Below are 57,671 nucleotides of genomic sequence, written 5' to 3'. Positions count from 1 at the left end.
TGGAGAAAGGGCTCAGCCAGCAGAGCCGCGACTTTATGGCGGGCGACCGCACGCTGCGCAGCAGCGCGGCGGTGCCGGACGCCTGGCTGGCGAAAGCGCGGGAAGAGGGGTTAAGCGTCAGCGGGCAGCTCAGCTTTATGACCATGACTTTCGCCGGCGAGACGCCGCAGCTGGCGGCGGTCAAGGCGGTCGATAACCGCTATCCGATGTTCGGCGATCTGCAGACCGATCCGCCGGGCCTGAAACCCGCACCCGGCACGGCGCTGGCTGCGCCGCGGCTGATGGCGCTGCTTAACCTCAAGGTGGGCGACAGGCTGGATGTCGGCGACGCCAGCCTGCGCATCGCGGGCGAGGTGATTCAGGAGCCGGACGGCGGCTTTAATCCCTTTCAGATGGCGCCGCGCCTGCTAATCAACCTCGACGACGCGCAGAAGACCGGCGCGATCCAGCCGGGCAGCCGCCTGACCTGGCGTTATAAATTCGCCGGCGAGCCGCAGCAGCTGGCGCGCTACGATCGCTGGATCCAGCCGCAGCTGAAGGCGGATCAGCGCTGGATCAGCGTAGAGAATTCCGAAGACGCGCTGGGGCGATCGATGCAGCGCGCGCAGCAGTTTTTGCTGCTCTCCGCCTTGCTGACCCTGATGCTGGCCATCGCCGCCGTGGCGGTGGCGATGAGCCATTACTGCCGCAGCCGTTACGATCTGGTGGCGGTGCTGAAAACGCTAGGGGCGACGCGGGGCGCGCTGCGTCGGCTTATCGTCGGCCAGTGGCTGGCGGTGCTGCTGCTGGCGGCGCTGTGCGGCGGAGCGCTCGGCCTGGGCGTCGAGGCGCTGCTGATGCAGATGCTGAAGCCGGTGCTGCCCGCGACCCTGCCGCCCGCCAGCGGCTGGCCGTGGCTCTGGGCGATCGGCTCGCTGTTCGCGATCTCGCTGCTGGTAGGGCTGCGCCCCTATCGACTGCTGCTGGCGACCCAGCCGCTGCGCGTGCTGCGTCGCGACGCGGTGGCCGACATCTGGCCGCTGAAGCGCTATATCCCGGCGATGGGCGTGGTGGTGATTGCGCTGCTGGCGCTGCTGGTGGGCGGCAGCAAGATGCTGTGGGCGCTGCTGGCGGGCGTGGCGGCGCTGGCGGGCGTGCTGGCGCTGCTGGGCTGGGGCACGCTGTTGCTGCTGCGGCGGCTGGTGGTGCGCAGCCTGGCGCTGCGGCTGGCGATCAACCGTCTGCTGCGTCAGCCGGGCATGACGCTGAGCCAGCTGGCGGCGTTTTCGCTCTCTTTTATGCTGCTGGCGCTGCTGCTGATGATGCGCGGCGATCTGCTGGACCGCTGGCAGCAGCAGCTGCCGCCGGACAGCCCAAACTATTTTCTGCTCAATATGACCGAGGATCAGGTGCCGCAGGTGCGCGCTTTCCTCGCCTCACATCAGGTTAAGCCGGAAACCTTCTATCCCGTGGCGCGGGCGCGTCTGACCGATCTAAACAGCAAAGAGGCCGATCCGAAGCTGGATAATGCCCTGAACCGCGAGCTGAACCTGACGTGGATGGGCGAGCGGCCCGATCACAATCCGCTGACGGCGGGCAGCTGGCCGCCGCAGCCGGGCGAAGTGTCGATGGAGGCGGAACTCGCCGGCCGTCTGGGGGTGAAGCTGGGCGATACGCTGACCTTTACCGGCGATACCCAGACCTTTAGCGCAAAAATTACCAGCCTGCGCAAGGTCGACTGGGAGAGCCTGCGGCCTAACTTCTTTTTTATCTTTCCGCCCGGCGCGCTGGATGCGCAGCCGCAGACCTGGCTGACCAGCTTCAGGCTGAATAACGATCCGGCGCTGCTGGCGCAGCTAAACCGCGCCTTTCCGACGCTGAGCCTGCTCGATATCGGCAGTATTATGCGGCAGATCGGCCTGGTGCTGACGCAGGTGAGTCAGGCGCTGGAGATTATGGTGGTGCTGGTGACCTTCTGCGGCGTGCTGCTGCTGCTGGCGCAGATTCAGGTCGGGATGCATCAGCGGCGCCAGGAGCTGGTGGTTTGCCGCACGCTGGGCGCCAGCAAAAGATTGCTGCGTGGGACGCTGTGGTGCGAGTTCGCGCTGCTCGGGGTGGTCTCTGGCGTGGCGGCGGCGCTGGGGGCGGAAGCGGCGCTCTGGGCGCTGCAGCGCAAAATCTTCGACTTCCCGTGGCAGCCTGACTGGACGCTGTGGCTGGCGCTGCCGCTGGGCGGCGCGCTGCTGCTCTCGCTGTGCGGCGGCTGGCTGGGGGGGCGGCTGCTGCGCGGCAAGGCGCTGTTCCGGCACGCGGAGTCGGCATAAAAAAAGCGGGCCTGGGGCCCGCTTGTAGGCTTTAGCGCTGGCTAATCAGAACTTCGCGACGGCCCAGGCGATGCCGCTGGCGTACTCCGGCGGCAGCATCGGCGCCAGCGCCGCTAGCGCCGCGGTCAGCCGTGCGCTGTCGCTGTCGGTCAGGTTGAGGTGCCCGACCTTGCGGCCCGGGCGCACCTCTTTGTCATACCAGTGCAAATGCACCAGCGGCTGCTGCAGCCAGTCGCTGTTCAGCGCGGTGCCGATCAGATTGACCATCACTGACGGCGCGAACACCACCGGCTGCGGCAGCGCCAGGCCCAGCACGGCGCGCAGATGCAGCTCGAACTGGCTGATAGAGGCGCCGTTCTGCGTCCAGTGCCCGCTGTTGTGCACGCGCGGCGCCAGCTCGTTAATCAGCAGCCCTTCCGGCGTGACGAAGCACTCCATAGCCATCACGCCGACATAGTTCAGCTCCTGCATAATGGCGCCGAGCATCGCTTCCGCCTGCGCCTGCTGCGCGGCGTCCGCCTGCGGGAAGGCGAGGCTGGTGCGCAGAATGCCCTCCTGATGCAGGTTGTGGGTCAGCGGGTAGAACACGGTGCGGCCATCCTGACCGCGCGCGCCCACCAGCGACACCTCGCCGGAAAAATTAATGCCCTGTTCGACGATGCACTCGCCGTAGCACTCATCCGGCAGCGTATCGGTTTCATCCGCACGCAGCCGCCACTGGCCGCGGCCGTCATAGCCGCCGGTGCGGCGCTTGACGATCGCCAGCTCGCCCAGCGAGGCGAACACCTGCGGCCATTCGCTTTTGTCGGCCAGCAGCTGCCAGGGCGCGGTGGCGAGATGCAGCTGATCGAGCAGCTGCTTCTGCGTCAGACGATCCGCCAGACGCGGAAAAATATCGCGGTTCACAAAGGCGGGATGCACCGCCAGCTCGCGCGTCAGCGCGGTTTCCGGCCAGCGCTCGATTTCGGCAGTGATCACGCTCTGCGCAATCGGCAGGGCGTCCGGTTCGGCGTCGAGGCCGACCGGGTAGACGGCGATGCCCAGCGGCTCGCCCGCCTGGCGCAGCATACGGCCCAGCTGACCGTTGCCCAGTACGCAAACCGGCTTCATGCGTCCTCCCGCGGATCCGGGTTATTCAGCACCTCGTCGGTCTGCGCCTGGCGCCAGTCGCCGAGGCGCGTGGCCAGCGCCGCGTCGTGGATCGCCAGGATCTGCGCCGCCAGCAGCGCGGCGTTGGCCGCGCCCGCTTTGCCGATCGCCAGAGTGCCGACCGGAATACCGCGCGGCATCTGCACGATAGAGTAGAGGCTGTCGACGCCGCTCAGCGCTGCGCTCTGCACCGGCACGCCCAGCACCGGCACCAGGGTTTTCGCCGCCAGCATGCCCGGCAGATGCGCCGCGCCGCCCGCGCCCGCGATAATCACCTGATAGCCATTATCGGCGGCCGTTTCGGCGAAGCTGAACAGCTTGTCCGGGGTGCGGTGCGCGGAGACCACTTCAACGTGGAAGGGCACGTCCAGGCTGGTGAGAATTTCCGCAGCGAACTGCATGGTGGACCAGTCACTTCTGGAGCCCATTACAATAGCAATGCGGGCCGGGGCGGCGTTGGATGACATGCGGTCAACTCCTGTGAATAAACAAACGAACCTGGCCGGTCGGGCAGGTAAAGAAGGGCACAGAGAATAGCATGAGAAAGGCGGAAGGAAAACGGTTGCGTCGCTGCCTTTCCGGCACGTTGAGCGCCGTTTTAAAAGTCGAATTCGATAAGGCTGATGCCGCTGGCATCGAGCTGGATCATCGAGCCGCGCTCGTGCCACGCGCCTAACACTGCGCGCTCGGCAGGCTCTCCCTGCAACCTGAAGCGATGGATCGCCGGACGATGAGTGTGGCCGTGGATCATCAGGCGCGTCTGCTGGCGCAGCATCGCCGCCTCAACCGCATCGGCGTTGACGTCCATAATGGTGAGCGACTTATGCTGGTTCGCCTGTTTGCTGCCGTCGCGCATGCGCGCGGCGATGCGCTGGCGAATAAACAGCGGCAGGGCGAGAAAGAGACGTTGCAGCCAGCGCTGATGCACTTTGGCGCGAAAGCGCTGATAGCCCGCATCGTCGGTGCAGAGCGTATCGCCGTGCAGGATCAGCACGCGATGGCCGTAGCAGGTCAGCACCTGCTCTTCCGGCAGCAGCGTCATACCGCTGGCGCGGCCGTAAGCCTTGCCGAGCAGGAAATCGCGGTTGCCGTGAATAAAGTAGACCGGTACCGGCAGCGCGCGCAGCGCGTCGGCGACCTGCTGGTGCAGCGGGTTGGGATCGTCATCGCCGATCCAGGCTTCAAACAGATCGCCAAGGATATAAAGCGCGTCGCAGCGCGGCGCTTCACGCGCCAGAAAACGCAGAAAACCGGCGGTGATCGCCGGTTCTTCCTGACACAGATGCAAATCTGCGATAAACAGGGTGCGCGACATTACTCGCTGACGGTAACTTTCTGGATGACGACGTCATCTTTCGGTACGTCCTGGTGCATGCCGCTGCGGCCGGTAGAAACCGCTTTGATTTTGTCGACCACGTCCATGCCTTCCACAACTTCTGCGAACACGCAATAACCCCAGCCCTGCAGGCTTTCGTCGCGGAAGTTCAGGAAGTCGTTGTCGGCAACGTTGATAAAGAACTGCGCGGTAGCGGAATGCGGAGCGGAGGTGCGCGCCATCGCCAGGGTGCCGCGGGTGTTTTTCAGGCCGTTGTTCGCTTCGTTGCGAATTTCAGCTTTGGTCTCTTTCTGCTTCATGCCCGGCTCAAAACCGCCGCCCTGGATCATAAAGCCGTTGATAACACGATGGAAAATGGTGTTGTCGTAAAAACCTTCACGGCAGTATTCGAGGAAGTTTTGCACGGTAGCGGGGGCTTTATCGTCGAAGGTTTTAATTACGATGTCGCCGTGGTTGGTCTGGAAAGTAACCATCATTCTCGTCCTGTAAAGGTTGTCGTCAGCTGTCTGGCCGCCGCAAAGCGCGCTGGCCATTTTTGTCGACGCCTCTTATATCATAAATTCCAATGACGCGTCAGCACGCCCGCGGCGCTCTCGGCACGCTGCCGTCGCGCAAGCGCGAAAAATACGGCACAATAACTGAATAACCTGATAAAAATGTTTACCGCACTCGTCTAAACGGAACTGTTCAATGCTAAAGATTTATAACACCCTGAGTCGACAGAAAGAGGAATTCAAACCTATCCATGCTGGTGAAATCGGCATGTACGTGTGCGGTATCACGGTGTACGACCTCTGTCATATCGGCCATGGGCGCACCTTCGTGGCGTTCGACGTGGTTGCCCGCTACCTGCGCTACAGCGGCTATCGTCTGAACTACGTGCGCAACATTACCGATATCGACGATAAGATCATTCGACGCGCCAATGAAAACGGCGAAAGCATCGAAACCCTCACCAACCGCATGATTGGCGAGATGCACAAGGATTTCGCCGCGCTGGGCATTCTGCCGCCGGATCAGGAGCCGCGCGCCACGCGCCACATTGCCGAGATTATCGAGCTGGTGGAGCGTCTAATCGAACGAGGCCACGCCTATGTCGCCGACAACGGCGACGTGATGTTCGACGTGCCGAGCGATGCCGATTACGGCGCGCTGTCGCGTCAGGATCTGGAGCAGCTGCAGGCGGGCGCGCGCGTGGAAGTGGCCGAAGTGAAGCGCAATCCGATGGATTTCGTGCTGTGGAAAATGTCGAAAGCGGACGAGCCCGCCTGGCCTTCACCCTGGGGCAACGGCCGTCCCGGCTGGCATATCGAGTGCTCGGCGATGAACTGCAAACAGCTCGGCGCGCACTTCGACATTCACGGCGGCGGCTCGGATCTGATGTTCCCGCACCATGAAAACGAGATCGCCCAGTCGACCTGCGCCCATGACGGCCCCTACGTTAACTACTGGATGCATTCCGGCATGGTGATGGTGGATCGCGAGAAGATGTCGAAATCGCTCGGCAACTTCTTCACCGTGCGCGACGTGCTGCAGCACTATGACGCTGAAACGGTGCGCTACTTCCTGATGTCGGGCCACTACCGCAGCCAGCTTAACTACGGTGAAGAGAACCTTAACCAGGCGCGCGCGGCGCTGGAGCGCCTCTATACCGCGCTGCGCCACACCGATCGCAACGTCGCGCCGGCGGGCGGCGAAGAGTTTGACGCGCGCTTCCGCGCGGCGATGGACGACGACTTCAACACGCCGGAAGCTTACTCGGTGCTGTTCGATATGGCGCGCGAGGTCAATCGTCTGAAAGGCGAAAACAACGACGCGGCCAGTGCGCTGGCGGCGAAGCTGCGCGAGATCGCCAACGTGCTGGGCATTCTGCAACAGGATCCCGAGCTGTTCCTGCAGAGCGGCGCGCAGGCCAACGCCGACGACGTCGCCGAGATTGAGCGCTGGGTGCAGGCCCGCGCCGACGCGCGCAGAGAGAAAAACTGGGCGCAGGCCGATATCGCACGCGACAAGCTCAACGAGCTGGGCGTGATTGTGGAAGACGGGCCGCAGGGCTCGACCTGGCGTCGTAAGTAACACCGGAAAGGGCGCTCAGGCGCCCTTTTTTATGCCTTAGCGGATAGCCTGTGCCTGCTGCTAAGGCTGGCTTTTGCGGCATCGCGGGTGGACGAGTACGGTGTTCAGAATGTAGCAGGACGAGACGCGTATGGCAGAGGAGTAGGGCGAGGCGGGACGCCTGGCCTTGACGCCAGACTCCCGCTTGTCGCCGCCGTCAGGCGGTAACGGTGATGCGCTGTCCGGCGAACGCGACGGTCTGTCCGGCAACAATTTTGCAGCGCTTGCGGGTTTCCACCGCGCCGTCAACCGTTACTTCGCCGTCGGCGATAACGATTTTCGCCTGCGCGCCGCTCTCTACCCAGCCTTCCAGCTTCAGCAGATCGCACAGGTCGACGTGTGGGTGTTTACCCAGGCTAAAAGTCGCCATTATGCTTCCTCTTTGTCGTGATAAGTTTCGCACGCGTGCAGCGTGTTTTCGATCAGCGTGGCAACGGTCATCGGACCTACGCCGCCCGGCACCGGCGTGATGTACGACGCGCGCGCCGAGGCCGCGTCGAAATCGACGTCGCCGACCACTTTGCCGCTCTCCAGTCGGTTGATGCCGACATCGATTACCACCGCGCCCGGTTTAATCCAGTCGCCGGGAATAAAGCCCGGCTTGCCGACGGCGACCACCAGCAGATCGGCATGCTCGACGTGGTGACGCAGATCTTTAGTGAAGCGGTGAGTCACGGTGGTGGTGCAGCCCGCCAGCAGCAGCTCCATGCTCATCGGACGGCCCACGATATTAGAGGCGCCGACCACCACGGCGTTCAGGCCGTAGGTGTCGATATTGTAGCGCTCCAGCAGCGTCACGATGCCGCGCGGCGTGCAGGGACGCAGCGTCGGCGCGCGCTGGCAGAGACGGCCGACGTTGTAGGGATGGAAGCCGTCGACGTCTTTATCGGGCGTGATGCGTTCCAGTACTTTGACGTTGTCGATGCCGGCCGGCAGCGGCAGCTGCACCAGGATGCCGTCAATCTCCCGATCGTCATTGAGATCGTCAATCAGCTGCAGCAGATCGGCTTCGCTGGTGGTCGCCGGCAGATCGTAAGAGCGCGACACGAAGCCGACCTCTTCGCAGGCGCGGCGTTTGCTGCCAACATAGATCTGCGAAGCGGGGTTTTCACCCACCAGCACGACCGCGAGACCCGGCGCGCGTTTACCGGCCGCCAGGCGCTGCTTTACTTTTTCCGCAACCTCAAGGCGCACCTGCTGCGCAATCGTTTTACCGTCAATAATTTTTGCTGCCATCAGAGAGGAAATCCACTGTGTTGTGTTGAATCGGGGAAAGGCGCCTATTCTGTCAGAAGCGCGGCGCGCTGTCAGGTTCTGAATCGCCGCCCGTTGTCTGATTCTTCGGCATACGCATTGCGGCAGCGGCCAAAATCGTTGACTCGTTGAGGTCTCGCCGTATAATCCTCGCCATCCCCGTGCGCCCTTAGCTCAGCTGGATAGAGCACCGGCCTTCTAAGCCGTAGGTCACAGGTTCGAATCCTGTAGGGCGTGCCATTTTCTCTTCTTTCACTCCTTCGTGAATGCTTCAAAATATATAAAAAAGAAATCGGCGTCTGATGCGGGTTTGTCGATATGCCGTCCCTCTATGGCGACACGTCGTTGTAAAGAGTGCGGCTCGACATACGGTTATTCCCTGGCGGGTCGTTGTATTACTCTACAGCGACCATCAGTGTGCAGAGGTTATTTTTTCCAGAAGCTGCGCTGTGTTTAAACTTTCGGCCATAGCAACGAGTAAAGCCCTCACGAAGAGGGCAAAGTACTTTTTAATTTTAAACTTACCCTGGTGAGGCTATTACAGTTAACGTCACTTTTATTATTTACTTTAGGGCGGAAGAGGGCTTTCTATGTTTTAATCTCTTGAAGCCGATATTTCGGCGCATACTTTGTTTGCAAATGAACAGGACGCCTGTTCTGCTATTCGAAGAGTAAAGAAAAAGATTCCGGGGTCGAAACGGCCTGTCATTATCGCTTTAAGCGAAGCGCATAAATGCCATGGGCAGATTCAAATTCACTCTATTCATTTCCTGTTTCTGACGTCTGGGGAAGCGGAGAGTAGGCGCACGTTATTTCTTTTTTATGGTTATCTTTGCACAGGCAATAGTTAGAACCCTTAATGTTCTGCCTCTAATTTTTAGCGGGAAAAAAGTGATCGTTGTCAATTTTAATGCAGATGGATGAGCTATGTCGCAAAATTAATATAAATTTTATGGCTGCTTTCCCGATAAAGCAGATATCCAGCAGGGCTTTTCGCCACTGGGAAAACTGCCAAACAGGGGCTGCATCAATGAAAGTCATGAAAATTTTCCCAAATTTAAAAATAGGCGGCAAACTAACGCTGGGTTTTGCATTAGTTATCTTCGCCTCTGTCATCATTGCGCTGCTTGCGTTCCGCTGTTTTTTTAGCATTCAGGAAAACTCGGCTAAACGTGACATTATCGTGAATATGGCCAATACGCTTAGTGACGCCAGGCTCAATCGGACGCTGTTTCAATATACCAGGGATAAAAGGTATTTTGAGCTTAACGGGATGGCGATGAATAAGCTGACCGTATTGAAAGATAATCTGGAAGAGCACGTATGGTCTGCCGAAGGCACGGCAAAAGTCATTCGGCTCGAACAAAATCTGAAACAGTATCAGGATAAACGAGCGAGCTTTCTTGCCGCGACGAACAACACCGACAGCGCGTTAACAGAACTCACCGCGATGGCCTTTCCTTCATTCGCAGAGCAGCTCAGCTCACGTGTCTCTTTTGTATCATCTGAAACAGCGGCGGCGCTTTTTGCACTGAAATCGAAAATTGATTCTCTTTCTTTGACATTACGAGATTATCTGACAAAGCCAGATGAAGCGTTGTTGAATACCCTTATCAGACAATTTGATGAGATTCAGTCGCTCATGGCAACGGCTGGCACCTCTGATGATGCTTTACTCAGCGAGTTATTGACAGCCCTACAACAGAAAAGCGCAGCCATGCCCGATCTGTTGCAAAAATATCTACAGCAGGCACATTTAGAAAAACTGGCTTCAGACGAGATGACCGGGGCCGCAGTTACGCTGAATAAAACGATGACAGATTTAACGCTTTATCAGTCAGAAATGGCCGGCAGGTATATTCAGACGGCACTCTGGCAGATTGGTTTTACCACTATCGCCTGCATTGTGCTTAGCCTTCTGGTTGCATGGCAGATGACCCGCAGTATCACTCGGCCCCTTAAAGAAACCCTCTCTTCCGCGCAACGTATTGCGGAAGGCGATTTGACGTCGGAAATAGCCAGCACGCGCTCTGATGAGCTTGGGCAGCTAATGACAGCGGTCAACACCATGAATCTGAGCCTTCGCACCATCATTTCGCGCGTGCGTGACGGCGTAAACGGCGTGGCGCGTGCATCCTCGGAAATTGCCGCAGGCAATATCGATTTGTCATCGCGAACAGAGCAGCAATCCGCAGCCGTCGTTGAAACCGCAGCCAGTATGGAAGAGCTGACTTCGACGGTAAAACAGAATGCCGAAAACGCGCATCATGCCAGCCGGCTGGCAACGGAGGCTTCGCATAATGCCGGGCGGGGCGGAGAAATCATCAGGGACGTCATTACCACGATGGGCGGCATCAGCCAGAGTTCTGGAAAAATCGGCGAGATAATCACCGTGATAAACGGCATAGCCTTTCAAACCAATATTCTCGCACTGAACGCGGCTGTTGAGGCGGCCCGGGCGGGAGAACAGGGCCGTGGATTCGCAGTGGTTGCCGGCGAGGTGAGGAGTCTGGCACAGCGGAGTTCTCTGGCTGCAAAAGAGATTGAAACGTTAATCCGGGAATCACTGGAGCGGGTCAACGGCGGGACTGAACTGGTTAATCGCGCCGGGGATACGATGCAAGATATCGTCCGATCCGTTTCGCAGGTCAGGGATATCATGGGCGAGATCGCCGCGGCATCGGATGAGCAGAACCGAGGAATTACCCAGATTGCTCAGGCGATGACGGAAATGGATACCACGACACAGCAGAATGCAGCGCTGGTGGAGGAGTCTTCAGCTGCGGCCAGCAGTCTTGAAGAGCAGGCGCTTGGGCTGGAAAAAACCGTCTCCGTCTTTCGGCTGCCGTCATCCACGCCGACGATGCATCAGAAAGTGCCGGATAACAGAACCAGTCATAAGGTGCCGGCATCCGCTACGTCTGCTGAGAATGACTGGGTAACCTTTTGATTGATCATTGCCCCTCGGGAAGAGGGGCGCAGAACGGCAATACTGCCCAGGGAATGCCCATTATTCACTCAGCAACGCTTAAAAGCTGCTTAACCAAATAGCGTAAATCCTCTTTCGCTTGCTGATAGCCCGCTGCTGTGGGGTTTACGCTAAGAATATCGGCATAGCCATTCACCGCGCCGCCTATCATGCGGGCGGTGCGCGCCACATCGACCTGCCGGTAAAGTCCCTGGCTTAGGCCCGTCTCAATCAGCGCTTCTAAAAGGCTAAACCATCTGTACATGTTGCTCATGGCCAAATCGGCATAGGCCGGATCGTGCTGGGCCTGCGTCCAGACCGCATTGTACAGCTGCCAGTCCGCATCCTGGGTGGCAGGCAAACTGGTGATAAAAGCATCAAGCGCGGCATCAGGCGCGAAACCGGCAATAGTCTCTTTAAAAGCATCAAGATCGGCCTGCATGAAACGCTCAACCGCCTCCAGCCTGAGCGAACGCCAGTCGCGGAAATAGTGATAGATATGGCTACGCGAGATACCGACATGCTCGGTAAGCTCCCGGGTTGTCACGTTATCGATGCCTTTATCGATAAAAAGCGCTATCGCTCCGTCGAGGATTTTAGTCCGAAGGTTTTCTGCTGGCATAGGTTCGATATTTCCCTGCATTGACATTGAGCAACTGCTCAAATAGACTCGCTTCAGTCTTGAGCAACCGCTCAAGAACATCTTAATCAGAAGTTAAACATGCAAATATTCAAAACGCCAGCAGCACCTGCGCCTGCTCGCAGCGCCCTCCAGACGCTGAAAATGTTAGGTCGCCGGCATCGTAAAAAACTGCTGCTCACTTTTTTGCTGGTCATTGCCGAGAACGTCATGTATCTGCTCTACCCGCTGCTGGCGGGATTTGCCATCAACGCCATGCTTTCGGGACGGGCGCTACACGCTATGTTATATGCGGGCATGGTATTTATCATGTGGGCGATTGGCGCCGCGCGCCGCAGCGTAGATACCCGCACTTTTGCCCGTATTTACGCCGAGCTGGCGGTACCGGTGATCCTGACGCAGCGCAGCGAAAATCAGGGCGCATCGACTATTGCGGCGCGCGTCACGCTGTCGCGCGAATTCGTCGATTTTTTCGAGAAGCATCTGCCGGTGCTTATCACTTCCGTCGCGTCGATTACGGGAGCCGCTGTGATGCTACTGGCTATTGAGTTCTGGACCGGCATCGCCTGCATCGCCATCCTGGTTTTCTTTGGCGGCTTTCTGCCCGGCTTTACGCGTAAAAACGAAGCGCTGTTTGTGCGTCTGAATAACCGGCTGGAAAAAGAGGTGGGCTTTGTCAGCACCGCCACAGCGCCTGCGCTGACGAAGCATTACGGCGTGCTGGCCGGCTTGCGTATCCGCCTTTCCGATCGTGAAGCCATGGGATATCTGGCCATTGGGGGCGTGACTGCGCTGCTGTTCGCCATGACCATTATCTACATGACGCTAAACGGCGTTCGCGACGCCGGACATATCTATTCGGTGATGACCTATATGTGGATGTTCGCCATGAGCCTGGATGACGGCCCGCAGCTGCTGGAAAAGTACTGCCAGCTCAAAGATATCGGCCGCCGCGTCAACACCGGGCACATCTGAGCCAGACGCAAGAATGACCTCCTGCCGCTTAACCACCGGATATACCGATGCCGCAATTCTTTATTGAAAGGCCTGTTTTTGCCTGGGTTATCGCCCTGTTTATTGTCCTGGCAGGCCTCATTGCCATTCCGCAGCTGCCTGTGGCGCAGTATCCGTCGGTGGCGCCGCCGAGCGTCAGCATTACGGTAACCTATCCGGGCGCCACGCCGGAAACCATGAATGAGTCGGTTATCTCGCTGATCGAAAGAGAGATCTCCAGCGTCGACGACATGCTCTACTTCGAGTCTTCAAGCGATACCTCTGGCACGGCCAGCATCACGGTGACCTTTAAACCCGGCACGGACATCAGGCTCGCTCAGGTTGATGTGCAGAACAAAATCAAGGTGGTTGAACCGCGTCTGCCGCAAACCGTCCGCCAGAACGGGCTGAACGTAGAGGCGGCCAACTCAGGCTTTCTGATGATTGTCGGGCTGCGTTCGCCCACGGGGCAGTACAGCGAGCAGGACCTGAGCGACTATTTTGCGCGTAACGTTTCTGAGGAGCTGCGGCGCGTGCCGGGCGTCGGCAAAGTTCAGCTGTTCGGCGCGGAGAAAGCGATGCGCATATGGCTGGATCCAATCAAACTGTTCAACTATAAGCTGTCGGTCAGCGACGTCACTACCGCCCTGAGCCAGCAAAACGCACAGGTCTCGCCCGGCAGAATCGGCGATGAACCGGCGCAGCCCGGACAATCCGTTACTTACCCGCTCACGGTGCGCGGACAGCTCAGTTCGGTGGAGGATTTCCGCAACATTACGCTTAAGGCGCTGAGTAACGGCTCGCGCGTCCGGCTGACTGACGTGGCGCGCGTGGAGCAGGGGCTGCAAAGCTACGCGTTCGCTATTCGCGAAAATGGACACGCCGCCACGGCCGCAGCGATTCAGCTGATGCCCGGCGCCAATGCCGTCAGCACCGCTGAAGGCGTGCGTTCACGACTGAATGAGCTTTCAACGGTGCTGCCGCAGGGTATGGCGTTCTCGGTGCCGTTTGATACCGCGCCTTTTGTGAAGCTCTCGATTGAGAAAGTCATACACACCTTTATTGAAGCCATGGTGCTGGTTTTCCTGGTGATGCTGCTGTTTCTGCAAAATCTGCGCTACACCTTTATTCCGGCGATTGTTGCGCCGGTGGCGCTGCTCGGCACCTTTACCGTGATGCTGGTGAGCGGTTTTTCCATTAATGTGCTGACCATGTTCGGCATGGTGCTGGCCATCGGCATCATCGTGGACGATGCGATTGTGGTGGTGGAGAGCGTTGAGCGCCTGATGGCGGAAAAAGGTCTGTCGCCGAAAGAGGCGACACGTGAGGCGATGCGCGAGATCACGCCGGCGATTATCGGCATTACGCTGGTGCTGACCGCGGTGTTTATCCCAATGGGGTTCGCTACCGGCTCGGTCGGCGTCATCTATCGCCAGTTCACGCTCTCCATGGCCGTTTCCATTCTGTTCTCAGCTTTCCTTGCGCTGACCATGACTCCCGCGCTGTGCGCTTCGCTGCTGAAGCCGATTGCGCAGCACGGCGAGGAGAAGAGGGGCTTTGCAGGCTGGTTTAACCGCCGCTTCAATGCCCTGACGGCCCGCTATGAGCGAGGATTGCACGCCACGCTGCGCCGCAGCGGCCGCGTCATGCTGATTTACGCGACGCTGTGCGCGATGATTTTTGCCGCCTGGTCGGCGCTGCCTTCATCGTTTATTCCCGATGAGGATCAGGGCTACTTTATGACGTCGATCCAGCTGCCGTCAGACGCCACGCAGGAAAGAACCCGCTATGTGGTCGATCGGCTTGAAAAAGCGATTATGGAAAGGCCCGGCATTGCCAGCAATATCTCTATTTTCGGCTTTGGTTTTTCCGGCTCCGGCCCGAACACCGCAATGGCCTTTACCACGCTGAAGGACTGGGGAGAACGCCAGGGCGCAACCGCGGATGGCGAAGCGGAATTTGTTCAGACCACAATGAGCAACGACGCTGCCGCCACGGTAATGAGCCTGATGCCGCCTGCCATCTCCGACATGGGGACGTCATCAGGTTTTAACCTTTACCTCGAGGATCGCGCCGGTCACGGCTATGCCGCCTTGTTGCAGGCGGCCACAGCGCTGACGGAAAAGGCCAACCAGAGCGGCGTAGTGAGAGATGTCTACATTGAGGGGTTGCCCGAGGGCGTAAGCGCCGCGCTTGAGGTGGACAGGGAAAAAGCGCAGGCGATGGGCGTCAGCTTTGACGACATTAATCAGATGCTGTCAGCCGCCATCGGCTCAAATTACGTGAATGACTACGTGGATAACGGGCGTGTGCAGCAGGTTATTGTGCAGGCGGATTCCGCCTACCGCATGCAGCTGGCGGATTTACTCAAGCTCTACGTCAGGAATGCTTCGGGCGAGATGGTACCGCTGTCGGCCTTTGTCACGGCAACCTGGTCGCAGTCGCCGCAGCAGCTCAATCGTTATCAGGGCTATCCCGCCATTAAAATCGCTGGCAGCCCCGGCGACGGTTACGCCAGCGGCGCGGCGATGGCTGAGATGAATAAACTCGCGGCATCATTGCCGACAGGCTATTTCGCCGAGTGGACCGGCGCCTCGCTGCAGGAGCGCAGCACGGCGGCGCAAATGCCCTTGCTGATAGCCTTATCCGTGCTTGTTGTCTTCCTGGTGCTTGCCGCGCTGTATGAGAGCTGGTCCGTGCCGCTTTCAGTCATCCTTGTCGTTCCGCTGGGTATGGCTGGCGCGCTGCTGGCGGTGTTTATCGCGGGGATGTCTAATGACGTTTTTTTCAAGGTCGGCATGATTACGCTCATCGGACTTTCCACCAAAAACGCCATCCTGATCGTAGAGTTTGCCCGGCAGCTTTATGCGCAGGGTAAACCGCTAGCTGAGGCCGCCAGAGAGGCCGCCCGGTTACGCCTGCGCCCCATTATCATGACGTCGCTGGCTTTTACCCTTGGCGTGGTGCCGCTGATGCTGGCGAGCGGCGCCAGTAAAAGCACCCAGAATGCCATTGGCACAGGCGTTTTTGGCGGGATGATCAGCGGCACGCTGCTGGCCATCTTCTTCGTGCCGGCGTTTTTTGTCATTGTTACTTCTGGAGTGCAAAGGCTGAGTCGCGCGCTAAAAAGAGTTAATAAAGCCTGATGAACGGCTCAGGGCAGTTATTGCTGCCCTGAGATTACTCTTTACTTAAAAATGCACGGAACGTCCGCTTGATTGCCGTCGCGAACCTTCAGGAAGTGAGTTTCAGGCACTTTAAAAGTGACGCCAGCGAGTCGACAGGTCCGGAGTGGCATTGATGCGAACGCGTCTTATCCCAGGGCATGGCATCATCAGTACAGAAGTCTCCTGCGCATTGCATTTCAAGCCGGTCATCCAGTAGGCCAACGGGAATCCAGACATAAGGCTCGCCGCGTAAGGGGTTAGGCACCGTCGAGCCGCACAGGCTGCAAAAATCTGTCCGGTAGCCTGTCGGCTTTGACCATGAAACAATGCCGTTCTCGCCGTTAATCCACCGGAATCCTGCGCTTTTTACCAGCGTGGCAAGATTGTAGCCGACGCCGCTCTGCTTTCTGCAAAGCGAGCAATGGCAACGATAAAACAGGGCAGGCTTTTCAGCTAGTTCAAATACGACTGTTCCACATAAACACGATCCATTCATTTCAAAACCATCCTGGCACAGCCATATAAACTGCAACAGACAATAGCGGCTGCAGCAGTACTGCATCGGTAATTGCCTGACGGAGGAAGAGTCGCACGATGACAGGATACGCAAGGGTATCCTGCCGACATCCACATTTCAGATGTTATTTTTTTACTGGCCAACCTCAGTTAAGGCTTAAGGATAACCTTTGTCCATCCTTCGTCGCGATCGTCAAAATGTTTATATCCCGTAGGCGCCTCTTCAAGCGAAAGGCGGTGTGAGATGATGTCGCCCGGGCTGGCTTTTCCCTGATGGATTAGACGGGCCAGTTGACGGTTATAGGCTTTGACGTTTGCCTGCCCGGTACGTATTGCCTGTCCTTTAAACCAAAAGCTTCCGAAATCAAAAGGCATTTTACCTTGTTTGGCGAGGTCTGATGCCGCTCCCGGATCCTGAGGAATAAATACGCCAACTACACCAATTCCCCCTGTTGCTTTGGTTGACGCCACAAGACTGTTCATCGTAATCGAATTGTCTTCATGGCCATGTTTGTTACAGCACTGGTAGCCCACACACTCACAGCCGCAATCGGTGCCACGTCCGTCCGTCAGGTCGAGAATTCTTTGTACGGCTTCATCGCCGGTCGCATTGATGGCCGTCGCCCCCATTTTCTCTGCCAGAGTCAAACGGTCTTTGTGTGTATCCACCACAAACACCTGTGAAGCACCTTTTATGATGGCTGAATGGGCAGCCATCAGGCCCACCGGCCCCGCGCCGTAAATCGCTACGCTTTCGCCTGGCTTTAATCCTGCGAGTTCTGTTGCGTGCCAACCGGTAGGAAAGATGTCAGAGAGCATCACATAATCATCTTCTTTTTCTACTGCGTCAGGCGGGAGCACGAGGCAGTTAAAGTCCGCGAAGGGGACCCGAAGCAGCTCCGCCTGACCGCCTTCCCAGGCACCCATTTCAGCAAACCCATAAGCTGCGCCCGCGGTCCCCGGATTGGCAGTAAGGCAGAAGCCCGTCAAACCTTTCTCACAATTCTCGCAAAAACCGCATCCGATGTTGAACGGCAGACAGACGTAGTCTCCGACCTTGACGCGCTCAACCCCTGAGCCAATTTCAACCACCTCGCCCAGGTTTTCGTGCCCTAAAATACGGCCCTGCTCAAAGCTGGTCCGGCCCTCATACATGTGCAAATCAGAGCCACAGATGTTGGTGGTGGTAATGCGGACAAGGACATCTGTGGGGCGGACGATTTTCGCATCCGGCACCTCTTTTACTTTTACATCATAGGGACCGTTGTAAATAACTGCTTTCATGATCTTCTCCTGCTTGCGTCCGGAAAGGAACGGCTGCCCGGCCGAGTGAGTGTCGACTAAGCTTAGCTGCCATGACCGATAACGCGATTGATAACGCGGCGATCGGGATAGTTCTTATCCGCATAAGCTGGATCTCCCGGCCAACCCTCAAGACCTCTGGCGCTAAGAAGGAGTAAGCCATGAAAAATTTACGTACCCTACTGATTTCTATGCTGTTTTTACTGCCGGCTGCGGCTATGGCACAAAAGCCGGCCATGAACATGACGCAGGCCATGCCTCTCTCTCCGGCGTCAAAAGAGTACATGTCGGGCATGCAAAATATGCATCATGGCATGATGCAGGCAATGAAGGAGCAGGATGCTGACCGGGCATTCGCAAAAGGCATGGCTGAGCATCATAAAGGGGCGATAGCCATGGCTGAAACAGAGCTGAAATATGGAAAAGATCCTGAGATGAGAAAAATGGCCGAAGATGTCATCAAAGCGCAAAAAGCTGAGATTGAACAGCTGGAAAAATGGCTGAAGAAATAGCTGACTAATAGCCGGCTTTGTCTCATTAACAAATAAGTCCGCTATGCGCGCATAGCGGACGGTAAAACGAGGTTAAGTTCACCCCTGTAATTTCCTCAGACAGCGATCCATCGCGCTGACCACCCAGTCGATATCGTGCGTCTGGAAACAGAGCGGCGGGCGAATTTTCAGCACGTTGCCGTAGGGCCCGGCGACGGAGGTCAGCACAAACTCTTCGCGTAGCGCCTCCACCAGGTCGAGCGCCAGACGCTTGTCAGGCTGCTTGCTTTCCCTGTCTTTCACCAGTTCAAACCCGATAAACAGCCCTGCGCCACGCACTTCGCCGATGCAGGGGTAAGCCGCCTGCAGCGATTGCAGAGCCGCCAGCAGCGCCGCGCCGGTTTTCAGGCTGTGCGCCTGAAGCGCTTCCTGCTCAATGACATCCATCACCGCATGGGCCGCCGCCATGGAGACCGGATTGCCGCCAAAGGTATTAAAGTAGGGCAGCGCATCGCTAAACGCCGCCATCACCGGCGCTTTCGCCATTAGCCCCGACACCGGAATGCCGTTCCCCATAGGTTTGCCGGTGGTGACCACATCGGGCACCACGCCGTGTCGGGCAAAGCCCCAAAACGCCTCGCCGGTGCGGGCAAAACCTGGCTGCACTTCGTCGGCGATAAAAATTCCGCCGTTCTGATGCACGACATCAATCGCCTGTTTTAAAAAGCCTGGCTGGCCGGGTAACACGCCGTCTGACGAGAAGATCGAATCGGCCAGGAAACCGGCAAACTTAATGCCGTGCGCGGCCATATCGTCGATCTGCTGCTGAATTTCCCGCGCGAACCATGCGCCCTGATCCGTCGTCTGAACGCGATAAAAGTCGGGCGGCGCCACCAGGCGGGTATGCGGTGAAAGCGGCTGGCCGCTGCCCAGCGCGGGCGAGACGCCGGAGGTAAGCGCGCTGGTGCCGTGATAAGCCTCTCTGGATACGATGATCCCGGTGCCGCCGCTCCAGCACTGGGCAATGCGGATTGCCAGATCGTTCGCTTCGGAGCCAGTACACATATACATGGCGCGATCGATTTCCGCGGGCAGGGTGGCCAGAATACGATCGCTGTATGCCAGGATCGACTCGTGCAGATAACGCGTATGCGTATTCAGCTGCATCATCTGTTGATGCACCGCTTCCACGACTGCCGGATGACAGTGACCAATACTGGCCACGTTGTTGTACATATCCAGATACTGATTGCCCGCCTTATCCCACAGATACTGGCCCTGTCCGCGCACCAGATGCACCGGGTTGCGGTAAAACAGCCGATAGGACTCGCCCAGCACCCGGCTGCGCTTGTCGGTCAGCTGTCGAATGTCCGGCGCCAGCGTTTCCGCGTGTTCAGCACGAAAGCTGTTGGTATCCATTATGGTTGAACGTACCGTCATCGTGACTCCTTGGTCTTTGTGCTGCCCTGCCGCAGGCTACGCGCAGCAGGGCTTATAGAGGCGTTAGTCGGCTTCTGCGGCAACAGAGGTCTGCGCGATGGCGCCGCGGCGGGAATGGGTGGTCAGGAAATAGAGATAGCCTGTCACCATAAAGCCGACAAACAGCGCGCCGATCTGCGGGTTAAACCACAGCATCGCAATCAGACAAATCACCGATCCACACAGGGCGATGCCAGGGATCACCGGGTAACCCGGCGCGCGATAGCTGCGCGCCAGCGTCGGATCGGTGCGGCGTAGTTTAAACAGGCTCAGCATGCTCATGATGTACATGACGATGGCGCCAAACACCGACATGGTGATCATCGCGGCGGTCAGGCTCATGCCCTGAAAGCTGACGCCGTCAGAGAAAATTGCAAGGATGCCGACCGCGCCGCCCGCCAGAATCGCGCGGTGCGGCGTGTTAAAGCGCGACAGCTTCGCCAGCGACGGCGGCAAATAGCCTTCCCGCGCCAGCGCAAAGAACTGGCGAGAATAGCCCATGATAATGCCGTGGAAACTGGCGATCAGACCAAACAGCCCAATCCATACCAGCATATGCATCCAGCGCGAATCGTTGCCTACCAGCATTTTCATCGCCTGCGGCAGCGGATCGTTGATGCCGGAGAGGGTGCGCCAGTCGCCTGCGCCGCCCGCAAACACCATGACGCCAACCGCCAGCACCACCAGCGTTAAAATGCCGCTGATATAGGCGCGGGGAATGGTGCGACGCGGATCTTTTGCCTCTTCGGCCGCCATCGCGACGCCTTCGATGGCGAGGAAAAACCAGATGGCAAAAGGAATAGCGGCAAATATGCCGGAGACCGAGGCCAGCGAAAATGTCTCCTGTCCCGCCCAGCCGTGAGCCACAAAGTTCGTCAGGCTGAAGCCGGGCGCCACCACGCCCATAAACACCAGCAGTTCAATCACCGCCAGCAACGTGACCAGCAGCTCAAAGGTTGCCGCGATGCTGACCCCGATGATGTTGAGGCCCATAAAGATCAGGTAGGCGCAGACCGCGATAAGTTTGGGGTTCACTTCCGGAAACTGCACGTTGAGGTAGGCGCCTATCGCCATGGCGATGGCCGGGGGCGCGAATACAAACTCGATTAAGGTGGCGATGCCCGCAATCAACCCACCGGTATCGCCGAAGGCGCGACGGCTGTAAGCAAACGGCCCGCCTGCCTGTGGAATGGCGGTCGTCAGTTCGGTAAAGCTGAAGATAAAACAGGTGTACATGGCGGCGACAAACAGCGTCGTGACCAGAAAGCCCAGGGTACCCGCAGCGCCCCAGCCATAACTCCAGCCAAAATACTCGCCCGATATAACCAGACCCACGGCGATACCCCAGAGTTGCAGGGTGCCCAGGGTGGGTTTCAGTTTCTCTTTCATCACTGCGTTCCCCGTCTGCGTAAAGTGAAAAGCGATGCCTTAAAAGCTGACGGGTAGATGATGGACACAGCGCTAACAGAAAAACTTGACCGCAGAAAACAGAAACTCGTCGGCTGGGGTCAAGTCGCCCCAGCTCAGGCCGTCGTTACTCTGCTGAAGTCAATTTTTGCCTGCTCTCCTGTCAAGCGTGCGGGGAAGGTTCAGCGCCATGCTGAAGCCACACGCAGAGAGAGGGAGCCAGACATGAGCATTAAGCAATATGACACCTTGAGTAACGACGCCATTCTTCAGCTTGCCCATCAGGCATTGCAGGCCTATCCCGCCTGTCTGCACGCTGAGGCCAAACTGCTGTGCCGTTCCGAGAACGCGACCCTGTCTGTCAGCACGCCGCAGGGCCGCTATGCGTTGCGTATTCATCGGGGCGACTACCACGCTAAGCCGGATATTCAAAGCGAGCTTCACTGGCTGGACGCCCTTCAGGCCGCCGGGATCTCTGTGCCGGTTGCCGTCAGTGACGGGCAGGGCAACCGGATTCAGACGCTTCCCCTGCCTGATGGCGGCGAACGTTATGCCGTGCTGTTTCACTGGATAGAGGGCGATATGCTTACCGATGCGGTCGATCCGGAGGCATTTCGCCAGCTAGGCCGCATCACCGCGCAGCTACACCACCACAGCCGGCGCTGGCAAAAGCCGCAGGGCTTTCGCCGTCTCGTCTGGGATCATCACACCATGGTGTCTCCCACTGGCCACTGGGGCGACTGGCGGGATGTCGCTGGCCTGGCGCGGTCGCAACACGCGGCCGTTGAAGAGACGCTGGCCCATGTGAGCCGCGAGATGGCGGCATTTGGTCAGTCGCCCGATCGCTATGGCCTGATCCACGCCGACCTGCGGCTGACGAATCTGCTGGTTCACAAAGGCGAAACGCGGGTCATTGATTTTGATGACTGCGGCATGGGCTGGTACCTGCACGATCTTGCCGCTGCCATCAGCTTTGTCGAGCATCATCCCAGCGCCCCGCAGTGGGTGGAAAACTGGTTAAACGGCTATGAGCAGGTGGCGCACGTCAGCGATGAGGAGCTGGCAATGATCCCGTCTCTGCTGATTCAGCGCCGCATCCAGCTGACGGCCTGGGTGGCCTCCCACAGCGAAACGGAGATGGCCCGCAGCCTGGGCAGCGGCTGGGCCGGCGACACGGTGCGCCTGTGCCATCGCTACCTCGAAGGCGCCCGTTTGCCGATTGGCGTTTAGCGCACTCCGACGGTGCCTGAATGGGTGATTGCAGTGCAATCTATTCTGAGGCGGCGCTAAGTCGCTGTTATCACGCGGCCGACGGCTGGTATGTTTTTTGCAGAAATAACAGATGTTCAGTTTCAGGCGGAAAACATCATGACCAGCAGATTTCCAGAGGTGGCGCTTACAGCCTTGTCCAGCGCAGGAAGCCAGCACCGTGGCGTCCTGTCGGCCGCCGCGACAGGACTGGGTGATTTCATTAACGCTCAGGGCGGCGATGTGGACCGCATTTTTGGTATCAGCGGCATCGATCCTGATACGCTCGCCTGCCCGACGCTGAGTCTGGATCTGGTGAATTACTGTCGGGTGCTGGAGGAAGCCGCCAGTCAGGCGGGCGTGGACAATTTTGGTTTGCAGTATGGCCATCAGTTCCGCCCGCAATCGCTGGGACTGATCGGCTATATCGGCTTATGTTCGGCCACGCTGGAACAGGCGCTGCGCAACGTCGTAAATGCGTTTCCCTGGCATCAGCACAACACCTGTATCCGTCTGACTGAGCACAATGATTGCTGGCAACTCGATTATCAGGTGCGTCACGGCGCGATTCTGCTGCGCCGGCAGGATGCTGAGTTAACGTTAGGTATGTTTCTTAACCTGATTCGCCACGCGGCAGGACGACACTGGGCGCCGCGCGAAGTCCACTTTGAGCATCCGCGCCCTGAACACTGGCATGAACACTGTAAAGTCTTCGATGCGCCGGTTTATTTCGACCAGCCCTTTAACTCGATGATCGTGGCCAAAGCGGATCTGAACCGCAAAATGCCGGATCACGACCCCATGCTGCTGCTGGTAATGCAGGATGCGATCCGTCGGCTCAGCCCGCCAGCGGTCAATCAGGACACCGTTAATCAAACCCGCATCGACATCCATCTTCAGTTACTGAGCGGCGAACCCTCGCTGGAAATGATCGCCGAGAAACAGGGATTATCCGCCTGGTCGTTACAGCGGCGGCTGCGCGATGAGCAGACCTGTTTTTCCGCCCTGGTCGACAGCGTGCGCAAGGAAATGGCGACCCACTATCTGAAGCAACACCATCTGTCGGTGTCAGAAATGGCGCTGTTACTGGGCTATTCTGAGGTCAGCGCCTTCTCCCGCGCGTTCCGGCGCTGGTTTGGCTGCAGTCCGCGCGACTGTCGTAAATCGCAAAGTAACGTTTTTCTTTGACTATGCCCCCTCATAGCCAGCCGGTAAAGCTATATGGGGATAAAAATAGCGCTTAAACAGACAGAAGCGCGCGCAAAAAATGGGCTCGGATTAGAGAACATATTCACATTTACGACGAAAAAATTTAGCAATAAATGTTTTCTACCCGCAAAAATAGATAATTCCCGCCTGAAAATTCTCATCATTTAAAATAATCCTAAATACGCAAAGCCTGTGCTGAAGAGAAAGTTATCTATTCAGATATGCCCGGCGAACCAGACTGCATCTTATTTAAACGGTATAGGATTTTACGTGATGAATTATCTGATTGTTAAGAAGTGTCTGAAATATTAAAATTATAAAGATCATTTTCTTGGTTGTTATTTATACAAAGCAGCGCTTATTTTTAAAATAATCTTAATGGCTCTCAAATATCCTTTTTTTCTCAGCTTGAGAATGCCTTTTATTTAATGGAGTTATTATCAGCATGGTGGCTTGCTACCCGCCTCGTCTTAAGCGTAAGCATGGACTTTATATTGTCTTATTTATTCAACCAGGACTGGCTGTCGGCAGCGCTAACGACCCCCGCAACGCGTCGCTAACGGTGAGAGAGAGCGTTTATCGCGCCTTCCAGACGCAGCAGAAGCACAGCGAAGAAAAGAGCCTGCAGGCGAGAGCGGGCGCAGGCGCCAAACTGGCGCAGATGCTCGGCCAGGATGCTTCCGTCGACCGTCTCGGCGCCGTGGGGGGAACCATGGCTTCCGGCCTGTTTAGCTCCGCGGTGCAGCAAAGTCTGGCTTCTTTTGGCACAGCCCGCGCCAGACTCAATCTCAGCAGCGCGCATTTTGACGGCAGCGAGTTCGATTTTTTATTTCCCCTTAATGAAGATCGCCGCCATCTGCTGTTTTCTCAGACAGGTATCAGGCGCATTGACGGCAGAACGATGACCAATATCGGGCTCGGTTACCGATTCTGGCCCTCAGAAAACACCCTGCTTGGCGCCAGCGTTTTTTATGACTATGACATCAGCCGTAAGCATAAGCGTCTGGGTACCGGTCTTGAATATGGCCGCGATTTTTTCCGCGTCTCTGCCAATGGATATTTCCGCCTTAGCGACTGGAAAAGGTCGCAGGATTTTACCGATTATCACGAGCGCGTTGCGAACGGTTTTGATATCCGAACGGAAGCGTGGCTTCCCTCTTTACCTCAGCTGGGCGGCAAGCTCTCCTGGGCGCGATATTATGGGGATCGGGTCGGCGTTTTTGGACCGGACGATCTGCAAAAGAACCCTCAGTTGCTTACCGTGGGCGTCAGTTATACCCCCGTGCCGCTGGTGGGCATCTCGATGCAAAAAACGCTTAATACGCGCGGCGGTCGAGATGAATTCTCCGTAGGGCTTAACCTCTCCTGGCAGTTCGGAACGCCGCTTAAGACCCAGCTCGATCCCGACCGTGTCCGCTTTAACCGTACGCTGGCGGGATCCCGCTACGATCTGGTGGACCGAAACAACTTTATCGTTCTGGAATATAAAAAGGATCGTCTGTTTTCTATTGCCGCCAGCCAGAAGGTTTCGGGCATCGAAAGCAGCAAGCTGGCGCTCAACCTGAATATCTCTTCACGCTATACCGTTACCGGGATTGGCTGGCGGGGCGATGAATTTTTTGCCGCTGGTGGCAGCGTGGCGTATGAAAACGGCGTCTATCTGCTCTCGCTGCCCGAGTGGCGACCAGTCGGTAACAATCGCTATCAGCTGGAAGGACGCGCGGCAGATGAAAAGGGCAATCTGTCGGCACCGTTCCGCGTTGAAGTAGAGGTGCTGCCGATGAACGTTAAAATCTCGCTGGCTGGGGATCTCAAAGGGGAAGAGGGCCAGACCCTGGCGACAGGGCTCAATGTGCGCAGCGAGGAGAACATAAGTAAAGTTGAGTGGAAGGCGCCCGCCTTCCTGGCTGCTGGCGGTAAGTTTATTCAAACGCGACCGGTAAAAGCTGATAGCCCGAGCCTGAACTATGAGGCGGTGCTGCCGCCCTATCGCGCTGACGGTGAAAACAGTTACCCAGTGGAAGTGACGGTAACCGACAGTGAGGGAAATATTTCCAATACCGCTTCGGCCAAAATCATTGTTGAACCTCGCTCAATCGTGGTGACGCTGCCGCAACAGCTTTCGGGCGCTGAAGGCACACGCATCGCGCTGCCGCTGAAGGTAGAGTCTAAATCCACCGTGACGCGGCTGGAGTGGGAAGCGCCGGAATTTATCGCCAGCGGAGGAAAAGTCGACGTCGAAAAAGATAAGCTGTGGCTCACGCTGCCGGCATGGTCGGATGGAGGAGCCAACCAGTATGCGATTACGGTTACTGCCGCTGACGACCAGAACCACCGCTCCTTGCCGGTGACGACCCGCATTTCGGTGGCCTCGACGAGCATTAACATGGTGCTCGACGATAGCCTGTCGGGGAAATCGGGCGATCAAATTGTGGTGACGCCGCAGACCAGCGCCCAGGCGGGCATTGACCGAATCGAGTGGCAGGGCGACGCCTTTTTTAATGCCGGAGGCAAAATTATCCAGGATGGCGCAAATAGCTATCGTTTCACTTTGCCCTTGTGGAAAAAAGAGGGCAATAACCGCTATACCCTGACCGCTATCGCCTGGGATAAACAGGGCCGTTCGTCAAAACCGGTCAGCCTGACTCTGGAGGTGCAACCCGTCAATATCGCAGTAACGGCGCCGGGCTCGCTGACGGGAACCGAACAGCAGACGGTGGACGCATCGATTAGCGTGGTCTCTGAAGGCGCAACGGCGAGTGAAGTTCAGTTCAGCGCGGAAGCGTTTATCGCCGCGGGAGGAAAAATCACCGGAACCCTGCCGGACTTTCACTTCGTTATGCCTGAATGGCGGGCAACGGGGAGTAACCACTACGCCATTATCGTCACGGGTAAAGATGCCCTGGGGAATAGCAGCGAACCTGTGACCATGACTATTTCCGTCAGCCAGGCACCGTTCTCCATCACCGCCGATACCGCCGTAACCGGCCCCGAAAGCACTACCGTAGTGGTGACGCCGGAGGTGCAGAGTTTGTACGGCATTGCGCGCTATGAAATTGACGCTTCCGCTTTCAGGGCGGCGGGCGGCGCGATTGATGAGAAGGAGGGCGTCTTCCGTCTGACGCTGCCTGGCTTTGTGGTCGGCGGTGAAAATCGCTATCCCGTCAGGATTAGCGCGGTGGATAAAAAAGGTCACGTCTCCGCTCCGCTGGAGCTAAACGTCGTGGTGACTACCCACCTGCTCGATGCCAGCGGACAGTGCTCGGTCGTAGGAGGCGGAAGCGGCTATGCGCAGCAGATTGATAAAAACAGCGTTAGCTATCAGGAAGCCCGGGATTACGCCACGCTGAAGAAGCTGGTTGATGCCGGCACCGCTTATATCTACATTCCCGGCGACGTCGAAATTGAGCTGCCGGTCCAGCAAAACGCGCTGTTTGTCAAAAGCGGAACCACCATTTTCAGCGATCGCGGCCTGAACGGCAGCGACGGAGCGCGCCTCAGCATTCCCTATATAAGCGAGCTGAAAAATGAATTCCCTATTATCGCGATGGACAGCAACACGCGTATATCGGGCCTTCGCTATGAAGGGCCCTATAAAGGCACCGTCACCAATAATTCCACTATCGGCATTCAGACCGTATCGGGCAGCCACAATGTCGAAGTGGACAATATGGAGATGTGGGGCTGGCCATGGGCGGCGGTAAGCGTGAAAACAGCCACCGACGTACGCGTCCATCACAGCTACATTCACGACAATATCAAATCGGGGCTCGGCTATGGGGTGGTGACGCAAAATGGCAATGCCACCGCGGAAGTCGCCTGTAACGTCTTCAACAGCAACCGGCATTCGATTGCCGGAAACGGCCGATCGGGCGAGGGCTATGCGGCGCACCATAATCTGGTGCTTAATGGCGGTGGGCGCGGGGCTTTCCATCAGTTTGATATGCACCTGTATCAACCAGAAGGCATTGCCGGCGCATTTATGGAGGTGACGCAAAACTGGTTCGACTACGGACGGTATGGCACGAATAACCGCTCCTCAATCGGCGTACGAGGACAGCCTGAGCGCGGACCCATTACCGTAACGGATAACTGGTTCAGCCAGCCCTGGAAAAACGGGACTCAGTATGCCGTCGCGGGAGAGTATGGCACCTGGGTGCCGACCGTAGACGCTATTCTGGCCACCAATCAGTTTAGCGTTAAATTCAACTATCTCGACAAAGGCAATAACCAGTGCGTCATTGACTGGTTGAATAACAGCCAGGGCGTTAACTGTACAGGGGTGGGTTACTAATTCAGCAGCGCCGCATACTTTATGCGGCGCTGCTGCTTTGAGCATCGGGCATCACCTCTTTTTCTGTGAGATGGATCTTTATTATCCGGCCTGGTTTTAACGCCTTTCTCCCGCGAAGTTATTATTGCGCCATTATTAATTATCTTAGGTGACTAAGCGCCAGAATACTCATAAAGGAGTAGTTGCGACCTCCAGAAAATATCCTCATGCCCAAAGGCACGTCGCAAGATTAATTATGCTTCAGTTTAAATGAATAGCAGGTTTTGATTCAGATAAATTATGCAGAAATAGTGCCGTTTTGCGGGATTTGATCAAGAACCATGTTTTTACATCCTTTTGTTTTTTAATGGTTTTACGCTTGTTTTTTGAGGCTGCTAATGTGCAAAATAGGGTGAGTTGTAAAATTAAATTTATTTGTGTATGCGCGTTTATAGCAGAGATTAAAGAATTGTCCTGACTATTCCTAAATTACATTGGTTAAGATAATATTTAAGAAACTTTCGCATTGAATTTAAATAGTTGATTTTATTGTTTTATTTTTTATCATTAGCATTTTTAACCAAGATGAGAAAATATTTAGATAAATTATCTATGGTTAATTTTTTGTAAAATCAAACCCGCCGGAGGTAATATTTTGTTTTCATTTGGGATTTAAATCTGCCATTTATATAAAGACAGCTGATTATGTGCTGTTTTTGTTATTTTTTGGTTTTTATTTTTTATAAAATTGTCTCATTGTCACACTTTCTTCATTGAAATAATATTTTTAACGTATCAGGTGGCTGTGAGCTTATCACCCACATACGGAAAAGGTGTCATAGATATGGGATAGTTACCCCCTAAGGAGTCATTATGCCTTTTGTCTCTGACAAGGTTCTCTATGGATACAATATATTCCAGAGTCTGGAATACCGAATTTCCACCAGAACGCTAATCAATATTAAAAATGGGCGTATAAAAAGATTTGGAGCAACAAAGGCCAGGCTATTCGAATATTTACTTGCCGGAATGGATGCCGGAGTAGTCTACGATAATGACATTATTGTACATGTCTTTGAAGATTACGGCCTGCGCTGCTCGAAATCATATTTACTCTCCATGATAAAGAAAATTCAGTTCGCATTTAATAGTGTGGGATTTGAACGATACCCTTTTTTAAGGCTGAATGGAAAAGCCTACAAAGTAGAGAAAGATGCTCTGGAACGCGTATATGTTGTCAAAACCTCGCCTTAGTTAAGTGTTGTGTGTATTACAAAAGGAATAGACGTTGACGACAGTACTGGTATTTACTCGTAATTTTGCTATCCGACAAGCGATAACGTCCCTCTCTGCTAAAGACAGGCAGGTATATTTTTTTGATAATCGGCTTGAGTTTTTAGTCTGCGCGACGGTGTTTGATAAACCCTGCGTTCTTATCGACACCCTACATGAGTGCGGCGAAACTATACGCTGGATTTACTCTCGGCTAAGCGCGCGGGGAGGAATAAAAAATATTTATTTTATTGCACCTGAGGAGATAGCCGAAAATAATTATTTAAAACTGTTTTGGCTGGTGACAACCATCAAAGAACTCCATCAGGTATGCGATCAGGCTTCCAGACATCCGGTGGTAGGCAAATCTTACGGACTGAAAGAGGCGTTATGTCATCAGCTGTCTGTCATGTTATCAAAAGATCATATGAGGTTTCTCAAGGCGGTTTATGACCCGATAAATAGCCACTATGTTTGCGAAAATAAGAGTGATATTAACAAAATGCTTTACTTAAGAAAGCGGCTTTCTCTTGGCACTAGCCTGGAGATGAAGCAGTTAATAGCACTTTTAACGTCGAGTCCTTTCTAAAAATAAAAGGTTTCACCATTTTGTATTTCAGGCGCTCGCGCTGCCTGTTTTGTTACACCAGTGTTTTTTTATTTCAGTTTTTAAAATGTTGAAAGTGAATTTGGTTGCCTGACTTTTCTTTTTTCTGCGTCGAGATGTTATCGCTGCAGATATATTCAATACGGAGGATATAGACCTATGCAAAAAAAGTTAACTTTTGCCATTCGCAACCTGATGGCGGCGGCAGTCGTTACGGGCTGCTCATTCGCAGCGCATGCGGCCGACGGCACCATTAATTTCACCGGAGAGATTCTGGATTCGGCCTGTACTGTTGATACCAGTACATCCACCCAGACCGTTAACCTGGGCAAGATCCCTAAAAGCGCATTCACTGGGGTCGGACAGGTAGCCGCAGCAACGCGTTTTAGCATTGTGCTGAACAACTGCCCGGCCGCGGTAACCTCTGCCTCCGTTAAGTTTGATGGTACGGCAGACGCGATCGATTCTGACATTCTGGCGTTAAGCAGCGGTCAGACGGCGCAGGGGGTGGGTATCGCGCTCTATGAAGAGGATGGCGTCACGCCTGTTCCGCTGGCCACCCAGTCTAAAAGCCTGACGCTGGATACCTCTTCCGCAGGGTCGCCCGCCGTCGCTGCAAACAGCAACACCATGACGTTCGTGGCCAAATATAAAGCCACTAAGGCGACGGTTGTTGCCGGTACCGCGAACGCGACGTCAGATTTCACTATCACCTATCAGTAATACCCAGGGCGTGCCTGCGCACGCCCGTCTCTCTCCTGATGGCATTTTGGAGCTAATAAATGAGCCTGTTCATTCGCGCTATTTTTTTGCTGGCGGCGTCTTTTTTTACTCACACTGTGCAGGCCAGCATTACCGTTGGCGGCACGCGTTTGATTTATAACGGCGCGGAAAAAGAAGCATCCATTTCAGTGACCAACAGTAAAAATTCAGTTCCCTATCTTATTCAGTCATGGGTTGAACTGGATGAAAAATCCTCCGAAAAAGTGCCTTTTATTGTTACTCCGCCGCTGTTTCGTCTGGACGGAGGGCATGAGAACACCCTCAGGGTTATTTATACCGGTGAAAAACCGCTGCCGAATAATCGTGAATCCGTCTTCTGGCTAAACGTTAAATCCATTCCTGCTATGGAGAAATCAGAGCAAAACCGGCTGCTGATTGCCGTTAAAACGCGGATAAAGCTTTTTTATCGTCCCGCAGAGTTGAAAACGGATAACGCGAACGAGGCGTGGAGAAATTTAAGCTTTAAGCAAAATGGAAGTCAGACGGTGATAACCAACGGTTCGCCTTATTTTATCTCGCTCTACGCCTTAACGTTGGCAGGGAAGCGTATTAAACAGCCGCCTATGATTGCACCCTTTGCGTCGGTGACGGTTCCGGGCAGCGGGCGAGAGGTGGCCTGGAAAGCCATAAATGATTTTGGTGGCGTCACGGAAGAAGCACGCCAGGCGTTACCCTAATTCACAAACAGTATCAGCCATGTCACCCGAGCAGGAAAGCAAAGTGAAGACTGTTTTTGACACCCGATATTTATTTTCCTCAGGCATGCGGCCTAATACAGTTGCCCGGTTTTCAGCCATCGCGTTGTTTATTTCCTCTCTCTCTCCCGCAAGAGCGGGTGAGCTCTATTTTATGGCGGATGCGCTTGAAAAAACGAGTTCAGCGGCAAAAAGCATCGACCTCAGCCGTTTTGAACGGGGAGAGCAATTACCAGGAACCTATCGGGTTCAAATATGGCTTAATCATGAGTATGTCTGCACAGATAATATCTCTTTTGTGGCCATTAATGGTCTGGGGCTGTCGCCTGAACTCAATCGGTCGATGCTTGAGAAGCTTGGCGTCCGAATCAGCGCCTTTTCTGAATTAGCTGCGCTTCCGGCGAACACCATTATTACCAACCCAGGCGATTTTATACCTGATGCGAAGGCGAGTCTGGATTTCGATAAGCAAAGGCTGGATATCTCCATTCCTCAGTCTGCGCTGGAAACCCGCGTGCGTGGAAGGGTCGATCCCGCTCGTTGGGATCAGGGTATTCCCGCTGCGTTGTTAAATTACAGCTTTAATGGCGCTCGCAACTGGACAAAGCAGGGGGAAACGCAGGATCAGTTTTACCTTAATTTGCAGAGCGGGCTCAATTTCGGCCCGTGGCGCCTGCGTAATTACAGCACCGCCACGAAAAGCAGCGGCAAGCATGCCTTTTCTTCTCTGAGTACCACTCTGAGTCGCGATATCCAGTTTTTGAAAGGACAGTTCCAGATAGGGGAAACCAGCACGCCCGGGGATATCTTCGACAGCATTCTGTTTCGCGGCATGCAAATCTACTCTGACGACACGATGCTGCCCGAAAGCATGCGCGGCTTTGCGCCGGTGATCCGCGGTATTGCGCGTACCAATGCCATGGTCACCGTAAAACAGAATGGCTATACGATTTATCAAACCTATGTTGCGCCGGGAAGCTTTGCCATCCGCGATCTCTATCCAACCTCTGCGAGTGGCGACCTTGAGGTGACCGTAACCGAGGCTGATGGAAGCGAGCAGCGTTTCGTTCAGCCCTTTTCAGCGGTGCCCGTTATGCTGCGGGAAGGGCGCATAAAATATGCCCTGAGCGGAGGCGAATATCGTACGACGAAAAAAGCGGCGCAAACGCCCACGTTTGGCATGGGGACGCTGGCCTATGGCGTATCGAATCATCTGACGCTCTACGCGGGCGGACTGGGCGCGGATAACTACCTTTCCGGCGTTGTCGGGGCCGGTTTGAGTTTTGGCGAACTCGGCTCGCTCTCCGCGGATATAACGCTGGCGGACAGTAAGCTGGATGAGGAGAAAACCACCCGCAGCAGGGGACAATCCTACCGGATACAGTACTCCAAAACGGTTACGACAACCGATACCACCGTTACGCTGGCCAGCTATCGTTACTCGACCCAGGGGTTTTATACCTTTCAGGAGGTTAACGAATACGCGACCCAGCGTTACAACAAACGTAGCCGCCTGCAGCTTAATCTGAACCAGTCGCTGTCCAGCTGGGGCAGTTTTTATATCAGCGCCTACCAGCAGGACTACTGGCGCCGAACAGGCTACGAGCGCAGCATCAGCACGGGCTTCAATACCAGTTTCAACGATATTAGCTACTCGCTGGGCTACACCTATAGCGAAACGCCAGGCTATGAAAAAAAAGATCAGATACTGGCTTTCAGCATGCAGGTGCCGCTCAGCAAATGGCTGCCTCAAAGCTGGGTCAGCTACAGCGTAAACGCGCAAAAAAACGGCCCGGAAACGCACCAGGTTGGGCTGAGCGGAACGGCGCTTGCTGATAATAATCTGAGCTACTCACTGCAGCAGGGCTACACCTCGTCGGGCGGTGAAGCCAGAAGCTCGGTAAGCGGCACCTATAAAGGCGGCTATGGCACCCTGAGCGCCGGCTATAACCGCAGTCGGGAAAACAGCCAGGTTAACCTTGGGCTTCAGGGCGGCATTCTCGTTCATGAAAACGGCGTGACCTTTTCGCAGCCGCCGGGCGACACCGTGGCGCTCGTCAAGGCCGAGGGCGTGTCAGGCGTGAAGATTCGCAATAACCCAGGCGTCAAAACCGACTGGCGGGGATACGCGGTTGTTCCCTATGTCAGCGCTTATCAGGAAAACGCTATCGCGATTGATACCCGCTCGCTGGGGCCTGAAACCGATATTGCGGAATCGGTCGTCAGCGTGGTGCCCACTCGCGGCGCCGTTGTGCGCGCCTCGTTCAAGGTGGCAACAGGCTATCGCGCGCTGGTTAAGCTGCTTTTCAAGCATAAACCCGTGCCCTTTGGCGCTGTCGTTAAGATGCACGACAGCGACATGATGAGCATCGTCGGCAACGAAGGAGAGGTTTATCTAAGCGGACTGAATAACGGAGACCCGGTTTCCGTCAGGTGGGGGCAGGTATCCTGCCAGGCGAAAATAAACTTTAAGCCTCGGCCAGGCGCTATTCAACGCGCCACGGCGACCTGCAGTTAAACCATTAACGCATCGCGCAGTGAAACAGTCGCCGGGCATCTTCTTCTCTACCCTTTGCATGATTAAGGAATCAGGTATGTACAGGTTTTTTATTATTGTCGCCCTGTTAACCAGCAGCGTTCTGTCGACGAAGGTCTACGCGTTATGTAGCGCATCAGATGTTGCCGTTAATTTTGATAATAATATTCTTATTCAGCGCGATGTGCCGGTGGGAACGGTGCTCGGCTCGGTAACGATTAGTCATGCCATTAATTGCGATGCAAAAAGCCAGACAACGGCGGAAAGCTCCTGGTACATTCAGCTGGCAGGGTCAAACCTGGACAATGGCGCGTCGGCGCTGGCGGGCGTCCGCGCCACTAACGTCGACGGGATCGGCCTGAGGTGGAAAAACTATTCCAGTGCTACCGGCACAACCAGTCCGGTCACCAACGGCAGCCTTAACTTAAGTACCTGGAATCGAGGGATTTCTCAGAAAGGGACGACGACTTTTATCGACACGTTTGAACTTGTTAAAACGGCGATGACGCCGAAAACAGGCCGCGTCTCCCCAATCACTATTGCTATGCAGTACAGCACGCCCGTCAGTAAAAATGTGCAGAGGCAGCCGCTCTTTAAATATATTATTTCAGCGGTCAATACCAGCACGGTTTCATGCCAGGTGCTGGATACCAATTTAAATATCGATATGGGTTTTGCGGTTGCCTCTAAATTCAACGGCGTAGGGAGCACGCTCAATCCCGTTGATTTTAATCTGTCGCTTAACTGCGATGCGCAAACCTCGGTGAATGTGACGCTGGACAACGTTACGCCGCTCGCGGACGCGGCCAATGGTGTTTTAGGGTTAAGCAGCGGATCGACGGCAAAGGGGGTCGGTATCCAGCTCCTCTATAATAATGCGGCAGTAAAATTCGGCAGTTTAATCAATTACGGCACCACGTCAACCGACGGAGAAAGGGTCAATATTCCCTTCCGCGCCGCCTACTATCAGACATCCAGTGCGATTCAGCCGGGTAAGGTGAATGCGACGGCCTCCTTCACCATGACTTACCAGTAACAGGCGTCGGCTTCCGTGCCGGCGCAGTCGGGCGCTTGAGCTGCCGAGCCTGTCAGTACAACCTGATTGCACTGACAGGATGAGGTCAGATATGACGATAGGGATCTTTCACCAGCGCGACAGCCAGGGAGCCTAGCAGCAGGACAGCAGACACTGCCAGCAGTGGCCACATAAAACCGTCAGTCATCTGTTTGATATAGCCGATCAATGAAGGCCCAAAGAAACCGCCCAGGTTACCAATGGAAACTATCATCGCCAGCCCCCCTGCGGCTGCGCTGCCGGTCAGAAAGCCGGAAGGCAGTGCCCAGAATGAGGCCTGAAAAGAGAGGATGCCGCTGACGGTAAAGCAGAGAGCGATCATTTTCAGCACCGGCTCATCCACCAGCGCACTGGCGGCAAGGGCAACCGCGGCGATGAATAGCGCCCCGCAAATCCAGACAATGCGGTTTTTTGCCCGGTTGGCTCGTTGCGCCCACAGCAGCATCGATACCGCGCCGCACAGATAGGGGATGGCAGTCAGAAAGCCTGTCTGCGTGTGGCTGACGCCGAGTTGTTTAATGATCTGAGGCATCCACAGGCCAACCCCAATGGATCCGACAATGCCGCAAAAGTTGATAAAGGCCAGCAGGTAGAGCAGCGGATTTTTCAGCGCATCCTTCAGGCTCGAGCCGTGGGAAGCGGCGATCTTTTGCTGTTCCGACTCAAGGCGCCGGGTGAGCACGCTTTTTTCAGCATCACTGAGCCAGTTGGCTTTTGCCGGCCTGTCGCTCAGAAAGAACAAACAGACGATGCCTAAAATGACCGCCGGCGCTCCCTCAATCAACAGCAGCCACTGCCAGTTACGAATATGCTCATGATGGGTGATTTGCATCAGCGCACCTGAAACCGGCGCGCCAATGATATTGGCGACAGGTATGCCTACCAGAAAGGCCGCCGTGATTTTGGCGCGCCAGGTGCCGGGGAACCAGTAGGTGAAAAAGAGGTAGATGCCCGGGGTAAAGCCCGCTTCAGCCACGCCAAGCAGGAAACGCGCTACGGCAAAGCTTGTTGGGCCGGTCACAAAGGCGGTGAGCATGGAGATCAGCCCCCATGAGATCATAATGCGCGCAATCCAGATGCGCGCGCCGACTTTTTGCATAATCAGGTTACTGGGAACTTCAAACAGAAAGTAGCCAATAAAGAACATCCCGGCGCCAAAACCGAACTGTTCGGCGGTGATCCCTAAATCACTGTTCATCCCCAGCGCGGCAAAGCTTACGTTGGTTCTGTCCAGGTAGCTGACGACATAGCAAATGAAAATAAATGGCAACATGCGCGTGAAGGCTTTTCTCGCCGCCGTTTCGCTGAGCGTAAAATCATGCTCGTTAAGGGAACTCTGTACGCCTGGCGAGCCCGGCGATGAAATTACATTATTCTCTTCAGTCGAAGTAAGCAGGGCCATAACGATCTCCTGTGCGCGTGCCGCGCACATCTTTTTATTTGGCAAGAACCTGTGGCGATACGGGAACAGGCTTGCCAGGCGTAGCCATTGAGCAGGTCAGTATCGAGCCTGAAACGGATTCAGTGATGTACAACTGGCGTAAATCAACACCGCCATAGCAGAGGTTGGTGGTCGATCGCCCCAGCGGGCTGGTCAGGATCGCTATCGGCTCAGCCAGCTCATTTAAATGCCAGACGCGTCCCAGTCCTGGATTGGCAATCAGTAGCTCGCCCTCGGCATTGATCGCCAGCCCGTCAGGCCCGCTGGGGCCATAGGAGGTAAAGAACTGACCAACTTTACTGACAGATCCGTCTGGCTTTAATGGACAGCGCCAGATGGCATTGCCACGCGTCATGGCGACATAAAGGATTTGTTCATCTGGCGATAACACCAGCCCGTTTGGGCTGGGGCAGTTATCGAGCAGCAAATCCAGTTTGCCCTGCGGTGACAAGCGGTAGACGCGGCCGGTGGGATCGTGCAGCCCGGTTTGGCCCTGATCGGTGAAGTAGAGATTCCCCTGGCTATCTGGCGTGAGATCGTTAACGCCGCGAAAGCTTTCGCTGTTGCGTCGGGCCAACCAGGGCGTCACGCTGCGATCGTCCAGCGACAGCTTGATTAAACCGTGGCGATAATCGGTGATAAGCAGCGTATTCGTCGAAATCAGTTTCATGCCGTTCGGCTCACCGTCGTACTGTACGATAAGCTCCCAGTTGCCCTGCATATCGACTTTGAAAATGCGGCCGTAGGGGATGTCGGTCAGATAAAGGCACCCCGATGGATGCCATACCGGGCCTTCAAGAAACGAGTCGACCGGCTCGCCGCCCCGGTTGGCCTGTGCCCACGTATTGTTGGGGTCTGGCTGGCGGAACCGATCAGGCAGGCGCGTAAACAGCGTGGTAGCGCGTATTTCTGGCGGGTGCTGGAACATCATGGCAGCGCACCCTCTTTTTTCAGCGGTTCAGCCAGCACTTTCAAGACGTTGCTGGTCGCTGCCGTGCCCGTTTTAACGAATGACTTGTTCTTGCCGTAGCGTACGATAAAGGCAACTGGATCGTACCGCTCATACAGCCGGCATAAGTCATCTTCGCCTGGCTGCCTGCCCGCATCAGTCAGCTTGAAATTGGTCAGCCGTTCCAGCGCCTTTGACGCAATATCGCAGCCCGTAATTAAAATGACCGGTTTAGCGTGTCTCATTACAGATTATCCCCTTCTACTAGCATGCTGACATTACGCAGCGCTTCTCTCAGCCAGGGCGTGGGAATATCGCCATTGCGAATGCCCGCAATACCGGAGGCGTGAGCCTGGATCGACATAATTTCACCAGTCAGCGCGCAGCTAATATAGCCTTTGCCATCAATGGTGTTTTACTGTGTAAAACATGGTTGTACAATATAAAACTACTATAGCGATGTTAATTTGTGCTCCGCTACTGTTAAGGTTTTATTTGTAATGTAATTAAGATGTGAATCACAATTTGCTCAGCGCGTGTGCGATGACAGTTAAGAGGTGATTTTGCGTTGGGAAATGAGGGAATGAGTACCGGGCAAGCGGCGCGGGCGCAAACGTAAAGAAGTACGGGGAAATCTGTCGCTTATCGCTGCGGCCGCGTTACCCCCTACACAGGGCACTCGTACCTGTACGTAAACCGAAGTGCAGGAGACACCCGCTTCGGCGCCAGATAGTGAGACGGCTTATGCCTTTTTGGCTGATCGTCGAGGCTGGGGCAAAGGGTGCGGCTAGCGCAGGTTGCGTATGCTACGCATGCTTATCTTTTTGATGGTAAGAGGTCATTAACGGCGGATAAACAGAAAGTGGTCGAGCAAGGCGCTGTTGGAGAACGAGAAAGCAGACGCCGCGGCATAGGCCACGGCGCGGGAAATCAGGCAGACTGCCACTCGCTTTCCACATCTTCTTTCGATTTGGACAGAATCACTTTGTTATCGTCCACCTCTTTTACCCAGCTGAAGGGAATGATGTGGTGTTTGCCGCCAGCTTCAGGATCGCTTTTAGCAAGCTTGATTTTGTCTTCGCCTTCGAAATGGTCAACGATGCCAACGTGTTCACCGTTAACGTCTACAACCTGAGCGTGATCTAAAATTTCTGATTTGCTTACCATAATGCCTCCATCCTGGTTTAGTTGGTTAAAACGCATCGTCTGATGTGCTTCAAGACCCTCTAAGCCTGGTCACTACTCACCGGTTCGGTCAAGTCAGTAACAAAATGAAATATTTGCTGCGGGCGTTAAAGCAGAGTAATCCGCTGCTTTTTAGCGCCATAACCCCTTTTGTAATCTGTTCATGCCGCACCCGCTGACGGCGTGTCGAGCAGGACGGCGCGGCTATCTGCTGGACCTGATGCGCTAAAACGCTAAAAAAGAAAACGGCGATCTTGTCTACACCTTACCACTCGATTAATCGCCGTTGCCGGAGCGCATCACAGAGTGCGCTCCGGCAAGGCTGATCAACCGTTGTCGCTGGCTCGCGGGCGCAGCGGCAACATCCATTTGTTATTTTGCGCTCTCCATAAAGCCCGGCACAAAGCGGTTGACGTCAACTTCCATAAACTGCGAGCGCTGGAAGTTTGACTTAAGGTCATAAGGCACCGTGCAGTCGTAAATCGTTTTGCAGGTGATACCGTGCGCCCGGATAGAGGGGCTGAACGCGGGATCCTGCGACGGATCGAGCGGATGGCAGCGCACGCCGGGAATAAACACCGTATCCACGTCGGCCTGATAGCGGGTGGTCATCGCCCAAATCACATCGCTCAAATCGAAGATATCGACATCGTCATCCACCAGGAAGACATGTTTAAGCTCTGAAAAGGCGGAGAAGGCGAGTAACGCCGCCTGACGCTGGCGTCCTTCATCCTGCGGGCCGCGCTTGTTGATCTGCAGCACCGCCATATATTTGCCGGTGCCCGGCGACGGGCAGTGCACGTTTTTCACCAGGCCTGGCAGCGCGCGCTCCACCATATCGAGAATGCTTGCCTCGGTCGGAATGCCGGCGAGATTGGTGTGCTCGTCGCTTGGCCCGATGCAGGTCTGCAGAATAGGGTGCTTACGGTGCGTGACCGCCTTCACTTTAATAACCGGCACGGCCGCCTGCGCTTCGCCGGTGTAGCCCGGGAACTCCGGCATCGCTTTGCCGGTATGGGTATGCTGATCTTCCTGAACGCGATAGTCAGGGATCAGCTCGCCCTCAATCACAATCTCCGCGTTGGCGATAGCGCGCGCCTTGACCGCGACCCCTTCAACCAGCTCTACCGCGCGTCCGCGCAGCCCGCCAGCGATGGCCAGCTCGTCGAAGCCCAGCGGCGTTGTAGGTGGCTCGAAGCAGGCGCCGATTTCAATGGCCGGATCCACGCCGATGCTGATGGTGATAGGCAGCGGGTTGCCGGCCTGTTCCGCTTTGATGCGGAACTGATCGAGATGACGACCCGGCACGAAATACATCGAGATTTCATCTTTGCCCTGCACGCAGAGGCGATGAATAGTTACATCATGCTCTCCCGTTTCCGGATCGGCTGCGTAGCACATGCCGAGCGTGAAGTAGGGGCCTGCGTCTTCAGGGGTATTGGTCGGCGCCGGCAGCAGCGTACGGATATCAAATCCTTCGTCGGAGGCCAGATGCACCACTTCCTGACAGACCGCCCGATCGTTGGGGATCACCACCGGCGCGATGGCGCGATGCACCGATTCGCGCAGCAGGTTAGCCAGATTCTCTTTCGGCACCCCCAGCAGTCGCGCTACCCGCTGACGCGAAGCCAGCAGGCCGATCAGCACGCGAAAATCGTCATAGCCTTTCACTTTGTTGAAGACCATCGCCGGCCCGGTGCGGGTCGGGCGCATCACCGTGCCGCCTGCGCCGACATAGCGGTAAACGCCTGACAGCTCTGCGGCCGGATCCACCGGTTCGCTGGTCTCAATATATTCGCCGTCATACTGTTTCAGTATTTCGATGGCGGCACGTAGATCGAAGCTTTTTTCCTCTGTGGGACGCTGTGCAATGTCTGTCATGTTTTTCTCCTGGATCTAAGTAAGAATTAGCCGGGCATTTAGCGGGCCAGGCCCTGCCAGCGGGTTGATTGCGCGGTCTCCAGCCCGAACTGATCGAGCACGCGACCGGCGATATGGTTTTCAACATCCGCGATGGTCTCAGGATGGTTGTACCAGGCAGGAACAGGGGGAATGATGCTGACGCCCATACGCGAAAGGGCGAGCATATTTTCCAGATGGATGGTGTTCAGCGGCGTTTCCCGCGCCACCAGCACCAGCTTGCGCTGCTCTTTCAGCACGACGTCCGCCGCGCGGCCAATCAACCCTTCAGCATAACCGCTGCGAATACCCGCCAGCGTTTTCATGCTGCAGGGAATGATGATCATCCCGTCAGTGACAAAGGAGCCGGAGGAGATGGTCGCGGCCTGATCGCCGGCGCTGTGGTAAACGTCCGCCAGCGCTTTAAGGTCGTTTAGCTGCAAACCCGTTTCGTGCTCAAGGGTGGTTTTACCCCAGCGGGAGACGATCAGATGCGTCTCTACATGCGGCATCGCCGCCAGCTTGCGCAGCAGGGTCACCGCGAGCGGCGCGCCCGTCGCGCCGGTCATGCCGACAATAATTCTCATGCAGCCTCCTGAGTCAGGTGAAAAGATGCCGAGCCCGAAAGGGCCGGATTGCGGTATGAGAGGAAGATAACGCCGAGACTGATAAGGGTCTAATTGCTATTATGGCTTTATTAATAAGTAACTGTTATCAGGTGAGTCATGGAATACCCTAAGCTTCGATCCTTCATTACCCTGGCGCGCACCCTGCATTTTGCCCGCGCGGCGGCGGAGGTCGGCCTGACGCAACCCGCGCTGAGCCAGCATATTCAGTCGCTGGAGCAGAGCTGGGGCGTCAGGCTGTTCGAGCGTAACAAACGTCAGGTCAGCCTGACGGTCGAAGGGCAACTGCTGCTTGAGGAGGCGGAGCGCACGGTGCAGAGGATCGACAACCTGCGCGCCACCGTCAAAGAGGTCGCCGCCGGCAGCCGGGGCCTGTTGCGGCTCGGCTATGTCGGCACGGCGGTGCTGGAGCCGCTGCTGGTCAGGGCGCTGCGAAGTTTCAGAAGCCAGTTCCCGGCGATCCGTCTTGAGCCGATGGAATATAACGTCAATCAGCAGATCGGCCTGCTGCAAAGCGGCGAGCTGGATACAGGCATCCTGCGCGGGCCGCTGCCCGATTTTCGCTTTATCGCCTGTCGGGAAATCCATCAGACGGCGCTGAGCGCGGTGATACCCGACGACCATCCGCGCGCCGGGGATAAGCAGGTCAGCCTGCGCGATCTGGCGGGCGAAACCCTGATCGTTCAGCAGGATCCCGACGGCGTTGGGCTGGGCGGCACCGTGCTGCGCATGTATACGGAAGCGGGTCTGGTGCCGGCAAAAATAGTGCGGGCGCGAGACGTCAACACCGCTATTGACCTGACGGCGATGGGGATGGGTATAACCTGCATTCCCGCTTCGCAGCGTAATTTTTTACGTCAGGATGTGGCGGCGTTAGATATTACCGGCACCCATATCACCACCTCTTTGTACCTTTGCTGGAAAGAGGGCAGAAAAAATAGCGACATGATGCATTTTATTAAAAATACGCAGTCGCTTTTTATGCCATCTGCCGACAAGAGAAAATAACCTGCATAATCCGCGTATTATCCTGGCTGCTTAGCTATTGCGGCGCATTAAAAAACAGAAATGCGCGGGAAATATATATTACAAACTGAAGAAATATTTTGTTCCAGCCTTTTTCTCCTGAATATGGCGTCTACACTCAGTTTTCGTGTTTCGTTTATCTCCACGCCGATACCGAAATCATTACTCTAAGACTAATGATCGTCCCGTTGCCTTAATTGAATCACTTGAGCAGAAAGCGCAGACTCCATCCAGCATAAACGAAAGAATGGTTATCTGAATCAGGAGGTTATAATGCACACTGGCCAAGCGCCGGTCCGGGAATGGAACACGCGCCGCAGTGAAAAAGCGCGTCGTCTCGCATCTTTTCCCGTAGACGGTAAAGTGATCCCTACTGAAAGAGCGGTAGAAGCGCTGGAGAAATTAATTGCTCCAGGCGACCGCGTTGTCCTTGAAGGAAATAACCAGAAGCAGGCCGATTTTTTATCGCGGACGCTGGCTGAAGTGGATCCGGCGAAAGTCCACGACCTGCATATGATTATGCCCAGCGTGGGCCGTAGCGAACATCTCGATATTTTTGAAAAGGGCATCGCCCGCAAACTCGATTTCTCATTTTCCGGCCCGCAGAGCTTACGTATTTCCCAGCTGCTGCAGGATGGCCAGCTGGAAATTGGCGCCATCCACACCTACATCGAACTCTATTCCCGACTCTACGTCGACCTGAGCCCGAATGTGGCGCTGATTGCCGGTTATAAAGCTGACCGCAAAGGCAATCTCTATACCGGCCCCAGCACCGAAGATACGCCGGCGCTGGTAGAAGCCGCTGCCTTCCGCGACGGTATCGTTATCGCCCAGGTTAACGAACTGGTGGATGACGAAAGCGACCTGCCGCGCGTCGATATCCCCGCGTCCTGGATTGATTATATCGTCGTCGCCGACAAGCCTTTCTTCATCGAACCGCTGTTCACGCGCGATCCGCGTCTGATCAAGCAGGAGCATATCCTGATGGCGATGATGGCGATAAAAGGCATCTACGCCGAACATCAGGTGCAGTCGCTCAACCACGGCATCGGCTTCAACACCGCGGCAATCGAACTGCTGCTGCCGACCTACGGCGAGCAGCTCGGGCTGAAAGGCAAAATCTGTAAGCACTGGACGCTGAACCCGCACCCGACGCTGATCCCGGCGATTGAGAGCGGCTGGGTTGAGAGCGTGCACTGCTTCGGCGGCGAGCTGGGCATGGAAGAGTATATCCGCGCCCGTCCGGACATTTTCTTCACCGGCAGCGACGGCTCAATGCGCTCTAACCGCGCCTTCTGTCAGCTGGCGGGCCAGTACGCGGTCGATATGTTTATCGGCGCGACCCTGCAGGTCGACGGGCTGGCGAACTCCTCTACCGTCACCCGCGGTCGCCTTTCCGGCTTCGGCGGCGCGCCTAACATGGGCCACGATCCGCACGGTCGTCGCCACGCCACGCCCGCCTGGCTCAATATGATCACCGAGCCGGACCCGATGCAGCGCGGTAAAAAACTGGTGGTGCAGATGGTGGAAACCTTCCAGGCGGGCGCGAAGCCGACCTTCGTCGAGCAGCTCGACGCCGTAGAAGTGGCGAAATCGTCCGGCATGCCGCTGGCGCCGGTCATGATTTACGGCGATGACGTGACCCACGTACTGACCGAAGAGGGCATCGCCTATCTCTATCGCGCCGACAGCCTCGAAGAGCGCCGCGCTATGGTGGCCGCGGTAGCGGGCATCACCGATATCGGTCTGGGCGTCGACGCCGCGCGCGTGGCCGCGCTGCGTAAAAGCGGCAAGGTCGTCTACCCGGAAGATATGGGCATTCGCCGCTCAGACGCTACGCGCTCTCTGCTCGCCGCAGGCAGCGTCGCGGATCTGGTCGAATGGTCAGGCGGCCTCTACAACCCGCCGGCAAAATTCCGGAGCTGGTAATGAAACTCCTGTCACAGACTCAAGCCGAGGCGCAGGTTAGTCAGCTGGCGGCCATCGCGCGCGACTGCCTGATCGATGAGGCGCGCCTCAGTCCGAAGCCGGGTCTGGTGGACAGCCGCGGCAACGGCGCGCATCAGGATCTGACGCTGGCGCTGATGGAGCGTTCGGCGCGCAGCCTGCAGCCGACCTTTTTGCAGCTGGCGCGTCAGTGCTGGCAGCGTCCGGCCGACGTCGCCCTGCGCGAAGCGGTCGGCCGTCTCGGGCGGGAAGGGGAGCGGCAGATGATGGCGGCCACCGGCGGGGTCAACACCCATCGGGGCGCAATCTGGGCGCTGGGCCTGCTGGTCAGCGCTGCGGCGATGAACGGCGGCTGCGCCGACGCGGAGCGGCTCGCCCGTACTGCGGCGTCGCTGGCCAGCCTGCCCGATCGCGCCGCGCCGAAGCTGTTCAGCAAAGGGTTAAAGGCGACGCATCGCTATCGCGTGCCCGGCGCGCGGGAAGAGGCGCAGCAGGCCTTCCCTCACGTCGTCAGGCTGGCGCTGCCGCAGCTGCTGCGCAGCCGAGCGGCGGGCGCGGGCGAAAGCGAAGCCCGGCTTGACGCGCTGATGGCGATCATGACCTCGCTCAGCGACACCTGCGTGCTGTCTCGCGCCGGCCTTGAAGGCCTGCAGACGATGCAGGCGGGCGCCCGCGCGGTGCTGCTGGCCGGAGGCTGCATGACGGCGCAAGGCCAGCGCGCGCTGGCGCAGCTGGACGCCGACATGCTGGCGCTAAACGCCTCGCCGGGCGGCGCCGCCGATCTGCTGGCCGCCACGCTGTTCATTGACAGGGTAGCCGTTACTGCCCATCACTCTTTTCTTTAGAGGACGTTATGGAACACATCACATTATCTTTCCCTGCTAACCGCACCTTCAGCGGCAGAGCCCTTGCAGGAGTCGTTGGTTCCGGTGATATGGAAGTACTGTTCACCGCAGCCGAAGGGCAAACGCTGAGTATTGATATTACTACCTCTCTCGACAACAGCGACGCTCGCTGGAAGGCGCTGTTCGATCGCCTCAGCCTGATCAACGGCCTGCCTGCCGGGCAGCTGGTGATCCACGATTTCGGCGCGACGCCGGGCGTTGCGCGCATCCGTATCGAACAGGTTTTTGAAGAGGTGAGCCATGCGTAACGATCCGAGTTTTATCGAACTGCGCGCCCGCGAGCGCGCTCATGCGCTGCTGGACGAGGGCAGCTACCGCGAATTGCTTGATCCTTTTGAGGGCATCATGTCGCCCTGGCTGGCGCCGCAGGGCGTCGTGCCGCAGTCCGACGACGGCATGGTGGTGGCGCGCGGCACCATTAACGGCCAGTCCGCAGTGGTCATCGCTATCGAGGGAACCTTCCAGGGCGGCAGCATGGGCGAAGTCTCCGGCGCGAAAATGGCGGCGGCGTTAGAGCTGGCGGCGGAAGACAACCGCAACGGCATTCCGACCCAGGCGGTGCTCTGCCTGGAAACCGGCGGCGTGCGTCTGCAGGAGGCGAACCTGGGGCTGGCGGCGATTGCCGATATCCACGCCGCTATCGTCGATCTGCGCCGCTATACGCCGGTTATCGGCATTATCGCCGGCACCGTCGGCTGCTTCGGCGGCATGTCGATCGCCGCCGCGCTCTGCAGCTATCTGATCGTCACGCGCGAGGCGCGTCTGGGGCTTAACGGCCCGCAGGTTATCGAGCAGGAAGCGGGCATCGAAGAGTACGACTCGCGCGACCGTCCCTTTATCTGGAGCATGACCGGCGGCGAAATCCGCTACGCGAGCGGCCTGGCCGACGCGCTGGTCGATGACGGCATCAACGCGGTGAAAACCGCGATGAATACCTTTATTGAGAAGGGCGTACCGGCGCAGCACCGCAGCGACAAATATGCCGACTTCCTGCCGCGTCTGACCCGCTTCGATACGCGTCAGCAGGCAGATACGGCGCAGATTAAACAGCTTTTTGCCCGGGAGGATAAATAATGACCCAGACTATCAGCCGCGGTGCGACCTGGCTGGAAAAACTGGCACCTAATGCGCAGCGCCTGAGCGGCCTGTGCGACTCGGTTCAGGTGGCTGACGGCGAACTCAACGGCGAGCGCGTACGTCTGATCGCCGTCGTGCCCGATGCAAACAACCACTACCCGCGCGCCGCGCGCGGCGAGATCGGGCTACTGGAGGGCTGGACGCTGGCGAAGGTGGTGAACGAAACCATCGACGCAGATAAAAACAGCGACGTGAAGCGCCCGATTATCGCGGTCATTGACGTGCCGAGCCAGGCCTATGGTCGACGCGAAGAGGCGTTCGGCATTCATCAGGCGCTTGCCGGCGCAGCGGGCGCCTATGCCAAAGCGCGTCTGGCGGGACATCCGGTGATCGGGCTGATTGTCGGCAAGGCGATGTCGGGCGCGTTTCTGGCGCACGGCTATCAGGCGAACCGTCTGATCGCGATTAATGATCAGGGCGTGCTGGTGCATGCGATGGGCAAAGCGTCCGCCGCGCGCATTACGCTGCGTACGGTCGAGGCGCTGGAAAAACTGGCGGCGACCATTCCGCCGATGGCCTATGACGTCAGCAACTTCGCCACCCTTGGCCTGCTGGCCGATCTGCTGACCATCGGCAACCCGGACGCGCCTTCTGACGCCGATCTGGCACAGGTGGAAATCGCGCTGCAAAAGGCGATTGCCGACGCCCGTCAGGATCCATCGCTGAAAACCCGACTCGGCGCGGAAAACCGCCGCAGCTCCTCCCTGGTGCGCGAGCGTATGCGCGCCGCCTGGTAAAACACAGAAACAGATAAAAAAGACCTGCCGAAATCGGTCTGCTCGGGGCGCGTCGTCGCGCCCCGGAGTGAGGGCCGCTTTTAGAAATTATAAACATCGCGTGACTGGAATCTTATTTCTTAAATACAGGTGATTTATGATTTACATAATTGTTCATGCCCTTGCTCCAATCTTTGTGATTATGCTGCTGGGTTTCTGGGCCGGTAAAGCCGGTATGGTCGACAATAAAAACGTCTCGCTGCTGAATATCTTCGTGATGGACTTTGCGCTGCCTGCCGCGTTGTTTAGCGCCACGGTGCAAACCGCCTGGCCTGGCATCGTGGCGCAGTGGCCGCTGATTGTGGTGCTCACCGGCGCCATGTGGATTACCTATGCGGCTATCTATTTTCTCGCGACCAAAGTCTTTAAAAAATCCCCGCAGGATGCGGCGGTGCTGACGCTCACCGTGGCGCTGCCAAACTACGCCGCGCTGGGTCTGCCGATCCTCGGCAGCGTGCTGGGCGAAAACGCCACGACTTCGCTCTCCGTGGCGGTGTCGATCGCCTGCGGCTCGGTGCTGCTGACGCCGCTTTGCCTGCTGATTCTGGAACGCGAAAAGGCGCGCGCCGCCGGCGAGGATCACGGTTCCACCTTCGCGATGCTGCCGGTGCTGATGTGGCGTTCGGTGAAAAAACCGATCGTGCTTGGCCCGCTGGTGGGTGTGATACTGTCGGCCATCGGCATTAAAATGCCGGATCTGGTGCTGGCGGCGATTAAACCGCTCGGCCTGGCGGCGACGGCGGCGGCGCTGTTCCTGACCGGCGTCATTCTCTCTGCGCGTAAGCTGAAACTCAACGCCGTGGTCGGCGTCGGCACCGTTGCCAAGCTGTTGATCCAGCCCTTTATCGCCTGGGGCATCGTCGCCGCGCTCGGCCTGAGCGGCCCGGTAGCGATTACCGCGATTCTGATGATCGCGCTCTCCGCCGGTTTCTTTGGCGTGGTGTTCGGCAACCGTTTCGGCGTGCAGTCGCCCGATGCGGAAGCGGTGCTGCTGCTTAGCTCGGTGCTCTGTATTCTGTCACTGCCGCTGTTTATTACGCTGACTTCAGGAATTTGATATGACGATGACCCCGCGCCCTCACGACCTGCTCTGGCTTCGCGCCGACAGCGCGCTGCTGTCGGTGAAAGAGGCGTGGGTCAGCCAGCACTGGCACGTCGGCCTGCCGGTGGTGGTGCGGCGCGACGTCGCGACGGCGGAGCGGATCCCGGTTGGCGTGCGCGGCGAGCGACGGGAGCAGCGCGCCGCAGCGTGGGTGCAGGCGGCGGATATCCTGCGCGTCACCACGCCGGAAATGCTCGCCGATCGCGTCTGCCTGCTGGCGTCGCCCTTTGTCGCTTACCGCCCGGTCCAGGCGGCGCTTGCGCTCAGCGAGCGCCGCTGGCCCTGGCGCTGGGGCGTAACCGGCAGCGTCGGCTATGCGCTGGCAACGGCTATTCCGGTGCTGCATCCCGGCAGCGATCTCGATTTAACCATCCGCGCGCCGCAGCCGCTGGCGCGCGACCTTTTACAGCAGTGGCAGGCGCAGACGGAGAGTTTGCCCTGCCGCGTTGACACCCAGGTTGAAACGCCGTCAGGCGCGTTCGCGCTCAGCGAGTGGCTGCGCGACGGGCGCGCGCTGGTGAAAACTGCCGCCGGCCCGGTGCTGACCGCGTCGCCCTGGAGCAGGGAGACTTTATGAAAATCCTCTTTACCTTTCCTGGCCAGGGCACGCAGCGTCCCGGCATGCTGCGCAATCTGCCTGACGGAGACGCGCTGCTGAGCAGCGTGCGCGCCGTGCTGGGAGAGGAGACCGACGCGCTCGACAGCCCGGAGGCGCTGCGCCACACGCGCGCCGTACAGCTCTCTCTGCTGATCGTCGGCGTCGCCTGGGCGCGCGAGCTGATCAGAAACGGCGTGAAGCCGGACATCGTCAGCGGCTTATCTATCGGCGCCTTTCCCGCCGCCGTGGTGGCGGGCGCGCTCGATTTCAGCGACGCGCTGCGGCTGGTCGCCCTGCGCGGCGATCTGATGGAGAGCGCTTATCCCCACGGCTACGGCCTGACCGCCATCGTCGGGCTGACGCTCAGCCGGCTGGAAAAGCTGATGGCGGGCAGCAATACCTATATCGCCAATATCAATGCGGAAACTCAGACGGTGATCGCCGGACGCGATGAGGATATGGCGGCGGTGGCGCAAAAAGCGCTCGACGCGGGCGCCAGCAAGGCGGCGCGGCTGGCGGTCAGCGTGCCGTCCCACTGCGCGCTGCTGGATAAGCCGGCGGCGGAGTTGGCCCGCGCCTTCGCCTCGGTCTCGCTGTCCCGACCCTCATGCGCCTATCTGAGCGGCTCGACCGGCCGCGTGATCTGGGAGCCCGCCAAAATCGCCGACGATCTGGCGTTCAATATGGCGCGTACCGTGCAGTGGAGCGACGCGGTGATCGCCGCCAATCAGCGCGACGCCAGGCTGGCGATTGAGATGCCGCCGGGCAATGTGCTGACCGGGCTGACGCACCAGGCGGGCTGGCAGGGAGAGGCGATCTGCATGGAGCGCAATAGCGTTGAGGTCGCGCTCCACCTGGCTAAACGGCTGAGTCAGTAAGGCTGCGCGCGTACATGCGGCCTTCCGCGGCGAGCGCCAGCAGATCCTGATCGCGCTCGCGATGGTGCGAGTAGACGATGGAAACCCGCTGGCGCATCTGGTAGGGCTCTGCCAGCCGGACCAGCTGCACGCTGTTTTCATAGACCTTCTTCATGCGGCCCGGGATCAGCGAGAAGCCCATGCCCGCCTGCACCAGGCTCACCAGAGAGAAGATGTCGTTTACTTTGGTGACGATGCGCGGTTCAAATCCAGCCACCTGAAACGCCTCCTGAAAGCCGGCATAGGTGGCGAAGCCCTCCGCCAGCGAGACAAAATCGCGATCGGCGAAGTCACGCAGATCGGCGTCGCGCGAGGTATCGAGCTTTTCGCCTGCCGGCGCGGCGAGAAAAATATGGTCGTGAAACAGCGGGATCACATCAAAATTGGGGTTGCTGAGTTCGCCGCTGTCGGTGGCGATTAAAATCGCGTCGAGCGCATCGTCCTCAAGCATATTGAGCAGCATCTGGTTGGAGCCCATGGTCAGATCGAGCTCAAGCGCGGGGCGTCGCAGCTTCATGCCCATAATCAGACGGGGAATGGTCTCCAGCGTAAGCGAGTAGAGCGTGCCGAGCCTCAATCGACCGCAGCCTACGCCTGCCACCTGTCTTGCCTCTTCTATGCCTTTGCTCATCAGCGCGGTAACATCCTGGCAATACTCCAGCAGCGTCCATGCGGCGGGCAGCGGCACCAGATTGCGCCCTTTATGGATAAACAGCGGGCAGTTGATTCCCTCTTCCAGCGTGTGCAGCGCGCGGTGCACGCTGACGCTGCTGAGATCGAGCGCCTCCGCCGTGCGCGCGATATTGCCTTTGTTCATAAACATCATAAAAACGCTAAGCTTGCGGAAGGTAATCTCCTGATTGATATCGTTATTCATGCTTTATCCTTCGCGGGTGTCCTTAAGCGGGCGTAAATAGTCATCCTGGCACGACAGAAGAGGCAAAGCCCAGCGCGCAGTGCCAGAGAATGAAGGCTTTACCGGCTAAGTGTACTGTTAATCCTGCATTCCGCAGGGAATATAAGCTGGCGCCGCAGAGCAGGTATTGATCCGGCAAAGAGAAGAGTGAATAAACGCAGAGAGGGAAGAGGTCAGTAGAGGTTTAAAAACCAAAGGCCGCGCAGGCGGCCTCTGAAAACGCTTATTGGGTCAGTTCGGCTGAAACATAGGCACCGTTATTAAAACGCGCGCCGGTGATTTTATAGGAGGCGCCCGCCTGATGCGCCTGGGCGGCAATCTGCGCTTCCGCCGCGTCCAGAGTAGAGGCTGAAGCGGTAATGGTCTGCGCGAAGCTGCCGAAAGAGACCAGCGAAAGTGCGATAACAGCGACGAAATTTTTGATGGTTTTCATGGTCGATTCCTTTGTGAATTTTTCTGTTTGTGAGGCGGTTTGCCTCGATGGAGTGATAGTGCGCCTGACCAGGATAATTTAAAAGCTGACTTAATTGCTTTGGTTAATCAAAAAATATGAATGACTAGATGGCGCGACTTCTTTGTTCACACCTGGAAGAGAAGGCGATGTGCGGCAAGCGGCAAGGAGGGAGAAAGCCCCGGACACATCAGGGCTTGAGGGCAGGCAGTTTAGTAAAGGGTGTTCTTTAAGCGTTCCGGCAGCGCCTGGTCATAGGCCTCGCCGTCTATTTCCGCCTGCGAAAGCTGATGCAGGATCGCTCCCGGCGTGGGTAGCCTGTCACGCGTTATCTGCGCGGCGGGATCCCAGAGTTTTGAGCGAATAATCGCCCGGCTGCACTGAAAAAATACGCTCTCCACCCTAATGCGCAGCACCGTTTTCGGCAGCTGATTGTTGACGGCGAAGCGGGTAAGAAGATCGGGATCGTTGCGGATCTCCGCCGTTCCGTTCACCCGCAGCGTTTCGCCGATGCCGGGTATCAGAAAAAGCAGCGCCACGCGATTATCGTGCAGAATATTGCGCAGGCTATCGATGCGGTTATTGCCGCGTCGGTCAGGCAGCAATAGCGTCTTCGCATCTTCAATAACGATGAAGCCTGCCGGATCGCCTCGCGGCGAGACGTCAAGCCCGCCCGGTCCCGAGGTCGCCAGCGCCGCAAAGGGCGCCGCCTCGATAAAAGGGCGGTAGGCGGGATGGATATGGTCGATCTCCTTGGTCAGCGAGGGTCTGGCGACCGCGCCATAGATCTGTTCCAGTTCCGCTTCGCAGGTAATGTTTCTCTTTTCATCCGTCATTACGTCACCGCCTCAGTATGCAGGAATGCGCCTCACTCTTTTATACAGCAGCGCGGCCGGCGACGCACCGGCTGTCGAGGCTAAGTCGGCAACAGCCCGGCCTGGGCGTAGCTCTTCACCAGGCTATCGAACAGCGCGATATCCGACCGGCCGCGCGCCATCAGCTGGGCGCCGGCGATAGCCGCATAAATAGCCTGCGCCCGACTGTTGCGATCTTCGTCGCTGGCGATGCCCGCTTCCTCAAGCTGAGCGGCGAGCCAGGCGATATTGACCTCGGCGAAGATCTTCACCTCCTGTTTTACCTGATCCGGCAGATCGTCATACTCCGCCGCCATAAAGCTCGCCATGCAGATGCGGTTGTCGCGCTCCAGCGAGCGGCGAAAGATCTCGGGGTAGCGTCGCAGACGGCTGAGCGCATCCGGCTCGCTTGCGCGCAGCGCGTCCAGATCGGCCGCGGTCTCTTCCCAGTAGCGTCTGGCGACGGCCGCGCCCAGCTCCGCCTTGCTGGGAAAGTGGTGATAGATGCTTGCCGCCTTGATGCCGACCTCGCTCGCCAGGCTGCGGATATTCAGGCCGCTATAGCCATGCGCCTGCGCGCTCAGGCGCGCCGCGTGAAGAAGGGCCTCTTTAGAGGTTTTGCTCATACTCGTTCTCCTGTCAGTTAGTGAATATTCTAACATGTGTTAGGTAGGTGTTGACAAGAAGAGGATTAAACCGCTAACTTAAAACCTACCAAGCGTTAGATAGGTAATTAATCATGAGCAAAGAGATCTTTTTTTCCGACGCCACCCGCCTTGCCGAACTGATCCGCCGCCGCGACATCTCGCCCGTTGAGGTGATGCAGGCCCATCTTGATCGTATCGAAGAGACCAACCCGCAGGTCAACGCCATCGTCACCGTCGCCGCTGGCGCGCTGAAGGAAGCCCGCGCGGCAGAAGCCGCCGTGATGGCGGGCGAACCGCTCGGCCCGCTGCACGGCGTGCCTTTTACCGTCAAGGACTCGATCGACACCGCTGGCGTGATGACCCAGCGCGGATCGCCCATTTTCAAAAACCGGCTGCCGACCGAGGATGCCACCAGCGTGGCGCGTATCAAGGCCGCTGGCGGCATTCTGCTGGCGAAAACCAATCTGCCCGAGTTCTCTTACTGGATTGAAAGCGACAACCTGCTTTCAGGCCGGTCAAACAACCCCTGGGATTTAAGCCGTACGCCGGGCGGCTCCAGCGGCGGCGAGTCGGCCGCCATCGCGGCGGGGATGTCTCCGCTGGGACTGGGCACCGATCTGGCGATTTCGGTTCGCGGCCCGGCCGCGCAGACCGGCATTACCTCTATGAAGGCCACCCACGGCAGCGTGCCGATGACCGGCATCTGGCCGCGCGCGCCGCGCCGCTTCTGGCACGTCGGCCCGATGGCCCGTTCGGTTCGCGATCTTGCGCTCGCCTTTTCACAGCTCTCTGGCCCGGACGGGAAGGATGCTTTTTCCAGCAGCGCGCCGCGCCTTTCTGACGGGCTGGCGTTTAACGCCAGCCGGCCGCTGCGCATCGGCTGGATGACCGGCCCCGGTTTCGGCCCGGTCGATGGCGAGGTGGCGTCCGTGGTCAGGGCGGCAGCGCAGGCGTTGAGCAGTATGGGGATAGCTATTGAGCAGGTTGGCATTCCGGCGCTGGAGCGGGACGTTGCGCTGAATGTTTTCAACCGCATCCACGTTATGGAGATGAAGCCGGCGTTCGCGGCCGCCACCGCCGGTCGTCGACCGGACGAGATCTATAAAATGGCGAACACCATGCTCTCGCTGCCCGATACCTCGCTGGCCGATTTTATCGACGCCGAGCAGGCGGCGGAACGGCTGCGGGATGGCTTCGCCGACTACTTTTCACGCTACGACGCGCTGATCACCCAGGTGCTGCCGATCCCGGCCCATAAGCACGGCGTCGAGCGCTTTATCATTGACGGTCAGAGCGTGGATGCGACCTGGCTTCAGGGCGCGACCGTGCCGCTCAACGTGACGGGCCTGCCCGGCGTCGCGCTGCCTTTTGGCCGCAGCCGCGAAGGGCTGCCGATTAGCGTGCAGATTATCGGCAAATGGCACGACGAGGCGGCGATTCTGCATATCGCCTCGCTGCTGGAGGCCGTCAGCCCGATGAAGGGCCTGCATCCCTCGCAGTAACGGCGACGGGCGCTGTTGCTGGGTGTTATTTCAGGCCGAGCTTTCGGGCCAGACGGTGCAGGTTGCCGGGATCGATCTCCAGCTGACGCGCGGTTTTGGCCCAGACTTTGCCGCTGTTTTCGTAAACATAGCGAATGTAGTCATGCTGAAACTGGCGCGTCGCCTCCGCCAGGCTTCTTATCGGCAGCGAGGTCAGCGGCGCGGTCGGCGCGGGGCCTGCCGCTGCGTCCGCCGGGGTTTCGCCTTCGAGGCTGAAGTGCTGAGGCAGCAAAACGATTTCGCCGCTGCGCGACTCCGCCTGCGCGATAATCACCGCGCGGTAGATGGCATGCTCCAGCTCGCGCACGTTTCCCGGCCAGTTCGCCGCTTCGAGCAGGGCGCGGGCGGCCGGGCTGAGGGCGATGCTGAGCAGACCGAACTTTATTCGGCACTTTTCACAGAAATAGCCGGCAAGCAGCACGATATCGTCGCGACGCTCCTGCAGCGACGGCACGAACAGGGGGAAAACGCTGAGTCGGTGATAAAGATCCGCGCGGAATTTCCCCTCCGTGACCGCTTTGCGCATATCCATATTGGTCGCCGCGATAATGCGCACGTCGACGGTCAGGGCTTTATCTTCGCCCACGCGCTGTAGATCGCCATACTGCAGCACCCGTAGCAGTTTGGCCTGCAGCGAGAGCGGCAGTTCGCCAATCTCATCAAGAAACAGCGTGCCTTTATCCGCCAGCTCGAACTTGCCTGGCCTGTCGTGAATCGCACCGGTAAATGCGCCTTTGACGTGGCCGAACAGCTCGCTTTCCGCCACGGTTTCCGGCAGCGCGGCGCAGTTGAGGTAGATCAGGGGCTGGGTAGCGCGATGGGAGAGGCGATGCACCGCCTGGGCGACCAGCTCCTTGCCGGTGCCGGTCTCGCCCATAATCAGGACGCTCAGGTCAGACGGGGCGACCACGGCGATCTCTTTTTTCAGATGGGTGAGCGGCGCGGATTCGCCAACGATCTGCATCTCCTCGCGCTCTTCCGGCCGCCTGTGCGGCGGGATAAACGAGGAAGCGGGCTGCTCGAGCTGCTCCACCAGCAGGGCGTTGTTCAGCGCGCCGGCGGTCAGGCTGGCCAGCACGCGCAGCTCCTCGTCGCTATAATCATCGAACTGGTGCGCGTCCATGCCGTCCAGGGTAAGGGCGCCGATCAGCGTCTGGCCTGCAAACAGCGGCATGCCGACGCAGGCGTGCACATGCAGCTCGCCCTGTTCGGGGATCAGGCCGTCGTAGGGATCGGGCAGATCGTTGTCTGCGGGAAAGCGCACCACGTCGCCCGCGCGCGCGATCGCCTCCAGCCGCGGATGCGCATCAAGACTAAAGCGGCGGCCCATCACGTCAGGCGCCAGCCCGGCGGTGGCCAGCGGTCTGAACTGCTGGTTTTCATAGCGCAGCAGGGCGGTCGCGTCGCAGTTCAACGCCTGGTGGATGCCTTTCACCATCTGCATAAAACGGTCGCGCTCGCGCACGCCGTTCTGAATATCCACGGCGAGCGCCGCCAGGGTGTCGACTGAGAGAGCCATAGTGTCACCTGTACAGGGAGTGTCTTTATAACAATAGAAAGGGTTGTTATAAATACAATGCTTATTTTCTCTTTTGACCTAAATCAATAGCTTAAGAAGTGGCACGGAATATGCCTCATTAGCGTAGTGAATACCGCTAAGGAACAAACCGATGTCCAGCCACGCAACGTTAAAAGCGCTCAGCGCAAAACAGATCAAAGCCGCCGCCAACGCCCTGCGCTGGGCGGCGTTCGGCGGCCGCCGCGGCCCCCATTTTACCTACTATCAGAGCTCGCCGGACCGGCTTCATTTCGAAACCGAATATGACGGACGTAAAGCCTGGGTAGATTTAGATGTTCCCTATACGCCGTTGTCGCTGCTGATCGCCGGTTCGCTCCTGCTTCAGCAGCTTAATACTTATGTCGGGTGAAACCATGACGCATCTGGATGAAGTGATTACCGCGGTCGACGCCGCCATCGCCAACAATGTTATTCGCGAGATGAACGAACTGCTGTGCGAACTCAGCGAGGATAGCCAGCTGACGCGCGAAGAGCGCTTTACCCAGCAGCAGCGCCTGCGCGTTGCGGTTTTTAAGCACAGCACCGAGAAACACGAGCTCGCCGAGCAGCGCCGGGAATGGCTGACGCGCGGCGGCATCATCAGCTAGAGGAGGCCCACCATGGCTCACAGCATTCCTGCACATTTCGTTCATACCCGCTCCACGCCTTTCTGGAACAGAGAGAGCGTGCCCAAAGCGCTGTTAACCCATCACAACACCAAAAAAGGGGTGTATGGCCGGCTCTCGGTGATGCGCGGCGCGGTTAACTATTTCGGCTTCGCCGGTGAAAACGAGGCGGAACCGGAAATGGCGCTAACCATCAACGCCGGTGAGTTTGGCATTAGCCCGCCGCAGTACTGGCATCGCATCGAACTGTTGACCGAGGAGACCTGCTTTAATATCGACTTTTTCGCCGATCCCGATGGCGCCCTGGAGGGCGAAGGGTTTGCGCGCGAGGTGCATATTCCTGCGCGCTAAGCAGCGTTACGCCCCTGGCCCGCTTCGGCGGGCTTTTTTGTCTCTGCCACATTGTATTTAAGACAACGGCATGTGAATAAAACACGCTTTTTTATTGTCTTTTAAACAGCGGTATAAATTAATAAGTATATAAATCAGTAATATAAAAACTGGCACGCCGGATGCAATGCAGTAAGGGAATCCACCTTAAGCTAACAGGGCATCTGATGAACATTCACGTCAAAAACAATATTTTTTGGGTCGGCAAACGGGACTGGGAAGTAGAGCATTTTCACGGCAAAGAGTACAAGATGCAGCGCGGCACCAGCTACAACAGCTACCTGATCCGTGAAGGAAAAAACGTTTTAATCGATACCGTGGATCTCAAGTTCCGCAGCGATTTCGTCAAAAACCTCAGCGAAGAGATCGATCTGAAACAGATCGACGCCATCGTGATCAACCATGCGGAGGAAGATCACGCCGGCGCCCTGGCTGAGCTGCTGGCGCTGATCCCCGGCACGCCGATCTACTGCACCGCCAACGGCGTGGAGTCGATTAATGGTCATCACCACCATCCCGAGTGGAACTTCAACGTGGTGAAAACAGGCGACTCGCTCGACATCGGCAACGGCAAAAAGCTGATCTTCGTGGAAACGCCGATGCTGCACTGGCCGGACAGCATGATGACCTATATGACGGAAGATGCGGTGCTGTTCAGCAACGACGCCTTCGGCCAGCACTACTGCGATGAGCACCTGTTTAACGATGAAGTTGACCAGCATGAGCTGTTCGACCAGTGCCAGCGCTACTTCTCCAATATCCTGACCCCTTTTGCGCGCCTGGTGACGGCGAAGATCACCGAGATCCTCGGCTTCAATCTGCCGCTCAGCATGATCGCCACCTCTCACGGCGTGGTGTGGCGCGACAACCCGGCGCAGATTGTCGAGCTCTACCTGAAGTGGGCCGCCGATTACCAGGAAGATCGCATCACTATCTTTTATGACGCCATGTCGAACAATACCCGCATGATGGCGGACGCCATCGCGCAGGGCATTCGCGAGACCGATCCGCGCGTCGCCGTGAAGGTCTACAACGTCTCGACCCACGACAAAAATGAAATCATCACTTCCTGCTTCCGCTCCAAAGGCATTCTGGTCGGCTCCTCCACCATGAACAACGTGATGATGCCGAAGGTGGCGGGCATGCTGGAAGAGATCACCGGGCTGAAGTTCCGCAATAAACGCGCCTCCGCGTTCGGCTCCTATGGCTGGACGGGCGGCGCCGTCGACCGCGTGGCGACCCGTCTGCAGGATGCCGGTTTCGATATGACCATCGCCCTGAAAACCAAATGGCGTCCCGACCTCTCCGCGCTGGAAGCGTGTCGCGAACACGGCCGCAGCATCGCGCGCGCCTGGGCGCTCT

At 57.2% G+C, this 57,671-nt stretch carries 51 protein-coding genes, 1 tRNA gene and 1 pseudogene (1 of these 53 running past the window's edge); 30 read left to right on the top strand and 23 right to left on the bottom strand.

The genetic code is table 11. From position 1 onward, the window contains the following. Window positions 1-2,303: the 3' portion of a putative ABC transporter permease subunit YbbP gene (gene ybbP, locus B3229_RS09965; protein WP_286870493.1), read on the top strand. The gene continues 115 nt to the left of window position 1, outside the view; 2,303 of the gene's 2,418 nt are visible here — the last part of the coding sequence; the start codon falls outside the window, past its left edge; its stop codon occupies window positions 2,301-2,303. Window positions 2,304-2,348: 45 nt separating this feature from the next. Here ybbP and purK read toward each other — a convergent pair whose 3' ends face one another. From purK to ppiB, 4 genes are all read right to left on the bottom strand, one after another. Next, window positions 2,349-3,413 (bottom strand): 5-(carboxyamino)imidazole ribonucleotide synthase, encoded by a 1,065-nt coding sequence (purK, locus tag B3229_RS09960; RefSeq protein WP_286870492.1) that lies wholly within the window; start codon window positions 3,411-3,413, stop codon window positions 2,349-2,351. Beyond that, window positions 3,410-3,919 (bottom strand): 5-(carboxyamino)imidazole ribonucleotide mutase, encoded by a 510-nt coding sequence (gene purE / locus B3229_RS09955; RefSeq protein ID WP_048781496.1) that lies wholly within the window; start codon window positions 3,917-3,919, stop codon window positions 3,410-3,412. The genes purK and purE overlap by 4 nt, the downstream gene beginning before the upstream one ends. Window positions 3,920-4,050: 131 nt before the next feature. Beyond that, window positions 4,051-4,767, bottom strand: coding sequence for a UDP-2,3-diacylglucosamine diphosphatase (gene lpxH / locus B3229_RS09950; protein WP_286870491.1), 717 nt, complete (start codon window positions 4,765-4,767; stop codon window positions 4,051-4,053). Beyond that, the gene (gene ppiB, locus B3229_RS09945; RefSeq protein ID WP_033752889.1) at window positions 4,767-5,261 is read right to left on the bottom strand and encodes a peptidylprolyl isomerase B; all 495 of its coding nucleotides are present in this window, start codon (window positions 5,259-5,261) and stop codon (window positions 4,767-4,769) included. The genes lpxH and ppiB overlap by 1 nt, the downstream gene beginning before the upstream one ends. 217 nt (window positions 5,262-5,478) lie before the next feature. Between ppiB and cysS the strand changes: the two genes are divergently transcribed. Then, on the top strand, window positions 5,479-6,864 hold the full coding sequence (cysS, locus tag B3229_RS09940; RefSeq protein ID WP_048781498.1) for a cysteine--tRNA ligase: 1,386 nt from the start codon (window positions 5,479-5,481) through the stop codon (window positions 6,862-6,864). 196 nt (window positions 6,865-7,060) lie between these two features. Here cysS and ybcJ read toward each other — a convergent pair whose 3' ends face one another. Both ybcJ and folD read right to left on the bottom strand, forming a co-directional pair. Continuing rightward, a complete protein-coding gene (ybcJ, locus tag B3229_RS09935) occupies window positions 7,061-7,273 on the bottom strand; it encodes a ribosome-associated protein YbcJ (RefSeq protein ID WP_048781499.1) in 213 nt (70 codons plus the stop codon). Then, window positions 7,273-8,139, bottom strand: a complete 867-nt coding sequence (folD, locus tag B3229_RS09930; protein ID WP_048781500.1) for a bifunctional methylenetetrahydrofolate dehydrogenase/methenyltetrahydrofolate cyclohydrolase FolD — start codon at window positions 8,137-8,139, stop codon at window positions 7,273-7,275. The genes ybcJ and folD overlap by 1 nt, the downstream gene beginning before the upstream one ends. Window positions 8,140-8,320: 181 nt before the next feature. Here folD and B3229_RS09925 point away from each other — a divergent pair. Continuing rightward, a tRNA-Arg gene (locus tag B3229_RS09925) sits at window positions 8,321-8,397 on the top strand. Window positions 8,398-9,187: 790 nt separating this feature from the next. Then, window positions 9,188-11,107 carry a methyl-accepting chemotaxis protein gene (locus tag B3229_RS09920; protein WP_286870490.1) on the top strand — a complete coding sequence of 640 codons (1,920 nt, stop codon included), beginning with the start codon at window positions 9,188-9,190 and terminating at the stop codon, window positions 11,105-11,107. 64 nt (window positions 11,108-11,171) lie between these two features. Here the strand turns inward: B3229_RS09920 and B3229_RS09915 are convergent, their stop codons facing one another. Continuing rightward, on the bottom strand, window positions 11,172-11,747 hold the full coding sequence (locus tag B3229_RS09915) for a TetR/AcrR family transcriptional regulator (RefSeq protein WP_286870489.1): 576 nt from the start codon (window positions 11,745-11,747) through the stop codon (window positions 11,172-11,174). A gap of 99 nt (window positions 11,748-11,846) precedes the next feature. Between B3229_RS09915 and B3229_RS09910 the strand changes: the two genes are divergently transcribed. Both B3229_RS09910 and B3229_RS09905 read left to right on the top strand, forming a co-directional pair. Continuing rightward, window positions 11,847-12,740 carry an ABC transporter six-transmembrane domain-containing protein gene (locus B3229_RS09910; RefSeq protein ID WP_286870488.1) on the top strand — a complete coding sequence of 298 codons (894 nt, stop codon included), beginning with the start codon at window positions 11,847-11,849 and terminating at the stop codon, window positions 12,738-12,740. 47 nt (window positions 12,741-12,787) lie between these two features. Continuing rightward, window positions 12,788-15,904: a multidrug efflux RND transporter permease subunit gene (locus tag B3229_RS09905; protein WP_286870487.1), complete on the top strand. Its 3,117-nt coding sequence runs from the start codon at window positions 12,788-12,790 to the stop codon at window positions 15,902-15,904. An 88-nt stretch (window positions 15,905-15,992) separates the two neighbouring features. Here B3229_RS09905 and B3229_RS09900 read toward each other — a convergent pair whose 3' ends face one another. Both B3229_RS09900 and B3229_RS09895 read right to left on the bottom strand, forming a co-directional pair. Continuing rightward, entirely contained in the window at window positions 15,993-16,421 is a 429-nt protein-coding gene (locus tag B3229_RS09900) for a GFA family protein (protein ID WP_312060547.1), read from the bottom strand. A gap of 170 nt (window positions 16,422-16,591) precedes the next feature. Next, window positions 16,592-17,725, bottom strand: a complete 1,134-nt coding sequence (locus tag B3229_RS09895) for a glutathione-independent formaldehyde dehydrogenase (protein ID WP_286870485.1) — start codon at window positions 17,723-17,725, stop codon at window positions 16,592-16,594. Between the two features lie 179 nt (window positions 17,726-17,904). Here B3229_RS09895 and copM point away from each other — a divergent pair, with 179 nt between their 5' ends. After that, window positions 17,905-18,255 (top strand): CopM family metallochaperone, encoded by a 351-nt coding sequence (gene copM, locus B3229_RS09890; RefSeq protein ID WP_286870484.1) that lies wholly within the window; start codon window positions 17,905-17,907, stop codon window positions 18,253-18,255. A gap of 78 nt (window positions 18,256-18,333) precedes the next feature. On the opposite strand, the gene B3229_RS09885 is transcribed toward copM, so the two are convergent. Together B3229_RS09885 and eat are read right to left on the bottom strand one after the other, a co-directional pair. Further along, window positions 18,334-19,674, bottom strand: a complete 1,341-nt coding sequence (locus B3229_RS09885; RefSeq protein ID WP_286870483.1) for an aspartate aminotransferase family protein — start codon at window positions 19,672-19,674, stop codon at window positions 18,334-18,336. A gap of 63 nt (window positions 19,675-19,737) precedes the next feature. Beyond that, window positions 19,738-21,102 (bottom strand): ethanolamine permease, encoded by a 1,365-nt coding sequence (gene eat / locus B3229_RS09880; RefSeq protein ID WP_286870482.1) that lies wholly within the window; start codon window positions 21,100-21,102, stop codon window positions 19,738-19,740. 243 nt (window positions 21,103-21,345) lie between these two features. Between eat and B3229_RS09875 the strand changes: the two genes are divergently transcribed. From B3229_RS09875 to B3229_RS09835, 9 genes are all read left to right on the top strand, one after another. Next, on the top strand, window positions 21,346-22,350 hold the full coding sequence (locus B3229_RS09875) for a phosphotransferase enzyme family protein (protein ID WP_286870481.1): 1,005 nt from the start codon (window positions 21,346-21,348) through the stop codon (window positions 22,348-22,350). A gap of 138 nt (window positions 22,351-22,488) precedes the next feature. Then, complete coding sequence (qhpR, locus tag B3229_RS09870) at window positions 22,489-23,556, top strand: AraC-like transcriptional regulator QhpR (RefSeq protein WP_286870480.1); 1,068 nt, start codon at window positions 22,489-22,491, stop codon at window positions 23,554-23,556. Window positions 23,557-24,139: 583 nt separating this feature from the next. Then, window positions 24,140-27,871, top strand: coding sequence for an inverse autotransporter beta domain-containing protein (locus tag B3229_RS09865; RefSeq protein WP_286870479.1), 3,732 nt, complete (start codon window positions 24,140-24,142; stop codon window positions 27,869-27,871). An 852-nt stretch (window positions 27,872-28,723) separates the two neighbouring features. Beyond that, entirely contained in the window at window positions 28,724-29,104 is a 381-nt protein-coding gene (locus tag B3229_RS09860) for a hypothetical protein (RefSeq protein WP_286870478.1), read from the top strand. Window positions 29,105-29,138: 34 nt separating this feature from the next. Continuing rightward, complete coding sequence (locus B3229_RS09855) at window positions 29,139-29,711, top strand: hypothetical protein (protein ID WP_286870477.1); 573 nt, start codon at window positions 29,139-29,141, stop codon at window positions 29,709-29,711. A gap of 177 nt (window positions 29,712-29,888) precedes the next feature. Then, window positions 29,889-30,452 (top strand): fimbrial protein, encoded by a 564-nt coding sequence (locus B3229_RS09850; RefSeq protein WP_286870476.1) that lies wholly within the window; start codon window positions 29,889-29,891, stop codon window positions 30,450-30,452. Between the two features lie 59 nt (window positions 30,453-30,511). After that, window positions 30,512-31,189 (top strand): fimbrial biogenesis chaperone, encoded by a 678-nt coding sequence (locus B3229_RS09845; RefSeq protein WP_286870475.1) that lies wholly within the window; start codon window positions 30,512-30,514, stop codon window positions 31,187-31,189. Further along, on the top strand, window positions 31,143-33,725 hold the full coding sequence (locus tag B3229_RS09840; protein ID WP_286870474.1) for a fimbria/pilus outer membrane usher protein: 2,583 nt from the start codon (window positions 31,143-31,145) through the stop codon (window positions 33,723-33,725). Before B3229_RS09845 ends, B3229_RS09840 begins: the two co-directional genes overlap by 47 nt. 76 nt (window positions 33,726-33,801) lie before the next feature. Continuing rightward, a complete protein-coding gene (locus B3229_RS09835; protein ID WP_286870473.1) occupies window positions 33,802-34,779 on the top strand; it encodes a fimbrial protein in 978 nt (325 codons plus the stop codon). 85 nt (window positions 34,780-34,864) lie between these two features. On the opposite strand, the gene B3229_RS09830 is transcribed toward B3229_RS09835, so the two are convergent. The 7 genes and pseudogenes from B3229_RS09830 to B3229_RS09800 form a co-directional block, all read right to left on the bottom strand. Beyond that, window positions 34,865-36,220, bottom strand: a complete 1,356-nt coding sequence (locus tag B3229_RS09830; RefSeq protein WP_286870472.1) for an MFS transporter — start codon at window positions 36,218-36,220, stop codon at window positions 34,865-34,867. Window positions 36,221-36,254: 34 nt separating this feature from the next. Further along, window positions 36,255-37,190 (bottom strand): SMP-30/gluconolactonase/LRE family protein, encoded by a 936-nt coding sequence (locus tag B3229_RS09825; protein ID WP_286870471.1) that lies wholly within the window; start codon window positions 37,188-37,190, stop codon window positions 36,255-36,257. Then, window positions 37,187-37,453, bottom strand: a complete 267-nt coding sequence (locus tag B3229_RS09820; protein ID WP_286870470.1) for a hypothetical protein — start codon at window positions 37,451-37,453, stop codon at window positions 37,187-37,189. Before B3229_RS09820 ends, B3229_RS09825 begins: the two co-directional genes overlap by 4 nt. An 80-nt stretch (window positions 37,454-37,533) precedes the next feature. Beyond that, window positions 37,534-37,617 (bottom strand): annotated as a pseudogene (locus tag B3229_RS09815) (RraA family protein); the annotation flags it as partial. Window positions 37,618-38,138: 521 nt separating this feature from the next. Further along, entirely contained in the window at window positions 38,139-38,375 is a 237-nt protein-coding gene (locus B3229_RS09810; RefSeq protein WP_096073880.1) for a DUF2171 domain-containing protein, read from the bottom strand. 390 nt (window positions 38,376-38,765) lie between these two features. Further along, the gene (locus B3229_RS09805) at window positions 38,766-40,274 is read right to left on the bottom strand and encodes a UbiD family decarboxylase (protein WP_286870469.1); all 1,509 of its coding nucleotides are present in this window, start codon (window positions 40,272-40,274) and stop codon (window positions 38,766-38,768) included. 38 nt (window positions 40,275-40,312) lie between these two features. Next, a complete protein-coding gene (locus B3229_RS09800) occupies window positions 40,313-40,879 on the bottom strand; it encodes a non-oxidative hydroxyarylic acid decarboxylases subunit B (RefSeq protein ID WP_096072745.1) in 567 nt (188 codons plus the stop codon). A 138-nt stretch (window positions 40,880-41,017) separates the two neighbouring features. Between B3229_RS09800 and B3229_RS09795 the strand changes: the two genes are divergently transcribed. The 9 genes from B3229_RS09795 to mdcH all read left to right on the top strand — a co-directional run bounded on the left by B3229_RS09795 (window position 41,018) and on the right by mdcH (window position 49,287). Then, window positions 41,018-41,926: a LysR family transcriptional regulator gene (locus B3229_RS09795; protein WP_286870468.1), complete on the top strand. Its 909-nt coding sequence runs from the start codon at window positions 41,018-41,020 to the stop codon at window positions 41,924-41,926. A gap of 291 nt (window positions 41,927-42,217) precedes the next feature. Beyond that, on the top strand, window positions 42,218-43,873 hold the full coding sequence (mdcA, locus tag B3229_RS09790; RefSeq protein WP_286870467.1) for a malonate decarboxylase subunit alpha: 1,656 nt from the start codon (window positions 42,218-42,220) through the stop codon (window positions 43,871-43,873). Next, the gene (locus B3229_RS09785) at window positions 43,873-44,736 is read left to right on the top strand and encodes a triphosphoribosyl-dephospho-CoA synthase (RefSeq protein ID WP_286870466.1); all 864 of its coding nucleotides are present in this window, start codon (window positions 43,873-43,875) and stop codon (window positions 44,734-44,736) included. The genes mdcA and B3229_RS09785 overlap by 1 nt, the downstream gene beginning before the upstream one ends. Window positions 44,737-44,744: 8 nt before the next feature. Next, window positions 44,745-45,044: a malonate decarboxylase acyl carrier protein gene (mdcC, locus tag B3229_RS09780; protein WP_103795029.1), complete on the top strand. Its 300-nt coding sequence runs from the start codon at window positions 44,745-44,747 to the stop codon at window positions 45,042-45,044. Next, window positions 45,037-45,870: a biotin-independent malonate decarboxylase subunit beta gene (locus tag B3229_RS09775; RefSeq protein WP_286870465.1), complete on the top strand. Its 834-nt coding sequence runs from the start codon at window positions 45,037-45,039 to the stop codon at window positions 45,868-45,870. The genes mdcC and B3229_RS09775 overlap by 8 nt, the downstream gene beginning before the upstream one ends. Further along, window positions 45,870-46,670, top strand: a complete 801-nt coding sequence (gene mdcE / locus B3229_RS09770) for a biotin-independent malonate decarboxylase subunit gamma (RefSeq protein ID WP_286870464.1) — start codon at window positions 45,870-45,872, stop codon at window positions 46,668-46,670. Before B3229_RS09775 ends, mdcE begins: the two co-directional genes overlap by 1 nt. 136 nt (window positions 46,671-46,806) lie before the next feature. After that, window positions 46,807-47,766 (top strand): AEC family transporter, encoded by a 960-nt coding sequence (locus B3229_RS09765; RefSeq protein ID WP_286870463.1) that lies wholly within the window; start codon window positions 46,807-46,809, stop codon window positions 47,764-47,766. A 1-nt stretch (window position 47,767) separates the two neighbouring features. Beyond that, window positions 47,768-48,388, top strand: coding sequence for a malonate decarboxylase holo-ACP synthase (locus tag B3229_RS09760; RefSeq protein WP_286870462.1), 621 nt, complete (start codon window positions 47,768-47,770; stop codon window positions 48,386-48,388). Beyond that, on the top strand, window positions 48,385-49,287 hold the full coding sequence (mdcH, locus tag B3229_RS09755; protein WP_277269133.1) for a malonate decarboxylase subunit epsilon: 903 nt from the start codon (window positions 48,385-48,387) through the stop codon (window positions 49,285-49,287). The genes B3229_RS09760 and mdcH overlap by 4 nt, the downstream gene beginning before the upstream one ends. Here mdcH and B3229_RS09750 read toward each other — a convergent pair. The 4 genes from B3229_RS09750 to B3229_RS09735 all read right to left on the bottom strand — a co-directional run bounded on the left by B3229_RS09750 (window position 49,268) and on the right by B3229_RS09735 (window position 52,173). Next, on the bottom strand, window positions 49,268-50,203 hold the full coding sequence (locus tag B3229_RS09750) for a LysR family transcriptional regulator (protein ID WP_286870461.1): 936 nt from the start codon (window positions 50,201-50,203) through the stop codon (window positions 49,268-49,270). The two genes, mdcH and B3229_RS09750, sit on opposite strands and share 20 nt — an antisense overlap. Before the next feature lie 262 nt (window positions 50,204-50,465). Beyond that, window positions 50,466-50,675 carry a YdgH/BhsA/McbA-like domain containing protein gene (locus B3229_RS09745; protein WP_286870460.1) on the bottom strand — a complete coding sequence of 70 codons (210 nt, stop codon included), beginning with the start codon at window positions 50,673-50,675 and terminating at the stop codon, window positions 50,466-50,468. Window positions 50,676-50,905: 230 nt separating this feature from the next. Continuing rightward, on the bottom strand, window positions 50,906-51,529 hold the full coding sequence (locus B3229_RS09740; RefSeq protein ID WP_286870459.1) for a pyridoxamine 5'-phosphate oxidase family protein: 624 nt from the start codon (window positions 51,527-51,529) through the stop codon (window positions 50,906-50,908). Between the two features lie 80 nt (window positions 51,530-51,609). Continuing rightward, complete coding sequence (locus tag B3229_RS09735) at window positions 51,610-52,173, bottom strand: TetR/AcrR family transcriptional regulator (protein WP_286870458.1); 564 nt, start codon at window positions 52,171-52,173, stop codon at window positions 51,610-51,612. 113 nt (window positions 52,174-52,286) lie between these two features. Between B3229_RS09735 and B3229_RS09730 the strand changes: the two genes are divergently transcribed. After that, a complete protein-coding gene (locus tag B3229_RS09730; RefSeq protein WP_286870457.1) occupies window positions 52,287-53,696 on the top strand; it encodes an amidase in 1,410 nt (469 codons plus the stop codon). A 25-nt stretch (window positions 53,697-53,721) separates the two neighbouring features. On the opposite strand, the gene norR is transcribed toward B3229_RS09730, so the two are convergent. Next, window positions 53,722-55,254: a nitric oxide reductase transcriptional regulator NorR gene (gene norR / locus B3229_RS09725; RefSeq protein ID WP_286870456.1), complete on the bottom strand. Its 1,533-nt coding sequence runs from the start codon at window positions 55,252-55,254 to the stop codon at window positions 53,722-53,724. Between the two features lie 151 nt (window positions 55,255-55,405). Here norR and B3229_RS09720 point away from each other — a divergent pair, with 151 nt between their 5' ends. The 4 genes from B3229_RS09720 to norV all read left to right on the top strand — a co-directional run. Further along, on the top strand, window positions 55,406-55,663 hold the full coding sequence (locus B3229_RS09720) for a hypothetical protein (RefSeq protein WP_277269139.1): 258 nt from the start codon (window positions 55,406-55,408) through the stop codon (window positions 55,661-55,663). Window positions 55,664-55,667: 4 nt separating this feature from the next. Then, on the top strand, window positions 55,668-55,901 hold the full coding sequence (locus B3229_RS09715; RefSeq protein WP_277269140.1) for a DUF2526 family protein: 234 nt from the start codon (window positions 55,668-55,670) through the stop codon (window positions 55,899-55,901). A gap of 12 nt (window positions 55,902-55,913) precedes the next feature. Next, window positions 55,914-56,270, top strand: coding sequence for a DUF1971 domain-containing protein (locus tag B3229_RS09710; protein WP_286870455.1), 357 nt, complete (start codon window positions 55,914-55,916; stop codon window positions 56,268-56,270). Between the two features lie 206 nt (window positions 56,271-56,476). Beyond that, window positions 56,477-57,671 (top strand): anaerobic nitric oxide reductase flavorubredoxin (norV, locus tag B3229_RS09705; protein ID WP_286870454.1); only part of this gene is annotated, 1,195 nt, incomplete at its 3' end.

This window comes from Pantoea sp. UBA5035 (assembly GCF_002415245.1).
Lineage (GTDB): Bacteria > Pseudomonadota > Gammaproteobacteria > Enterobacterales > Enterobacteriaceae > Pantoea > Pantoea septica.
Note: the sequence above shows the minus strand (reverse complement) of the source record. Positions and strands in the feature narration are given on the sequence as shown.

Coding starts and splice junctions, on each gene's coding strand:
- B3229_RS09720 (WP_277269139.1), top strand. CDS start 55,406: ATGTCCAGCCACGCAACGTTAAAAGCGCTCAGCGCAAAACAGATCAAA.
- B3229_RS09795 (WP_286870468.1), top strand. CDS start 41,018: ATGGAATACCCTAAGCTTCGATCCTTCATTACCCTGGCGCGCACCCTG.
- B3229_RS09830 (WP_286870472.1), bottom strand. CDS start 36,220: ATGGCCCTGCTTACTTCGACTGAAGAGAATAATGTAATTTCATCGCCG.
- B3229_RS09745 (WP_286870460.1), bottom strand. CDS start 50,675: ATGAAAACCATCAAAAATTTCGTCGCTGTTATCGCACTTTCGCTGGTC.
- B3229_RS09730 (WP_286870457.1), top strand. CDS start 52,287: ATGAGCAAAGAGATCTTTTTTTCCGACGCCACCCGCCTTGCCGAACTG.
- B3229_RS09835 (WP_286870473.1), top strand. CDS start 33,802: ATGTACAGGTTTTTTATTATTGTCGCCCTGTTAACCAGCAGCGTTCTG.
- mdcA (WP_286870467.1), top strand. CDS start 42,218: ATGCACACTGGCCAAGCGCCGGTCCGGGAATGGAACACGCGCCGCAGT.
- B3229_RS09710 (WP_286870455.1), top strand. CDS start 55,914: ATGGCTCACAGCATTCCTGCACATTTCGTTCATACCCGCTCCACGCCT.
- ppiB (WP_033752889.1), bottom strand. CDS start 5,261: ATGGTTACTTTCCAGACCAACCACGGCGACATCGTAATTAAAACCTTC.
- lpxH (WP_286870491.1), bottom strand. CDS start 4,767: ATGTCGCGCACCCTGTTTATCGCAGATTTGCATCTGTGTCAGGAAGAA.
- B3229_RS09900 (WP_312060547.1), bottom strand. CDS start 16,421: ATGAATGGATCGTGTTTATGTGGAACAGTCGTATTTGAACTAGCTGAA.
- B3229_RS09920 (WP_286870490.1), top strand. CDS start 9,188: ATGAAAGTCATGAAAATTTTCCCAAATTTAAAAATAGGCGGCAAACTA.
- B3229_RS09800 (WP_096072745.1), bottom strand. CDS start 40,879: ATGAGAATTATTGTCGGCATGACCGGCGCGACGGGCGCGCCGCTCGCG.
- purE (WP_048781496.1), bottom strand. CDS start 3,919: ATGTCATCCAACGCCGCCCCGGCCCGCATTGCTATTGTAATGGGCTCC.
- B3229_RS09750 (WP_286870461.1), bottom strand. CDS start 50,203: ATGAATAACGATATCAATCAGGAGATTACCTTCCGCAAGCTTAGCGTT.
- B3229_RS09810 (WP_096073880.1), bottom strand. CDS start 38,375: ATGGTAAGCAAATCAGAAATTTTAGATCACGCTCAGGTTGTAGACGTT.
- folD (WP_048781500.1), bottom strand. CDS start 8,139: ATGGCAGCAAAAATTATTGACGGTAAAACGATTGCGCAGCAGGTGCGC.
- purK (WP_286870492.1), bottom strand. CDS start 3,413: ATGAAGCCGGTTTGCGTACTGGGCAACGGTCAGCTGGGCCGTATGCTG.
- B3229_RS09860 (WP_286870478.1), top strand. CDS start 28,724: ATGCCTTTTGTCTCTGACAAGGTTCTCTATGGATACAATATATTCCAG.
- ybcJ (WP_048781499.1), bottom strand. CDS start 7,273: ATGGCGACTTTTAGCCTGGGTAAACACCCACACGTCGACCTGTGCGAT.
- B3229_RS09825 (WP_286870471.1), bottom strand. CDS start 37,190: ATGATGTTCCAGCACCCGCCAGAAATACGCGCTACCACGCTGTTTACG.
- B3229_RS09820 (WP_286870470.1), bottom strand. CDS start 37,453: ATGAGACACGCTAAACCGGTCATTTTAATTACGGGCTGCGATATTGCG.
- B3229_RS09915 (WP_286870489.1), bottom strand. CDS start 11,747: ATGCCAGCAGAAAACCTTCGGACTAAAATCCTCGACGGAGCGATAGCG.
- B3229_RS09905 (WP_286870487.1), top strand. CDS start 12,788: ATGCCGCAATTCTTTATTGAAAGGCCTGTTTTTGCCTGGGTTATCGCC.
- cysS (WP_048781498.1), top strand. CDS start 5,479: ATGCTAAAGATTTATAACACCCTGAGTCGACAGAAAGAGGAATTCAAA.
- B3229_RS09715 (WP_277269140.1), top strand. CDS start 55,668: ATGACGCATCTGGATGAAGTGATTACCGCGGTCGACGCCGCCATCGCC.
- mdcC (WP_103795029.1), top strand. CDS start 44,745: ATGGAACACATCACATTATCTTTCCCTGCTAACCGCACCTTCAGCGGC.
- B3229_RS09735 (WP_286870458.1), bottom strand. CDS start 52,173: ATGAGCAAAACCTCTAAAGAGGCCCTTCTTCACGCGGCGCGCCTGAGC.
- eat (WP_286870482.1), bottom strand. CDS start 21,102: ATGAAAGAGAAACTGAAACCCACCCTGGGCACCCTGCAACTCTGGGGT.
- mdcE (WP_286870464.1), top strand. CDS start 45,870: ATGACCCAGACTATCAGCCGCGGTGCGACCTGGCTGGAAAAACTGGCA.
- norR (WP_286870456.1), bottom strand. CDS start 55,254: ATGGCTCTCTCAGTCGACACCCTGGCGGCGCTCGCCGTGGATATTCAG.
- B3229_RS09775 (WP_286870465.1), top strand. CDS start 45,037: ATGCGTAACGATCCGAGTTTTATCGAACTGCGCGCCCGCGAGCGCGCT.
- B3229_RS09785 (WP_286870466.1), top strand. CDS start 43,873: ATGAAACTCCTGTCACAGACTCAAGCCGAGGCGCAGGTTAGTCAGCTG.
- B3229_RS09910 (WP_286870488.1), top strand. CDS start 11,847: ATGCAAATATTCAAAACGCCAGCAGCACCTGCGCCTGCTCGCAGCGCC.
- B3229_RS09850 (WP_286870476.1), top strand. CDS start 29,889: ATGCAAAAAAAGTTAACTTTTGCCATTCGCAACCTGATGGCGGCGGCA.
- B3229_RS09840 (WP_286870474.1), top strand. CDS start 31,143: ATGATTTTGGTGGCGTCACGGAAGAAGCACGCCAGGCGTTACCCTAAT.
- B3229_RS09895 (WP_286870485.1), bottom strand. CDS start 17,725: ATGAAAGCAGTTATTTACAACGGTCCCTATGATGTAAAAGTAAAAGAG.
- B3229_RS09760 (WP_286870462.1), top strand. CDS start 47,768: ATGACGATGACCCCGCGCCCTCACGACCTGCTCTGGCTTCGCGCCGAC.
- B3229_RS09740 (WP_286870459.1), bottom strand. CDS start 51,529: ATGACGGATGAAAAGAGAAACATTACCTGCGAAGCGGAACTGGAACAG.
- B3229_RS09875 (WP_286870481.1), top strand. CDS start 21,346: ATGAGCATTAAGCAATATGACACCTTGAGTAACGACGCCATTCTTCAG.
- mdcH (WP_277269133.1), top strand. CDS start 48,385: ATGAAAATCCTCTTTACCTTTCCTGGCCAGGGCACGCAGCGTCCCGGC.
- qhpR (WP_286870480.1), top strand. CDS start 22,489: ATGACCAGCAGATTTCCAGAGGTGGCGCTTACAGCCTTGTCCAGCGCA.
- B3229_RS09765 (WP_286870463.1), top strand. CDS start 46,807: ATGATTTACATAATTGTTCATGCCCTTGCTCCAATCTTTGTGATTATG.
- B3229_RS09845 (WP_286870475.1), top strand. CDS start 30,512: ATGAGCCTGTTCATTCGCGCTATTTTTTTGCTGGCGGCGTCTTTTTTT.
- B3229_RS09805 (WP_286870469.1), bottom strand. CDS start 40,274: ATGACAGACATTGCACAGCGTCCCACAGAGGAAAAAAGCTTCGATCTA.
- copM (WP_286870484.1), top strand. CDS start 17,905: ATGAAAAATTTACGTACCCTACTGATTTCTATGCTGTTTTTACTGCCG.
- B3229_RS09885 (WP_286870483.1), bottom strand. CDS start 19,674: ATGACGGTACGTTCAACCATAATGGATACCAACAGCTTTCGTGCTGAA.